Origin of the sequence: Xanthomarina arctica (genome assembly GCF_014638915.1) — a bacterium.
Lineage (GTDB): Bacteria > Bacteroidota > Bacteroidia > Flavobacteriales > Flavobacteriaceae > Xanthomarina > Xanthomarina arctica.
Genome location: NZ_BMFQ01000002.1, coordinates 230,685 through 288,355 on the forward strand (window position 1 = coordinate 230,685; position 57,671 = coordinate 288,355).

The following is a 57,671-nucleotide window of genomic DNA, read 5'->3' on the forward strand; positions in this document are numbered from 1 at the left end:
CAGTAGGAGTTGCTGTAAATGTTAAGTTTTCACCTACACAGATGGCAACATCAGAATCATTATTAGAAACATCATTAATTATATGAACAGTTGCATTAGCTGCAGGATCTAAGACAGTTACTGTAGCTGTACAAGTTGCTATATTTCCAGCATTATCTGTAACCGTTAATGTTACAGGGTTTGTACCTAAATTTGAGCAGTCAAAATTTGTGTTGTTCAATGAGATAGATTGAATACCACAATTGTCTGAAGAATTACCTAAGACCGTAGTTCCATTATTGATGTCTTCGGCTGTTATGTTGGCATTTCCAGAAGCATCTAAGGTTACTGTTATATTTTGACAAACGGCAATAGGCAGTTCGTTGTCAATAACTACAACATTAAATGTACAAACGGTCGCGTTTCCTGAAGCATCGGTTGCTGTATATTCTAACGTGGTTGTTCCAACAGGGAATGCACTTCCTGAATTTAATCCAGTACCATCCGTTTGTGCTAATGTAGCGCCACAGTTATCGGAAAATGGAACAGTATACGTAACAATGGCAGAACAATTGCCGCTATCAACGTTTCGTGTGAAATTACCAGGGCATGTTAATACTGGAGCTTCGTTGTCTATTACGGTTATATCTTGAGTACACGTAGCCGTTAAGCCAGCAGGATCTGTTGCTGTCCATGTTATGGTTGTTGTGCCAACAGGGAAAATGCCTGAAGCATTAGCTGTACCAGTAATGTTGTTAGTAAGTACGGCACTGCAATTATCTGAAAATGTAGGTGCAATTACCGTAACGGTTGCATTACAACTCGATGCATTGGCTATTACACTTTGGTTTGATGCGCATGTAATGGTTGGGTTTTCGTTATCGATAACTGTAACGGTAAAAGATTTCGTTAAATTTTCTTGAGCCACATGGTTCAATGAGTATGTTACTGTGGTTGTACCAACTGGGAAAGTACTACCTGAAGGAAAACCAGGAGTATCTAATACTAGACTAGCTCCTGAACAAGTACCAGATGAAGTTACCACATAATCCACGATTGCTGAACATTGACCAGGATCGTTAGATATGGTGATGTTTGTGGGTACATTTAAGGTTGAGATGGTGCTATTTATAATAATAACATTAAAAGTACAAATTGTCATATTTCCAGCGGCATCTGTAATCTCGAATCGGTGAGGAGTAGATGTTGACGCTCCAGGGATAATGTTTATTGGATAATCACTACCCGATGGTAACCCCTGTGATTGAAATATAGTTATTGGACCAGAGCAATTATCACTAACTGGTAGTGTATATTGTACGTTTTGAAATGAACAGTTATTTAATACAATATCTGCAGGACAGATTACTGTAGGTGGAATATTATCTTCAACAGTAACAATTGCTGTACAAGTATTGGTATTTCCATTACTGTTAGTTGCTGTTAATGTTACGGTATTTGCACCAATATTACTACAATCAAAAGACGTTATATCTAGAGATAAACTAGCGATACCACAATTATCATAAGAGCCATTATCAATTTCAGCAGCGGTTATGCTTGCATTACCAGAAGCATCTAATTGCACGGTGATATTTTGGCAGATGGTAGTTGGTAGAATATTATCTTGAACTGTTACGGTAGATGTACAAGTAGAGGTATTTCCATTGGTGTCAGTCACCGTTAATGTTACTGTATTTGCACCCACATTTGTACAATCAAAAGTGGTTACATCAAGTGCTAAAGAAACAACGCCACAAGCATCGTTAGATCCATTATCAATATCAGCAGTGGTAATGCTTGCATTACCAGAAGCATCCAATTGCACTGTTATATTTTGGCAGATAGCGGTAGGAGCCACATTATCTTCAACAGTAACAGTTGCGGAACATGAAGCTGTGTTTCCGTTGTTGTCTGTTATTGTAAGTGTTACTGTATTTCCACCTATATCTGAACAATTAAAGGAGGTTGTATCCAAGTTTAATGAAGCGCTACCACAAGGATCACTAGAGCCATTATCAATATCAGCAGCAGTTATTGTTGCGTTTCCAGTAGCATCCAGTTGTACAGTTATATCTTGACAAACTACGGTAGGAAGGACATTATCTTCAACTGTCACCGTTGCCGTGCAGGTATTGGTATTTCCATTATTATCAGTAACCGTTAAGGTTACGGTATTAGCACCAACATTTGAACAATTAAAGGTGTTTGGCGAAGCCGTGATTGAGGTTATTCCACAATTATCAGATGATCCATTATCAATGTCTGCACCAGTAATGCTTGCATTTCCAGTGGCATCCAATTGTACTGTTATGTTTTGACAAACAGCCGATGGATTAACATTATCTTCAATAGTAACGGTAGCAGTACATGTAGAAATATTACCATTATTATCAGTAACAGTCAATGTGACTGTATTGTCACCAACATTTGAACAACTGAAGGAATTTGGTGAAACCGATAATGATGCTATTCCACAAGGGTCATTAGATCCATTATCAATATCAGCCGCTACGATGCTTGCGTTTCCAGTAGCATCCAATTGCACTGTGATATTTTGGCAGATGACAGTTGGAAGGACATTGTCTTCAACAACTACATTAAAACTGCAAGAATCTGTTTGGTTATTGCCATCTACTGTTTCCGCAAGTACCGTAGAGGTACCTACTGGAAAATTATATGGGAATGCTATAGCCGTTCCGCCAAAACTATAGGTAACAATAGGAGTAGACCCGCAATTTTCATCAACCGTAGCAGTAAATGATAAAGTTGCAAAACAATCATTTGCATTTGTATAATAAATGCTCGCTGGAGTTGGACAGGTAATTACAGGAGCTTGATTGTCTTCAACCGTAATAACAGTTGTGCATGTAACAATTTGCCCGTTACCATCATTTACGGTCCATAAAACAGAAGTGGCTCCAAGAGGAAATGTTCCTCCGGCTAATGTTGCCGTATTATTAAAGTTGTTAGTAATTGTACCATTTGTACAATTATCTGTAAAAGTAGCATCAAATTCGGTACCTATTATGGTATAGGTACAACTATCGGGATCTGTATCTCGAGTCCCATTAGCGATGCAGGTAATTACAGGAGCTTCATCATCTTCAACCGTAATAACAAAAGTGTCAGTGGCTGTGGTGCTGTTTGAGTCTGTAGTTGTTGCTGTATAAGTATAAGTGCCTTCTGCTACTGGGGGTGTAACCGTTGCAGTTGCTATAGAGTTTGATGGGCCAGAATAAGTAATGGCACCAACAGTTCCAGGACCTGTTATTGTAGTTGTGTAATTGCCGCCTGGTCTGATGATGTCTAGAGACCAATCTTCTAATTCGCCTTCGTCTCCACCTCCATTATCGTAGATATGTAACCTCCATTGTCCATCTATGTCAGAGCCTACAAGATCATTTATTGTTCCGTTTTCCGGGCTGAATATGCCAGTAAAAGGAGCTCCATAGTTTTGTATTGGATTGTTAATATCAGTTCGAATAATAGTATTTGTAAAATTATTACCACCACCTCCAATATCAGTAAAAAGAAACATTTCTTCTCCTGTTGGACTAATTAACGAAACCACAAGATCGGCATCATAAGTATGGTCTATATTTAAAGTTACCTGGATTATGTCTGTATTGGCTACTGTTGCGCCACCACTACCACTTAAATTTATTGGAGAGATTGAAGTATCTCCATCAGTTATGGGATAGTTATAAGAGTTACTTCCAGATAAAACTTGTTCTCCGCCACCTCCCGAACTAGTGGCTGTTAAGGTTGCGCTACCTCCAGGGCAAATAGTGTCTGGAGTACCCGTTAGGTTTACTGTTAGCGGAATAGCAATTGTATAAGTAATGATTACACGGCCATTGGCTCCGTTGCCACCAGTACGTGATCGATTACTACCAGAATCTGCGTATTCGCCACCAGCTGCACCACCACCAGGGGGATTTCCATCATAACCATTTTCATTATAACGTCCAAGAACTTCAGTACCGCCATTGGGGCTGCTACCGCCATTACCACCAGGCCATCCTCTATTATCGGTATCTCCCCCCTTTTGCCCTGTAATATTATTGCTTCCACCTGTGGCAACACCTCCTGCACCACCTGGAGTATTAACATTGTTTCGTTGGATACCTCTTTTACCTCCGTTGGCAATTAAAGTCGTACTCGAAGGCAGGTGAGTAAGTTCCGTAAGAGTTCCATCTTCACCACTATTGTAACCACCATCTCCTCCTTTTCCAACAATATAATCAATATTTTGTCCTGACGATACGGTAAAATTGAGTATGGTATATCCGCCGCCGCCGCCGCCAGAACCACCACGGCTTGCATTAAGAGATCCACCTCCTGCACCCCCAGCACCCCAAATTTCTACAGTTGCAGAAACGGCATTGGTTGGTACAGTGGTAGTGTAACTACCAGGAATATTATTAGTAACATCTTGAGCATAGACACCATTCGTAAACAAACCAAAAAGGAGTATTAATAATCCAATACCCCAAGAAATAGTTTTATGGTTGTTAACTAAATAAGTATTTGAGTTAGATGGTTTCATTAAACCATTTACATCTTTGGTATAAGTGAATGGTAAAAATGCGTTTAAGGTAGTTTTTTTGGTCATAACGATTAGTTTTATCAAGACTTTAATGGAATGGTAAACAATAAAAATCTATTATATAAAATGTTTTTTGCTATTAATTTAGTTGCTATTAAAAAGGAGGAATCAAATCTAAGTATGTTATAAATTGAATATTAAAATCGTCCAAATATTTAATGACACTTTAGTTTAAGTAAAGTTTTTAAATCAAAAATTGAGACGGTATTAAAAATTTTATTAAGTGCATTGCTGTTTCATGATTCCTTTATTATTTATACAATTTTTTTTCGGTTTGTAAGAATTGGCTGGACAAATATAGAAAAATATTCCAAATAATCTATGAAATACATATAAATCCGACAAAACACACAAAAAATGTGTTTTGTTTTTGTTTTAGGGTTTTCTTTTACCTTGGGTTCCCTATGATAAATTGACTTCTTATGTGTAGGCTATTTTGTAACTTGTAAAGCCCATTAGACCGTTTTTTAAGGCTTGGTCGCCTCTTTTACAAAAGCGGGAGCACCAAAAAAAAAATGGCGACCAATTGGTCGCCATCTTAAATGTATCTAAATTCTTTATTAATTTTGGTCTATAACAATCTTCTTATTAATGAGTTTGTTATCTGACGTTCTCACTTTAATAATATAAGTACCTTCAGAAATCTTACTAACCGGAAGCTTACATTCATGAGCCAATGGCGCATTGGTTGCGTTCCATGATCTAACTGTTTGCCCTAGCATGTTTACTAGATACACTTGTTTGATATCTATTGATGTTGGTACATTGATATAAATTTCGCTAGTAGCATTTAAAAAGTTTACTACTACATTAGAGAATTCTTCATCAACAATATTCAGGATCGCATCTTCTTTAAAGGTTATAAAGTATCTGTTAGCATGACTGCCTGCGTCTAAAGCTATTTGGTAGTTAACGGTATTAATTCTAGAATAGGTGCTTAATAAGGCATCGTATACATAGACATCTATAGGGTTATCAAAATTCTCTAAGTCAGTTAGCTCGATTTGGATGGTTCCAGAGATTCCTAGATCTAAGGTTACTGGATATATATTATCATCATTGAATTGTCCGACACCTTGGATTACGTATTTCTCATCTTCAATTATAAAGGACATGTCACTAGGGAAGTAGTCTGCGTTTTTAGCATCATACCCATAATCAACACCATCCGTGGCTTCGTTGTTTGGTGTAAAGGCCAATAATAGAGGTCTAATAGCACCTTCAGGTGTGGTGAAATTTAAACGGACACGTTTAATAAGTTCCTCGTTGTTCTCGTTGTCCTCGTCGTTTTCGGTTCTTAAGAAAACAGAATCTCCAGAAGCTTGAGTTTTAAAAATACGTTGGCTGTTATTAAAGGTAATGAGTCCACCATCGGTATCACCTGTTACATAGTATCCTTGACTCACAGGAATATATCGCTTTGGAACTAAGCCAACGACTCCTATTCCAGCTATACCTGGAGGAGGTGAAGTTGCTCCGATGCCACCAGATAATGAATAAGTAGCATATCCACCTTCGTAATCCGCAGTAATATGTGATGCATTTGTTTTTGAATGTTCCCAGAAATAAATAGGCCCAGTAATACTACCTTGATTATCAGCAATAAATAAATTGGCATCGATGGCTGAAGGGTATGGATTTCCAACTAGTGCTTCATTACCACCAGTTACTGGAGATGTCAGTGTTCCATTGTTTGGTTTACCAACAAAGGTGTAATTTTGCAGTTCTGGATATGATGGCGCTGTACCATTACCACTACCTTTCATAGTGTAGCCAAGACCTACAGGAACATTGTAAGCTGGATTAATTGGAGTCCAATCTGCATAGTTCCCTGCTGGGAAATTTTCATATAAATACAACCAACGACTACTTAAAGTTACAGGATTAGTGCTTCCTGTAGCATCATTTGCAGCAATCCATGAAATAGGAAGACTTCCACTGTATAATACAGAACCAATTTGGTATGTATTTCCATCTGTACTTACAGGAGAACTCCAATAGTTATAATTATATAAATTGGTTGTTCCTTGTTGATCGCGATGAAGAACACCAGATCCGGAATAATCAACGATACTACCCATAGGTTGTAATAGTTGCGATTCTCCAATTAGATCCAGAGTACCATCTATTTTAAGGTATTTATTAACATATAACGGTTGGTCGTTGCTAATACTTAATGTATTACTGTCAACTATTAGACCATGAACAGTTGTTATTCCTACCTCAGGAATTCCTGCAGGTCTGTTTGTCGTTACATTAGTTCTAGTTCTAACAATATTCCAAGTTTGTAAACTATTAGGAACAATATTACGATCTCTTGAATTTGGTATTTGTTGGACAGAACCTGCAGACCAGGTTGTAGCATTATCCCAAGTAGTATTATTTCCTATTGAAATATAAGGGATAGGAGCAGTTTCAGATTGATTACTTGTCATGGCATTTAATTTGCCAGGAACAGGAGAGGATGAAATATCCTGAATATTACCAGCAATAATATTGGTTTGAAGTCCAGTATTCATTTGGTAATAACCCCTTAAATCATTCCATAATAATGGACCAGTAATATCTAAAGGTATCTCTTCTCCTATAACATTAGAACCACTTTGTTTTATTTCTTGGTTCATCATTTCACGGATTTGACTTTGAGATAAAGCCGTATTCCAAATGCGGACTTCATCAATACCCCCAGTAAAATAATTGATAGGCGAATTATTTGTTCTATCCATAGCACCAATTAATGCTTTGTTTGTATTTGTTCCTGGCGAAGCGCCCGAAGCTGCACGTATAAAAAAGCCATCAATATACATGGTATAACTTGCTCCGTCATAGGTGATTGCCACATGGTACCATTTGGTAGAGCTAATAGACTGCCCCGTTGTTGCAGTTATTTGAGAGCTGTTATAACGGAAACGCAAGTTGTTGCCTACAAGACTTAAATCATAACCTGATGCGGTTGATGTACCATTTCTTTTAGAAATAATAGTTTTTGTTCCTGAAACATTATTCGGTTTTATCCACGCTTCAAGGCTAAATGAGCCTATTTGATTATAATTATCTCCAAAACTAATATTGTCTCCTGCACCCTCAAAAATGATGTTAGAACCACAGTCAGGAATATTAATTACCAAATTGCTTGGTGTATCTCCACAAGGTGATGCATTGGTTGCAGTCCAAGTTAAGGTATAACTTGTACCACTTTCACCAGTGAAATTAGAATTATGAGCAATGACATCAGAAAAGAAACCTGTGTTAGGGGTTGCTGACCATTGACCAGTTACATTGTTTGCATCAAGCGCAATCGTTGTAATAGAACAATTGGTTAGTATTAATGCATAATCAATATTGGTTGGGTTGGCATCAGCCATTATATAAGGAGTTATTTGAATATCTACGGTTTCAAAAGCGGCATCACAAGGTCCAGTAGCTCCTGTACCATCAGGATCGTCGGTTGTATATGTAAGCGTAATGGTACTAGAATCACCAAATCCAAAAATATATGAGGCGTTTGGATCTGTATTATTTGGTGAGAAACTCCCGCTTCCAGAAGTTGTCCAAATACCAGAAGTTGCACTACCACTTAAATTTGCTTGTAACGGAACACTTCCATCAGCAAAACAAATTGGGGAGGTTATTGGGTCAATGGTTACTACTGGAATCTCATTAATTATTAAAGATCCAGTCGCTCTCTTGACATCACACGCAGAGGTTGTGGTAATCTCATAGGTATAGTTTCCGAAAACGGTTGGTGTTCCATTAATGGCATATTCCAAACCGTCAAAAGTATAGGAAAGACCATTAGGGAAAACGTTTAAACCTAAAGAAGTTGCACTTCCATTAAGATACCACTCAATATTTGGTGCTGTTAAGCCTCCACCAATATCATAAGTAATCTCATCCATGACTGTGCTTTGACATATAATTTGATTGTCAGCTCCAATAGGAGATGTTAACCTAATAAATGTGGATAAGGTAGCAAATGAGATATCATCTAAAGCAAAATCGTTACCACCTGGTGCTGTATTTAAGTTTCGTATTCTAATAATAGCTGTAGTTGCTACTCCAGAATTCCAAGTTGGGTTACTATAAAATCGAACCCAATTAGTTAAATCAACCTGACTCTCTGATGTTGGTTTTGGAGCAGTGTTTAAATTTGCAATTGATCCAACTAAAACACCATTAACTTCAAACTGTAATCGTGCTGGTGAAGCAGGGTTTAAATTCATGGCATAAGCACTAAAATAATAATCTGTATTAGCTTCTACAGTAACAGTTTGCTCCCATATAATGCGTTGTCTTGGTCCTTCTGGTCCAGGAGGGTCAATGGTAGTAGAACTACCATTGACCATAAGGAAATTTCTGGCTCCAGTGCCGTTATTGGTATGATCTCTACCATGAAAATTAGGATGATAACCCTGTGGTGTTCCACTTGCAGTACCATAAGCACTTGTATTTACAGCATAGGTACCTTCTTGATACAGACCTGAATTATTTGCTCCATTGTAAAAGCCTTGCCTTTGGGAATATTCTGTATTGAAACTTGGGGCTGCTGCATTAAAATTAGTAAAGTCACCATCCGTTACTAACTCCGTGGCAACATTTATAGTGGTAGAAACACTACATCCATCAGAAGTAATTCCAATAACTTGATAAGTACCAGCGGTATCTACATATATGGTTTGTGTAGTCTCACCATTGTTCCACACGTAGGTCACAAAACCTGGGCTAGCTTGTAATTCGACTGCATTACTATTAGGAGGAGCTGGGCAATAGTTTACAAAAACATTTAAAACAGGTACAGGAAACACATTAACCGTTACCGTTTCAGTAGCCGGACATCCGTCACTATTAGTAACTGTAACCTCATATTCTGTAGTTTCGTTTGGTGTTACTGTAATTTGATGGGTAGTTGTTGTTGCTGGTAAACTGCCAATATCTCCAGATACTACATCCCAATCATAATCAAAATCACCACCAGCTTTAGAAGCTTGTACTTGAAAGTTATCTATTAATACATGTGGCTCAACTATATTATGTGCGCCATAATCATCACATACAGTTACATAATGCCCCCAAAATGGCCACCATATCCATTCCCATACTTGATAACAGTTATAATTACCATAATCATAATCAGAACCATCATTAACTTGTAAGCGTATATTTAAATCTGTAGGGTTATTTACTTCAGGAGGGAGTGGTATATTAATATCCTGCCATTGAGTAGTATTTGTAGGTAATGGTAAATCAGCGTAATTATTATCCCAGTTACCACCATTGTAGTTTGGAGATTGAATTTGAACACGTACGCGCTTATAATTTCCAAACAGGGCAACCCTTTTTGCCTGAAAATAGACAATAAAATCTTGATAATTGTTTAAATCAGGACCGTCTATTTCGAAACGCCAGTTACCATTGTCCTCAGTGCCACCAAGTCCATTATTCCCGTCTTGATAGTTATCAATTTGTCTTAGAGCAGTTCCTGCAGCATTTGCTGCAAATGCTGGTGGTGCTACTGATGCAATACCTGTTTGAGTTCTGTCAAAACCAATATTACTATAAACATCAGAAGTAATACCAGTTATTTCATGACCATTTAAGTTGTCATAAATATTTCCAGAGTTAAAATCATAATTTACAAGGATAGCATTATTGGTGCCAGCTCCTGCTACTGAAGCGGTTAAAATACTATTTTCTCGAGCACAAACTGTACTTGGAGAAGCCGTTACAGAATCAATTACCGGGATATCCAATACCTCAATAGAAGCAGAAGTAACACTACAGCTTGTTGCAGTATTTGTAAAGGTAAAGGTAACATTACCATGACTCATACCTGTAATAACACCTTCATTTGTAATTGTTGCTACACTAGGACTGTTACTTGTCCAAGTTCCACCAGTAGAAGGTGATAAGGAATGAGTTTCATTTACACATATGGTATTATCTGTTGGATAGTTTCCTACTATTGGTAAAGGATTGATAGTTACCGCATTCGTGGTACTGCTACATCCTGTAGTTGTGTTAGTATAAGTAAATGTTACTGTGCCACTATTAACAGGCGTAATTGCACCACTGTTTGTTATTGTTGCAATACCTGTATTACTACTTGTCCATGTGCCACCTGTATTTGGGCTTGCAGATTGAGTATTGTCATCGATACAAAAGTCATAATCACTTACATTAACTATTGGTAACGGATGCACTAAAATAGAAAGCGTGTTACTTTGTTTAGGATCACATGCTGAAATATCAGTAGTCATATAAACAACGATGGTATAATCAGCCGTTGGAGCAGGGAAGGGTGTAAATGTTGGGACTGCTGTTGTGCCTTCAGAAACACCATTAATAAACCATTCGTAGAATTGCGTAGTTCCTGCGTTGACAGGTGTTGCCGTAAATGTTAGAATTTCACCATCACAAATTTCATTATTAGCATCGTTGGAAGCAATTGTTACACTTGCGTTTGAAGCAGGATCCAATATTGTTACAGTAGCTGTACAACTCGATGAATTGCCAGAAGCATCATAAACTGTTAAATTTACCGTGTTAGTTCCTAGGTCACTACAATTGAATGTGTAAATGTCTAATGCCATTGAAGAGATGCCACAGTTATCTGTAGAGCCGTTATCAATTTGAGCAGTAGTTATGTTTGCAGTTCCAGTAGCGTTAAGGGTGATGGAGATGCTTTGGCAGATAACATTAGGAGGTGTTGTGTCTGTAATAATCACATTTTGCGTTTGCGTTGATGAGTTACCATTTACATCCTCATAAGTCCAAACAATTACAGTTGTTCCTTGAACGGTAATTGGTAAAGTAGCATCGTTTGTTACAGTTACTAAACCACCACAATTATCTGTTGCTGTAGGAGCAGTTAATGAGGTTACCGAACATTGAGCTGTTACGTTAGGTAGAGTTGCAAGATTTGGAACAGGCGCAGTAACATCCGTAATAACTATATTTTGCGTTTGAGTTGTTGCGTTATTGTTTACATCCGTATAAGTCCAAGTAACTACGGTTGTACCTTGACCATTGATTGGTAAAGTAGCATCGTTTGTTACAGTTACCGTTCCGCCACAATTGTCTGTTGCAGTTGGTGCTGTTAATGAAGCAACCGAACATTGATCAGTTATGTTAGGTAGAGTTGCAAGATCTTGAACAGGCGCAGTAACATCCGTAATTACTATGTTTTGCGTTTGAGTTGATGAGTTGCTGTTTACATCCGTATAAGTCCAAGTAACTACAGTTGTACCTTGACCATTAATAGGAAGAGTTGCATCGTTAGTTACAGTTACTAAGCCACCACAATTATCTGTAGCCGCAGGAGCAGTTAATGAGGTTACCGAACATTGAGCTGTTACGTTAGGTAGAGTTGCAAGATCTGGAACAGGCGCAGTAACATCCGTAATAACTATATTTTGCGTTTGAGTTGATGAGTTACTGTTTACATCCGTATAAGTCCAAGTAACTACGGTTGTGCCTTGACCATTGATTGGTAAAGTAGCATCGTTTGTTACAGTAACTAGACCACCACAGTTATCTGTTGCCGTAGGATCCGTTAATGAGGTTACCGAACATTGAGCTGTTACGTTAGGTAGAGTTGCAAGATCTGGAACAGGCGGTGTGTTATCAGTAATAACTACATTTTGCGTTTGAGTTGATGAGTTACTGTTTACATCCGTATAAGTCCAAGTAACTACGGTTGTGCCTTGACCATTGATTGGTAAAGTAGCATCGTTTGTTACAGTAACTAGACCACCACAGTTATCTGTTGCCGTAGGATCCGTTAATGAGGTTACCGAACATTGAGCTGTTACGTTAGGTAGAGTTGCAAGATCAGGAACAGGCGCAGTAACATCCGTAATCACTATGTTTTGCGTTTGAGTTGATGTGTTACTATTTACATCGGTGTAAGTCCAAGTAACTACAGTTGTACCTTGACCATTGATTGGTAAAGTTGCATCGTTTGTTACAGTTACCGTTCCGCCACAATTGTCTGTTGCAGTTGGTGCTGTTAATGAAGCAACCGAACATTGATCAGTTATGTTAGGTAGAGTTGCAAGATCTGGAACAGGCGCAGTAACATCCGTAATCACTATGTTTTGCGTTTGAGTTGATGAGTTGCTATTTACATCCGTATAAGTCCAAGTAACTACAGTTGTACCTTGACCATTGATTGGTAAAGTAGCATCGTTTGTTACAGTTACCGTTCCGCCACAATTGTCTGTTGCAGTTGGTGCTGTTAATGAAGCAACCGAACATTGATCAGTTATGTTAGGTAGAGTTGCAAGATCTGGAACAGGCGCAGTAACATCCGTAATTACTATGTTTTGCGTTTGAGTTGATGAGTTACTGTTTACATCGGTATAAGTCCAAGTAACTACAGTTGTACCTTGACCATTAATAGGAAGAGTTGCATCGTTAGTTACAGTTACTAAGCCACCACAATTATCAGTAGCAGTAGGAAAAGTTAAAGAAGTGACTTCACATTGCGTCGTTACGTCAGCTAAAGTTGCAAGATCAGCTACAGGAGCAAGGGCATCTACTAATGTTATATTAAAAATAATGTTACTAGGATTACCATTATCATCGTTTGCGATAAGAGAAATAGTTTGTACCGTTCCACTTCCTGATATAACAGTACCTATAGTAGGTAATTGACCTAAAGAGGAAGGAGTACAGTTATCTAAAGCGGTTATAAGTCCCGTATAATCAGGAATAGAGAAGCTACAGCTGGCATCTAAACTTTCATTTATGTCAGGTAGAATAGCCGGAGAAATAGTAGGAGCTTGATTATCAATCACTGTTACATTAAATTGACATCGTGGTTCTAAAGTTGGAAGCCCTGTAGCTATAACATGTTCTTCATATTCAATTAATACTGGTCCTCCGACAGGAAAGTACGAACCAGGGGCAGGACCAGTTACACGTACTATTTCATATAATCCATTATTTGTAGTAGGGGGAACCCAAGATACATTAGCCCCACATACATCTGGATCATTGTTAACAGAAATTGATCCTGGACAATCAATTATGGTTAAAAATTTAGAATTATTAATATAAGTTGTTTCATAATCCGGCCTAAAAGACAAATACCCTTCCAAAGGATTATAAATTTGATTCTTGCCAAGGGTGTTGTGAAGAGAGCTATAATTTTTATCAATCGAATTTGATAACCCATTAAAGCTAATAATAAGAGATATTATTAGAGTGTAAAAAGTAGTTATTTTAGTCATAGCAGTTAGTTTTTTGTAAAACTTAGAAAGCCATAGATATCCATGGACAATCTGTTACATAAAATGTTTTTTTAGCTATAATCAAGAAGGGAGATCCCAATTTAATGTATGTTCTTTATTTTTAATAATAAAATCGTTTAACTACCCATTTATTCTTTGAAAGATGTAAGGTGTTGATAATAAATGGAGTAATGGGATTGTGAAAATTATATTTTAATGGATTCCTCGAATACCACGAATTGATATGACTGATTTTTTTAATTGGTTGGGTTTGTTCACTTTTTTATTGTTAAACTGAATCACACAAAGATTCACAGGAATTCACGGAGTTTTTTTGAAGATTATATTTTTGTTGAAACTAATTACTAAGAATGACTTGAATTTTACAAATTATAAGTGTCTTCCACAAGCTTAGATTGACACAAAGGATCACGAATTTGTATCTTCATATTTCTTCTTCTCATTTTATGAGACTTACGTTAATAAGACGTAGGAACCTATGGGATGACAGCCTCAAGTGGTTTTGTTGATGGTATTATTATAATTTTTTAAGGTCTGATTATATAAGTCATACATTAATTTTATTAATGCCTTGAAATTCCTTAATTTTAACTTCAAAATAAACCAAGATGGCTAAAGAAAAATTAGGATTAAACACCATTTGTACCCATACGGGAGAAATTAAAGACGAACAGTTTAAAGGTGCTGTATCGCCAATATACATGTCTACTTCGTATCAGTTTGAAGATGTAGATGTTAAAAGATATCCGCGTTATTTTAATACACCAAACCAAGAGTTTTTATCCAAAAAAATTGCTGCCTTAGAACATACTGAAGCAGCCATGATTTTTGGTTCTGGAATGGCTGCCGTGAGTACCACGTTTTTAGCTTTTTTAAAGACGGGAGACCATTTGGTGGTTCAGAATCCGCTTTATGGTGGTACCAGTAATTTTATTAGAGAAGAATTACCAAAATATGGGATTGAATTTACCTTTACAGATGGGTATCAGGTTTCAGACTTTGAAAAGGCTATTCAACCCAATACCAAGTTGATTCATATTGAAACACCTTCTAATCCATTAATGACTATTACAGATATTAAAGGCGTTGCTGCTTTGGCAAAATCGAAGCAAATTATCACAACTATAGACAATACCTTTGCAAGTCCTATTATTCAAAACCCAATCGATTTAGGGATGGATATTGTTATTCATTCGGCCACCAAATATATGGGAGGTCATAGCGATATTTTAGCGGGAGCCGTTGCTGCTTCTCAAGAACATATTACTACAATTTGGAACGTTGGGAAAAATCTTGGCGGTAGTTTAAGCGATTTTATGGTTTGGATGCTAGAACGCAGCATGAAAACCATGGCTTTACGTGTGAAAGCCCAAAGTAAGAATGCCAAAAAATTAGCTAAATATTTAGAAAAACATCCAGACGTGAAACATGTGTATTATCCAGGACTTAAAAGTCACCCAGAACATAAATTAGCTAAATCGCAAATGAACCGTTTTGGAGGAATGATGTCTTTTGAATTGACTGATAATTTAAACGCTTCAAATTTCTTGAAAGCTTTAAGTCTTATAAAACCTTCCATGAGTTTAGCAGGAGTGGAGAGCACCATGTTATTACCAACTTTAACATCTCATGCTTTATTAAGTGCAGAAGAAAGAGCCAAATTAGGTATTAACGATGGCCTCATTCGTTTTTCCGTTGGTATAGAATCCAAAAAAGATCTTATTAATGATATTGAGAATGCTTTTTCTCAAATTAAATAAATCTTATTTTTTAATTTAATAGTTAAAATCCATTTGCTATCAAAACAACCTTACATTCTAAAAATAAACACGCATCCGGCTACGATTTTCATACCCTTTGTAAGGTGTATAAAGATTTAGAGCCCTTTGTATTTGTGAATTCATACGAAACCCAAACCATTGATTTTTCAAATCCGAAGGCTGTAAAAGCCTTAAATACGGCTTTGCTATTTGCTTATTATCATATTACTTATTGGGAGTTTTCTGATCAAAATTTATGTCCTCCAATTCCTGGGAGAGTCGATTATATCCATCATTTGGCGACGCTTTTAAGTAGTTCTGGGATTAAAGAAAATATACAAGTTTTAGATGTTGGTACTGGAGCTACCTGTATTTACCCTTTGTTGGGAAACGCGGTTTACGACTGGCAATTTCTAGCTTCGGATGTTGATAAGGACTCTTTAGAAAATGCCCAAGTAATCATTGATAAGAATCGGTTATCGGACAAAATAAAATTGATTTTTCAAGCTGAGGTTTCTCAAATTTTAAAAGGAATTTTTAATACTTCGGATAAGTTGAGTGCCACTATGTGTAATCCGCCTTTCTTTAAAAGTGAAGCAGAAGCCATAGAAGCAACCACTAGAAAACTGAAGGGGTTGGGGAAACCATCTGAAACCTTGGTGAGAAACTTTGGTGGTACCTCTAATGAACTTTGGTATGAAGGAGGTGAAAAAGCGTTTTTGCACACCTATTTATATGAAAGTTCTTTTTTTAAAGAGCAGTGTTTTTGGTTTACAACTTTGGTTTCTAACAATGACCATGTTAGGTCTATGAAAGTATCGCTTAAAAAGTTAGGAGCCACAGAGGTAAAAGTGATTCAAATGACACTAGGAAACAAAATATCTAGAATCGTTGCTTGGACATTTTTAACCAAAGAGCAACAAAAGGATTGGAATTAAAGTAATTACTCCTGATAATTTGTAATTTTGTCTCTCCCGAAACTACCAAATAGGAGGTTTCGACTTCTTCGATTGAGAGGTGAAATAAGAATTTGTTAAATTAAAATAATTTTAAATGAAATTAGATATACTTGCGTTTGGAGCGCATCCTGACGATGTAGAATTAGGCTGTGGAGCTACTTTAGCCAAAGAAATAGCCGCTGGAAAAAAAGTGGGGATTATCGATTTAACCCGTGGGGAATTAGGAACTCGTGGGACTGCTGAAACTAGAGATGCTGAATCTAATGAAGCAGCAAACATATTAGGAGCCAGCATCCGTATTAATTTGGCCTTTGCTGATGGGTTTTTTGTAAACGACCAAAAACATCAATTGGAAGTCATTAAAATTATAAGAAAGTATCAACCAGAGATTGTAATGTGTAATGCTATTACAGATAGACATATCGATCATGGTAAAGGAAGTAAACTAGTTAGTGACGCCTGCTTTTTAAGTGGTTTGATAAAAATTGATACGAAGTTTGATGCAGATGATATGCAATGGCAAGATCCATGGAGACCAAAACAAGTGTATCATTATATTCAATGGCAACCTATTGAACCTGATTTCTTGGTGGATGTATCAGGATTTATGGATAAGAAAGAGGCTTCTGTATTAGCTTATAAAACCCAATTTTACGATCCTAAAAGTGATGCGCCAGAAACTCCTATTTCAAGTAAAAATTTTACAGATAGTATTGCATATAGAGCAAAAGACTTGGGTAGGTTAGTAGGAGTTGATTACGCTGAAGGGTTTACTGTGGAACGTTATCCTGTGGTTAACAGCCTGTTCGATTTAAAGTGAAAAAATAATTAAATAATATTATAAAAAGTCTTTGTTAAAATCAAGAAAACATATACCTTTGCAATCCAATTTAAAATGGTGATTGTAGCTCAGTTGGTTAGAGCATTGGTTTGTGGTACCAAGGGTCGCGGGTTCGAATCCCGTCTTTCACCCAAAAAACAAAAGCTTCACAGAAATGTGAGGCTTTTTTTGTGCCTTTTTTTTGACAAATCGCGAGTTATTCTTACGTGTTTAAAAGCTCTTCAAGTGCGTAATAAAGCCTGTTTTGAGCGTTTTCTTGAGATCCGTAAAACGATTTAAATACTCTGGCGTCCTGATTTAAGATAATCCAATGTGGTGTGCCTTCACAATTAAAAAAGTCAAACCATTTATGATGGTCATCCATATAAATTGGAAAAGGGATTTCTTTTAAAGTAAAAATATCTAAAATCTCTTGCTTAGAGATGGTTTGATTTCCAAAGGTGCTATGAATAGCAACAACAGAAAGCTCTGGATAATCTTTTGAAAATTGATAGGCTAGGGGAATAGCACGACCAGTACAACCCAAACATTGGTTGTTGTAAAACAGGATTAAAAGCGGCTTGTTTTTGTATTCTTTTATAAGATCTGCTGGCTCACCTTCAAGCGTGGTTACAGTTATGTTATCTATTTTTATCATGTTCTGGATAAAGCTAATTTTTATTGAAGATAGTACGGACAGGTCGCGACCTATTCGTAAGATTTCTAATTTAAAACTCTATGAAACTCTTCTATATTCTCTTGTCTACCACTAACATATAATTTATCGTTTTGATACAATTTTTCGTTAGGTCCAATATAATCAATCACTTCATCCTTACGTTCGATGGCTAAAATATTAATCCCAAATTCTTTTCTAATATTTAAATCTTTTAATGTTTTTCCTAAAATTCTGCCACTATCAATATTGATACGTAAACAAGTAATATTGACATTCGGAATCTTAGTTGATCTGAAGGTATTAGGAAGTTTCTTTTTAGAATTGAAAACTTTATAATTATCGGCACGGATGAGGTCTATAAATTCTGAAATATCGTTTTCAGGCACTAGGAAATCGTGTAGCACACGGGAAAATATTTCAATAGATGTTTCAAATTCTTCAGGGATCACATCATCTGCACCATATGCTATTAGATCTGAAATCTCTTTGACATATCGGGTTCTTACAACCAAATAAACCGACTGACTGATGTCTCGAATGTTGCGTATAATCGTTCTCGTTGCTTCGGCATCAGAAATGGCTACAACTACAGAACGTGCTTTCGATAAATTGACAGTTTCTAACATGTGAGGTTGTGTGGCATCACCAAATATGATAGGAATTCCATTCGCTTTTTCACGCTTTACTGTTTCCGCATTAAATTCGATAACCACATATGGAATGTTACTAAATTGCGATGCTTTTGCTAAGTTAGAACCATTGATTCCAAAACCAATAATAACTAAGTGATTGCTTAAATCGATCTCCATGTTCGCTTCTATTTCTTCTGTATTCTCTTTTGAATTTGAAGTCAAAGCTTTAGCTATTTTTGTATTGTGAAAACGGTCTGAAATATTTTCAGAAAAAATAATAACAAATGGTGTAAGCAACATGGTAACAATGGAAACAGCTAAAAAGTATTGATTGGTTTCGGCTGATAATAAGTTATATTCAATTCCAACTTTTGAAAGTATAAAGGCAAATTCACCTACTTGAAATAGAGATAAACCAGTAATTAAAACCGTTCTGGAGGGGTAATTTAAAATAGCGACAGATAAAGCCACAATGGACGATTTGATAATTAAAACAGCTAAAACCAACAAAAGAATGATTCCAATATGGTCGAAGAAAAATTCGATATTAAGGAGCATCCCAACCGAAATAAAGAAGAAACTAATAAACAACTCTCTAAATGGTAAAATGATGCTAGTTGCCTGATGACTAAATTCTGATTCTGAAATAATAAGTCCAGCCATAAAAGCACCTAAGGCTAAAGATAAACCTGCCTGAGAGGTTAAAAACGCTACTGCAAAACAAATGGTAATAGTTGTTAATAAAAACAATTCCTTGTTATTTGTTTTTGCTACGGCATACATAATTTTTGGCACCACATAACGTGCACTTAAAATAGTAATAACAATAACCACCACCGATTTAAACAATAAGGTTAAAACGCTAGTTGTAACGTCTGTGCTTTCTCCCGCAATAATAGGCGTAAAAAGCATCATGGGAACCACAATAATATCTTGAAAAATTAAAATAGCTAAAGCATTTCTACCATGAAGAGTAGACATTTCATTTCTATCCTGAAACACTTTTAAAACAATGGCTGTACTAGAAAGAGAGAATAAAAAACCAATAAAAACAGATTCATTCCAGCTATTCCCCAAAAAATAATAGCAACTACCTGCAATTAAAACGGTTAATCCTACCTGCAAAAAACCACCTATAAAAATGGTTCTCTTCATGGATGCTAATTTTTTAATGGACAATTCCATTCCAATTACAAACAAAAGTAAAATAACCCCTATTTCTGAGATAACCTCAACTTCCTCAACAGCATTAACTAGACTTAAACCATAAGGCCCAATAATGGCACCAGTAATTAAGAACCCTAAAATAGAAGGTAATTTGGCTTTTTGGAGTAGAAATACAATAAGTACTGAAAAAGCTAATAAAACTAAAATGTCTTGTAATAAGGGAAAATGCATATGTTAGTGGTTAAACTTTTTTTAAATTATAAAATACTTGAGAATTTGCAATGCCATAAAAATATTTAAAAGGCGAATATTCTTTTTTAGTTATTTCAAGTTGGCATTCCTTAAAAAGAGTTTCCAGCTTGTTATGATTAAAACCAATATGTGTGTATATATATCCTTCCTGTTGTCTTTCTATTTTTAATCCAAATAAAGATTTAATAATATTTTTAAAGGTTGCGTCTCCTTTATTTTGTCCGATAAGATATCTTATTGTGTTTTTCAATAGCGATGGGAAGCCAACTTCCAAAGGCACAGAAATAACAATTCTTCCGTCGTCATGTAAGAAATTCGCAATTTCTAATAGGCGTTTTCTCTGATTGGATTCCGAAAAATGCTCCAAAACTTCCAGACAAGAAATGACGTTGAAAGAAGCAGGTTTTAAATCTTTTAAATTATTTGTAATAAAGATCTGATTTAGTTGCTTGGTTTCAATAGTATCTTTTAATTCTTGAAACATAAAGTCCAAAGGATCAAAACCATATAATTTAGCCTCGGGATGTGCCTGGTGCAAGCACTCTAATAAAAAACCATCTCCAGTTCCAAAATCCAACAAGATTTCGTGAGACTTCAAATCAATTAGCTTCAAAGCGATATTAAATCGTTTTTGATGTGAAAACTGTTTGATGGATGATTTGTTATTTCTTGTGCTATCTGCGTAAGCCATACATTCAATTTATGTTTGGTAAACTTAATAAAAATAAAAAAAGCTTTCCTGTTTTGGAAAGCTTTTTTAGTCATATTTATTTGGGTCTATTCCGTAATAACATCTACAACAATTTTTTGGTCTCTATTAGCAAGTTCCCAAGCAGTATAGAATACTAATCGAGTACGAGTTTCAAGTAAATCGTATCTAATTTTATCTGGAGTATCCGATGGCTTGTGGTAATCGGCATGTGTTCCATTAAAGTAAAAAATTACAGGAATGTTATTTTTTGCAAAGTTGTAATGATCACTTCTGTAGTAAAAACGATTTGGATCGTCATCCATGTTATACGTATAATCGAATTCTATATTAGTATATTTATTATTCGCTTCTTCCGAAATGGTATGTAATTCGGTGCTTAATTTGTCGCTTCCAATTAGGTATAAATAATTTCCATCTCCATCATCATGTTTTTCGTCTACTCGTCCAATCATATCAATATTTAAATTGACAACGGTATTTTCAAGTGGAAAAATAGGATCTACATCTGTATAATATTGAGAACCTAAAAGCCCTTTTTCTTCCCCAGTTACATGAAGAAATAAAATAGAACGTTTTGGTCCATGACCATCTTTAGCTGCCATTTTAAAGGCTTGAGCAATTTCTAAAACTGCTACAGTTCCAGATCCATCATCGTCTGCTCCATTATAGATCTCTCCATTTTTTACCCCTTCGTGATCTAAATGTGCTGAAATAACAATAATTTCATCAGGCTTTTCTGTTCCTTTTATAAATGCGGCTACATTTTCTGAAACGATATCCGTAGTAACATTTTTATAATTTAATTGAATAGGCAAGTCAATTTTTTTGTTTTCAACATCCGTTTCAATAGTTGGTAAAATGCTTTTTGCTAAGTCTTCATTTATTAAAAAATAATACATAGTCTCTTTTTTCTCCTTTAAGGAAATGTTATTACTCGCACTTCCAAAACGAGCAACCGCCATATCGTAGACCTCAGGATAATATACTAGAACAGCAACGGCACCTTTTTCTTTAGCAATATCTCGTTTGTTGCTAAAAGCTTGTCTAAAATTAGACCATTTAGAAGCGTTAGAAGTACCAGTAATTAGGTAATTTCCATCAGCATCTTTTGGTTCTCCAGATTTTATTAAAACCACTTTTCCTTTTACGTCTAAGTCCTTGTAACTTGAATATTTTTCGTCTTCTATGCCATAACCTGCAAAAACAATTTCAGAAGCTGTTAATGTACCATCTTGCACTGAAGAAATTGAAACAAAATCTTCTATATTGGTATAGGCCTTATCATTTATAGTAAATGCTACCTCTGGTACTCCTAGTTTTTCTAAAGGAACATTTTGAAAATATTGGTTATTAGGAAGAGCAGATGGAATGTCCATTGCAATATATTTATCCTTTAAAAAGTTAACCGCTTTTTTTTGTCCTTCATCTCCAGTACCTCTCCCTTCAAATTCGTCTGAAGCATAGATGTAAAGGTCTTCTTTTAATTCTGCAGAAGTAATTGATTCTCCGTAGGTTGTAATATCTAAAGGGATTGTGTTTACAGTTGTGGTCTGCGTCTTTGAATCGGTTTTTTGTGAACCGCAAGAAAGGACAAAACCAGCACTGCAAATAAGAAATAGCACTTTTTTCATGTGTTTGTGTTTTAGTAGTGAATGAAACAAAAATAGTTAAACCGACATGGGTGGAATACAGTTTTTAACAAACTTTAACACCAAAAAGGAGATTTACATGTTTTCGTTTAGAATTAATCTGTTTTCTCGATTAGCTAATTGCCAAGCTGTAGCAAAAATAAATTGAGTTCTAAGTTTTAAAACGTTGTAATTTATTTTTTCTGGGGTGTCTGTTGTTTCATGATAATCTTCATGTTCTCCATTAAAATAAAAAATTACAGGAATATTATATTTAGCAAAATTAAAATGATCGCTTCTGAAGTAATACTTTTTTTTATCATTTTCATCATTAAATTTATAATCCAATGTTAAATTAAAAAAGGAAGTATTTATTTTTTCTGAAAGAATATGAAGCTCTTTACTAAGTCTATCTGCTCCAATTAAATATAAGTAATTCTCGTTTTCTAGATGGTGGTTGTCTACACGACCAATCATGTCGATATTTAAATTTGCAATGGTTTCCGATAAAGGAAAAATGGGAAAATCCGTATAGAATCTAGAACCTTCCAGACCAATTTCTTCAGCCGTAAGATGTAAAAAAAGAATGGAGCGTTTAGGTCTGTAACCATCATCGACTGCCTTTTTAAAAGCTTGAGCTACTTCCATAATGGCCACAGTTCCCGATCCGTTGTCGTCTGCCCCAAAATAGATTTTGTCTTCTTTGATACCTAGATGGTCGTAATGTCCAGAAATAATAACCACTTCTTCAGGTTTTTCGCTTCCTTTTATATAGGCCAACACATTTTCGGAAGCTTTTGTATCGTGTAAAAAGTAGGACTTAGGGATTATTTGGAAATACACCGAATCATTTATTGGTGATAAAATGTTTTCGGTCTGGTAATATTCCTTTAAAAAATTAGCTGCTTTTTTTTGGCCACTTTCGCCTGTACCACGACCTTCAAATTCATTACCTGCAAACTGATGTAATAAATTGCTTAATTCTGGAGCTGTTATGGTATTAATGTATTTTAGTATGGTTGTACTATCGCTAATGATAATATTGTCTTTAAGCGTTTGTATTTTTGTGCTGTATTTTGGGGTAGCACAAGTACCAACTAATGTCAAAATAGTTGTTATTAAAAAAAACCTCATAAATTAATAGCTTATTTACCTATCAAATAAACTAAAAATAGTTGAAATTGAGAAAGATACTTTTAAATTAAATTAAATTAAGTGGATTATAACCTTCGCATCTTCAACCAAATTCATTCAAAATTTGAAATAAATAATGTTTCAGGAAAGCATTCTATCTCAAGGTCAATTTGGAAATACGTTTTCTTAAGGACCTAAATTGTATTGTGAATTATTGGAATAGCATAGAGGAGGAGGAAGTGTTTTCAATGCTGAGCCTTCACATAGAAAAAGGGAGCTCCAATTATCATTTATAGTTGAATTAAATTGAAATAAAAAATCCTGTGAGACCAATATATAATGGTTAAAACAGGATTTTATACTAAGATGACAAAATGATTATTCTATGTCAAGGTCGTCTAGATTTATATCTTCAAGTTCTTCCAAGGCATCTTCTTGAGATTCTTGCTCTCTTTGTTCTAATTCTTCGGTATTACCAACTTCAACTGTATAAAAAATAGATTTATAAATAGAGATAGAAAGCGAAATAATGGTTAATAGAAATACTAGTTGAACGGTTTTTATCGATTCACTATTTTTTTTTGAAAGATAAAATGCTATCATTCCAAAGATTAAGGCCGCAATAGCAGGGAAATATGCTAAATTGGATAAGGGTAAAACAGAAAGAACAAGTGCTAAAACAGAGGCTATAATTCCTAAAATGATAAAAAGCTTTCTCATATAATTAATTTTTTAGACCAGTTGCCGATTTAATTTTTAATTCGCCATTACCTACTGCAACTTTAAATTTGGCAAAAACAGGGATTTTATTCTCGTCGGCTGTTAGCCATAATAAGTTATCGTTTGTACCTTTTAGGACGTTGCTATTTTTTATGGAGATGCCCAATTTATAACAAGATTTACTACCAATACTAGTGCTAATAGTTTCTTTTCCTAAATATGCTACAACAATCTCTGTAGGTTTGTTATCGAATATCATTGTTAGTGTCGTGGTTTTACCAGTTGCAAAACTGCTTAAATTTAAGGTCCTTAAATAATAGATGGTGGATACAATATCTTTTGTGCTACTAGAGATGGTTAGTGTCTTATTTTGGTCGTAAGTGCCACCACCTTTCTTTTTCTTTCTAATTAAACTCTCAGCAGTTCCCTTAGAGTGGTTGTATTTATATTGTACAAATTTTGAATAGCTACCTTCGTTAATATCTCTTTTATACAAATATGGTTTTACTGAAGTAGGACTAACATAACTCTCATAAAGATCTCGGATTTTAAAAAAATTATCCCATTTACTATAGGTGGTCGCTGTACACTTTAATCTTAAAAGTGTGGCTTTGGATGTTTTTACCTCACTGGTTTCCATGTTTACTTGTGCTAGTTCTGTTAATACACCAGACATGTTATAGGAAGCAGTAAATGCTAATTTTTCTCCAGCATTAAAAGCATTGTTTTGTGCAAAGCTTAAGGAGGGAGCAAATAGACTTAAAAGAAAAAAATATTTCAGCATATAGTAGTAAGTTTATTTTATTACAACGAAGGTAATAACATTTTTTGTGCCTAATATATAAAGTCTCAAAAAAAGTTTGGTTTCTATAACGGGTGTTGTTATAGGGAATTGGATTTTTAAATATATAGATAGAACGTATTTACGAAAATAATTTAATCCTATTATTTTCTGAGTGTTGACGTTGTTTTTTATTAATTCAAATTTATTTTTTGGAATAACATGAAATAATCGACAAAATGCTTGTTTTTTTCGTTTAATTACATAAATTTGTGTTATTGAACCCAAAATCTTTAATATGAAATCTAAAATTACTTTATTCTGTCTTACTTTTTTATTAATGGCAGGCATTGGAACTGCTCAAAATAAAGACGCACCTAAAAGCATTATCAGTCAAGACGTATCCATTTCTAAATATCATGATAGAAAGGAACTCGAACAATTTCAAAAAGGAACATTGTTAGGATTGTATAATGAGCGTATTGAAATTATCATTAAAATTCTACCTTATATTGCTTTTGCTACAAAACCTGGAGTTACCATGTCTACGTTTGGTATTCCAGATACAAAAGATAATAGAAGTGCTTTGGATACTCAAATTGAGGCTACTAAAAATTATTTTGAAAGTACCATGGAATTTCAAAATAAAATTTTGCCCTACTCAGATCGGACAAATTTAATAGCAGCCATTTTATTTTATGAAGAAACTTTAAAAGCGCTGCATATCTATAGCGAAAACAATAGATTCTAATTGTAATCTATCAATTAAATCCTCATTTTTCTAAATATTGAAATATCATTATTTAGAAAAATTGTAACAAATTTGAAATTTTTGTAAGAAAATAACACAAAAATAAATTGATTTACGCATTTCGTCGTGTTTATTTGTATTTAGTGGAATTTATTTATATGTTTGAACTATAATAAAGAGAATTTTTTTGATTAATAAATAACTATTTTAACTATGAAAAATCTGGCCCAAATTTTATGTATTTTTCTATTAGTGTGTTTCAATGTATACCCTCAACAAGAGAAAGGTATTATTGGCACTAATAATTGGTTAAGTTCTTGGACAGAATTTAAACCAGACCATATTGAATATGGAGAAGCTACCGAAATTCTTACAGGAAACATTTCAACAGATACAAAATTGTTAAAGAGAAACATTTACTTGTTGTTAGGAAATGTTTTTGTTACTAACAATTCAACTCTTACAATAGAACCAGGAACCGTAATTATTGGCGATTTTAAAACCAATGGTTCTTTAATAATAACTAAAGGAGCCAAAATAATTGCAGATGGTTCAGTAACCGATCCAATTGTTTTTACTTCTAATAGAAGTGTTAAGAAAGCTGGAGATTGGGGAGGTGTCATACTACTTGGAGATGCGCCACTTAATAAGTTTGGAAATGGATCTTCTATAAATCATAATTTTAAAGCAGCCTCTTATGATAACATTAGTTATGGTGGAGAAAATATTGAAAGCAATTCTGGTATTTTAAGATATGTAAGAATTGAGTTTGCTGGTAAGAAATTAAAAAGTGGAGAGAATTTCAATGCTTTGCTTTTAGCTGGTGTCGGAAGTCAGACGATTATAGAAAATATTATGGTTAGCTACTCAGCAGGAAATTCTTTCGATGTTTTTGGAGGTCAAGTTAATTTAAGCAAAATGGTATCCTTAAAATCAGACAGAATAGATTATAATTTTAATTATGGAGCCCAATGTAATCTCTATAACTCTTTGGCAGTAAGATCTTCTTACGTGTCAAGTTCTGAAGGATCTAGATGTTTACAAGTGGCATCTTATAACAATGACAAAGAGGAAGTGGATTTTTCTAAAAAACAAACCTCAGTCATGGCAACCAATCTAACATTTATTAATGCGAGCGATAATTTACAGGCAGAAATTAAAATGGGCTTAGTTAAAGAAGCTATTTATGTTTCTGAGTATGCATCGTTAGATATGAGTAAAAGTGTTATTTCTGGTTTTAACCCAGCAGTGTTGTTTGATAATAAAATAAAAATCAATAACGAAAATTTAGATAAAATCAAGTTTACAGAAATGTATTTCAATAATTGCAATGGAAATATTTTTACTGAATACAATACTAATAATGAAGATTTAGAGAGCTGGTATGGGAATAGTAGTTTCTTTAATGTGTATTCAAAAGGATTGGATTCAGAAACATTTATTGATTTGAAAGACACAAAAAGACCTGACTATAGATTGCGTATAAATAAAATTATCGCATCTAGTCATGATTAATTGATTTAAACTTAAACTGATGATGTAACGATTACATTTAAGAGAATTTAATTAATCCAATAGTATAACCCTCAATTTTTTAGTACAGATGACTAATAGTCAGGCGCATGGATAAAACTACTTTTGTAAAAAAACTTTTTTTTGTAATGTGTTTTTTTGTTCTAATTTATAATCAGAACTTAAAAGCTCAAATAGGAATTGGCGCTCCAAATTTAGGATTTACTCAGGCATGCGCAAACGAGATGTTTGACACGTACTATGTTTCTTTTGTTTTTTCTCCGGAATCAGGACTAGGAGCAGGTAATCAATTTAATATCGAATTATCTGATGCTAGTGGCGATTTTTCTAATGCCACAGTTATTACGCCTTTAACAGGAGGATCAAGTACAACCTCACCTGTAACACTTAGTTTTTTATTGCCTACAGATACTGCAGGAGAATCTTACAGACTTAGAATAAAAAGTACAGCTCCTGCTGCTACAAGTTCTGGGTCTCCTACTTTTGCAGCATATTATAAAGTTCAGGATAGTCCATTTTCAATAAACAATTTAATTTCTACAGCAGCATATTGTGCTGGAAGTAGTTACCTATTAACCATAGATAATCCGGGAACTGGATTAAACGATTCCCCATTAAATTATCCAAATCTTACTTTTAAGTGGTATAGAGAAACAAGCCCTACAACTTCTGTTTTTGTTGAAGATGGTGAAACCTTATTGGTAAGTAATCCTGGAACTTATTTTGTGAAAACAAATTATGGTACCTGTACTTCAGATTCTTTTTCAAACCGTGTTACCGTTTCTCAATCTACATCTGGTTCTACATCTGATATTGTTTCCAGTCTTGGAAATCCATTCTGCCCAAGTGGCGGACCAACCACATTAACAACAAATACTGGAAATAGTTACCAATGGTTTTTAGATGGCGATGCCATTTCTGGTGCAACCAACCAAAGTTATGAAACCAATGTATCTGGAACTTTTTCTGTAAGTATCGATTTAGGAAGTTGTACAACAACTGCCACAATTGACCTTATAAGCGAAGGGTTTACAAGTAGTATTAATGTAGACGATGTAAATACTCTGGAACTGGGGGATACATTATATGTGCTAGTTTCTACTACTGCTATCAATCCAGAATTTCAATGGTATTTAAATAATGCCATTATCCCTGGAGCAATAGAAGATTTTTATGATGCTACCGAGTATGGAACCTATAAGGTTACTATCAGTCAAACTACGGGTTGTGTTTTTTCAGATGAATTTTTATTTGAAATAGAAGCTCCAGTAGATCCTTTTCCTAGTGTAGCAGAAATTCCAAATTTAATAAGTCCTAATGGAGACGGTATTAATGATACATGGGTTATTCCAAATATATATGTAAGTGGTACCAATACTGAAGTCTTGATTATGGATTCTTATGGGAAAATATCCCTTAAAACTACCGATTATCAAAATAATTGGCCAATAAACGAAATAGATTTTAAGAGTGTTAATCCTGTATATTATTACGTGATAACCACTCCAGATAATGAAACCAAAAAAGGTTCTATAACCATAGTAAAATAAAATGAAAACATTTTTACTGATACTAGCCATCCTAATGTGTTCTACACAACTTACCTTCTCTCAAGAAGATGGGGTTGTGTCGTTGGCTATACCAGTAAGAAGTTCTTTAAAATTCAATAGATATTTAACAAATCCTACCTTTAGTTTTGTTAGAGAACAAAATACCTATATTAATATTACCAATAAGAGAGAGTGGGTACAATTTGAAGATGCTCCACAAACCTTTTTATTAAATTATACAGGTAGATATAGTGAAAACATTGGAGTTGGAGTTGGCTTATTTCAACAGAACTATGGTGTTTTAACAACCTTTGGTGGTATTTTAAACTTTGCTTATAATGCGAGACTTCAAACCGATAGTAATTTAACCTTCGGATTAAATCTTGGGTTTTATAAAAGTAGTCTTAATGAAGGAAGTGTGATCGTAAATCAACCAGATCCATCTTTAGATAACATTCCTAACAACATGGTTTTAAGTGTAAGTCCAGGAATTAATTATGGAATGGGATTTGTAGATTTCGGAGTTGCAATAAATAATTTAGTACAGTATAATGTAAAAACTTCAGCACTTATTGAAGACGATCCACAACAAGGTATTCAGGCTCATTTTATGTACACAGGTTTTATGTATAGTCGTGGGTTTTTCGACCAAAGTAAATTTTCCGCCCTAGTAAAATCTGAATTCAAAAAAGATCAAACCATCATCTCAGGTTTAGCTATGTTATCTGTTCCAAAAGGAATTTGGGCACAAGCCGGTTATAATACTGTTTATGGATTAACTGGAGGAATTGGACTTAATGTTACAAAGCAAATATCTGTAGAGTATAATTATGAAAAAGCCATGGGCGATTTAGCAACCTTTGGTTCTTCTCATGAATTTACTCTGGCTTACAAATTTAACACGAGAAACAGATATGACTATAGTGGCGACGAAAGAGAACAAGCGCTGTTAATTAAAGATCAGAAACGCAAACCAGCCGTTTCAACCAAGCCAACCTTAGATGCTGAAGAGAGAGCTCAAATAGCAGAAGAAAAAGCATTAGAAAGAGAATTAGCTCAGGAAGAAGCGAGATTGGCTATAGAGACAAGAGCAGCGGAAAGAGCTGCCGCACAAGAACAAGCCAGATTAGATGGCGAAGCAAAAGCACAGGCTTTAGCTGAAAATCAGGCGCAACCAACGGATGCTGAGATAGCTGAAGAAAAAGTAAAGCAAGAAGCTATTTATGCAGAAGAAGTTAGATTGGCTCAAGAAAGAATCGCTCAAGCAGAAGCCGAGAAACAAGCTAGATTAGCGTCTGAAGCTCAAGCTGAAGAACAAGCTAGGCAAGATGCCATTGCTTTAGAGGAAGCTAGATTGTTAGCAGAAAGAGCTTCTCAATTGGAAGCAGCAGAACAAGCAAGATTAGCAGCCGAAATGGCCGCCGAAGCAAAAGCCCAAGCAGATGAAGATGCCAGATTAGCAGCGGCATCAGCAGTCCAAGCAGAAAAAGATGAAGCAGCAAGAATAGCCGCAGAAGCAATAGCTCAGGCAGAAGCAGATGAAGCAGCAAGATTAGCATCAGAAGCCATAGTTCAAGCTAATGCAGAAGAAGCTGCTAGATTAGCCGCAGAAAAAGTATCTCAAGCACAAGCAGAGGAACAAGCAAGACTTGCAAATGAAGTTGCTGTCGAAGCGGCAGAAGCAGCCAGATTAGCAACCGAAGCGAATGCTCAAGCTGAAATAGATGAAGCAGCAAGAATAGCCGCCGAATTAGAAGCACAAAAACAAGCAGATGAAGTTGCGAGATTAGCAGCAGAGGCATTGGCTCAAGCTGAAGCAGATAAAGCAAAAAATTTAGCAATAGTGGCAGATACTCAAGTTGAACCTCAAGTGGATCTTCAAATAACTCAAAAAGATGCCTTAGCCAAATCGATGTTTGCATTAACAGAAGAAACTAAAGAAACTAAAGAAGAACAAGATGCCTTATTAATCAGGTTAAATGAAATTTTAATAATAAAAGAAAAGGACCTTCAAGATTTAAAAGAAGAAAATGATTTAAGTGAACAAGGTATTTTTCTAGAGCCAAAACCTTTCAAAAGTATCTCAGCTGAAAACAGAATTTTAGAAGGCATAAAATCTGATTTAGATGCAGCCATTAGTGAGAATAGTAAAACGATTAAAGACTTAGAGAATTTATACATAGAAAGAATTAAAAAAGGTTCCAATAAAAATGATGAAACCAGTAATTATTACTTAAATACTATTAAAGCTTTAAGAGAAGAACAAGCCGAGTCTGAAAGAGCTAGAGCTAGTTTAGTATCAACTCTTGAATCTATTAATTTGGCTACAGAAATTGAGAGAAAAAGACGTATTAAACGTGCCGTTTATGATAATGAAAAAGACAAATTCGTAAAAGACAAAGCTACATTAGAAAGAATTAAAGAAACAACACCTTTAAGCTCGGTTCCTTTAACAGTTGAAGATTTTAATTTTGGACAAGAACAAAGTAGTAATGTTCAAATATTAAAAGGAGTTCAGAATACGGATAATGGTTATTATATGATTATTGCAGTACATGAAAACGTGAAAGATAGAGATGCCTTTCTGCAGAATGTAGTAGCGTCCGGACAGTCCAATGTTAATTTCTTCTATGATGTGAATTCTAGTAAATATTTTATTTACTACCAAAAATTCAATAATGTAGAAGAAGCGTTGAACGCGTTGGATTCCAAAGGAAACAAACCTTATAATGAAAAAATGTCTGTTGTTAAAATAGAAGATTAAGAAAAAAAGAAAGCCCCATTTAATCTGGATGATGCCCCTTGTGCAGATTAAATGAATATATAAATAAGAATGTCATGAAAAAACCTACTTTTTTTAAGATTAGCATCGCTGTAATTATACTTATAATGAGCATGCCAACGTTCGCACAAAATTTCGTGCCCTTTACTCCAAGATTTAATCAAGATTTAAAAGGAGATATTCGTTTAATTGGGAATAATATTTTAGGCCCAAGTAATGATCCTTTTAATGATAATTATACTTACAATCATAATGTTAATATGCAATATATTGACATTGATGGAGATGGTTCGACATTTAATTCTACCAGTGCCGATTTAGAAATTCCAAACCCAGGTTGTTACAGAATTGTTCATGCTGGTTTGTATTGGGGAGCGGTTACTAATGGAGATGAACCTATTACAGAAATTAAATTTAAAGGCCCAACAGGTGGATACCATGACGTAGTAGGTACTGTTATATATGAAGCAAATGGGGTAGAAACAGGAAACAGTTATCCATACTCTAGTTATGCAGATGTAACCTCTATTGTAAATAGTTTAACAAATAATCTAGGAACTTACACTATTGGAAATGTCTCTACAGCCACAGGAAGAACATCTACTTTTAACCCATATAATGGAACAGGATATTCTGCTGGATGGTCACTTTTTATAGTATTTGAAGATCCAACATTACCTGGTAAATCAATAACTAGTTTTGATGGTTTTAGTTCCATAAATAGTTCTGTAGATGTAGATATCCCTGTCTCAGGATTTCGTACAGTTCCAGCCCCAATACCGGTTAGAGCTAATTTTGCATTTGCAGCTTTAGAAGGAGATAAGCCAATTCAAAATGATAGATTGATTTTAAATGGTATTACCATGTCGGCTGTCGATCGTCCTGCTAATAACTTTTTTAATTCTTCAGTAACACAACTAAGTGCCTTACCAGTTAATAATAGGGTTCCTAACAGTACCAATACTTTAGGTTTTGATACAGGAATTATGGTTATTCCAAATCCAGGAAACACTGTTATTGGTAATGATGATACCAATGCAACTATTAGATTAGAGAGTAATCAGGATCAATATTTTGCTTATTTCTGTGCGTTTGCCGTTGAAATTATAGAGCCTAAAATTGTACTTACTAAAATTGTTGAAGATGATTTTGGAAATAATATAGGAGGAGATTTAGTAGGGCTTGGGAGTTCCTTAAATTATGTTATTGGATTTCATAATTCTGGAAATGATGATGCCAATAATTTATTGATAAGAGATGTCCTTCCTATTAATATTATTTTTAATTATCCAGCAGATTTAGGTGTATTGCCTCCAGGAGTAACCGTTCAAAGTTATAATGTTGCAACAAGAGAACTTATTTTTAGTGTAGACAACTCTTATGTAGAGCAGGGAGATCCTGTTACTGAAATTAGAATTCATGCACAAGTGGTTGAAAATTGTGACGAATTAGCGGATGCCTGTTCTAACCGTATAGTTAATCAGGCTTTTGCTACCTATAGTGGTATTGAAAATCCGAATTTTGTAATTACTGACGATCCAAGTTTAGATACTAATACAGGGTGTTTGATTTCACCTCAAGCAACAAATTTTTTAGCCGATTTAGATTGTGAATTTATTGAAAACGTAGTTCTTTGTGGAGAAACTGTTCAATTAACTGCAGCAAATGGTTATGATTCTTATTCTTGGTCAACTAGCCCAACTGGTACCCCAGTAATTGGTACCACACAAAGCATTACAGTATCGGCTACAGGAACTTATTATGTTTATAATACGGCAGAAGCGCCTTGTCAGTCAATAACTCAAACTTATGTGGTTGCAAACTACGGAGCAACAACTTTAGTCAATCCGGTCATTCCTTTTGCAGACGAAGTTGTAACCTGTACCAATAATGGAAAATTATTGCCGAATATCTTTTTATGTGGGGCAAACGATTTCACATTAATTGAAACCTATATTACAGATGCTACAACCATTATTTGGGAAGTATTAGATGAAAGCAGCTGTACAGCAGTTACTAATCCAGATTGCGCGAATGAAAGTGATACCTGTACTTGGAATGAAGTTGGAACAGGCCCAACTTTTAATGTGGATACTGCAGGACAATACAGATTGACAATCAATTATGAAGGTGGATGTTTTAATCAGTTTTATTTTAATGTCTATGAAAATGTATTAAATGCAACTGTTACTAGCAATGATATTATTTGTACTACACCAGGTCAAATTACCGTTGGAGGTGTGCCAAGTGGCTACGAATATAGTCTTGATGGTATAACCTTTCAATCAAGTAATGTTTTTCCTATTACAACTGCAGGTACATATACTGTTTATATTCAACAAGTAGGTGTTCCTTCAAACCCATGTGTTTTTACAGTACCAGATGTTCAAATTAGAGATAGAGATTTTACGGTATCTATAAATATTGCGCAACCATTATGTTATGGGGATAAAGGAAGTGTCACTTTAGCTGCAAATGATGTTCGTCCACAATACTTCTTCTCAATTTATGATGGAGCAACTCTAATAAATAGTGTAGGTCCTATTACTGCAAACAATTATACTTTTTCAAACTTAAATCCGGGAACTTATACAACGCTTGTAGAAACAGAAGATGGATGTACTCATACAGAAGATATTGAAATTATTGAGCCGGTTTTATTAACAGCTACTTCAGCAATTACAAGTCCGTTAACTTGTACAGATGGTGAAATTACAATATATCCTAGTGGTGGAACAGCTCCTTACTTCTATTTTGTAAATGGCTCAACAGAATTCCAAACAGTTCCAGAAATTGTTGTAACCTCAGCAGGAGTTTACAATATTTTAGTAGTTGATTCAAATAATTGTGAAGCAACTACTTCTATAACCGTAGAAGCTTCATTAGCACCGGTGTTTACAGTAAATCATACAGATGTTTTATGTTCTGGGTCATTAACAGGTTCTATAACAGTTAATGTAACTAATCCTAACGGAAACAGTTTGATGTACAGTATTGATGGAGGTATTACTTTTGTAAGTTCAAATGTTTTTACAGCACTTGCTGCAGGAGATTATGAAGTTGTAGTTCAATATACTACTGGTCCTGATGTTTGTCTTTCAGACCCACAAACCATTACTATTGAAAATACTGATCCAATAATAGGAACAGCAACCCTAACAACACCATATACATGTACTACCAATGGCGTTATTACAGTTTCTGGAGTTAGTGGAGGTCAGACTCCTTATATGTATAGTATTGATGGTGTGACTTTTCAAACAGGAACGACTTTTAGTGGTTTATCTAATGGAACTTATACAATTACGATTCAAGATGCTAGTGGATGTACATTTATTGCAGATAGCATTACTATCGATCCATTAAATCCACCAACAGATTTAACATTTAGTAATTCTCCTTTAAGTTGTCCGTTGAATACCTCCACGATAACCATTACAGGAACAACAGGTGGTTTAGGTACTTTACAATACCAAATAATTGCTCCTGCTTCTGAAGCAACAGCGTACCAAACGTCGAATGTATTTGCTGATTTAGCTCCTGGTACATATACTTTCCAAGTAATTGATGAGAACGATTGTACTTACACAGAATCTTATACAATAAACCCATTACAAGCAATAACTGTTGTTGGACAAAATATAAATGAGGTTACTTGTTTTGGAAGTTCAAATGGCTCTGTACAATTTACTGTATCTGGTTCAACAGGATTTGACTACACATTAAATGGAGGAACTTCAACAGCTGGGACTTCACCATTAGTTTTATCTGGATTGGCAGCAGGAACTTATACTATTATAGTAACAGATTCTACAACAAATTGTGATGCTACTGCTACATTAACTGTAGAAGAATCTAGTACAGCTTTAAGTATTACTACAGATCCTAGTCCAATTACCTGTAATGGTGTTGGGCAAGTGGTTATTAATACAACAGGAGGTTGGGGAGGAAATACCTATAGTATTACCTTACCAGATGGTACGGTTATTCCTGCTCAAGCGAGTAATACTTTTGGAAATTTAACTCAAACTGGAACTTATACAGCTACAGTAACCGATGCTTTAGGATGTACTGTTACGTCCACATTTGATTTAACTGTCTCAGGAAGTCCTACGGCAACAATAGCATTAACATCAGATTATTGTTATGATACAACCAATGCTGCAACGCTTGAAGTGACTGCAACTGGTGGACAAGCTCCTTTTCAATTTAGTATAAATGGTGCGCCATTTACATCAAATAATATCTTTAATAATTTAGTTCCTGGAACTTACACGATTATAGTAAGAGATGCTAATGGATGTTCTGTGACATTACCAGCGGAAACTATTACACCTCAATTAATTTTAAGTACTAATGTGACTAAAGAATTAGATTGTACAGCATCACCAGATGCGGTTATTACAGGAACTATTTCTGGAGGTTATGCACCATATACTTATGAGGTATCTATTAATGGAGGCACATTTACTGCCCTAGGAGCTACAGGTTCCCCATTTACATATTCTACTGCTACCAATGGAACGTATCAATTTCAAATAACAGATGCTCAAGGTTGTACGGCACTATCAGCAGTCAATACGGTTGATGTACTTACATTACCTGAAATTATATCTGTAACACAAACGCAATCTATTTTATGTCATGGCGATAATAATGCGGCTATAAATGTGGTAATTAATACTACAGTTGGAGAACCAGCATATGTTATAAATGTATTTAATACAACTACTGGAACCGATTATGGTACTCAGACTTCTGGTCTTACAGCTGGATCTTATACTATTACTTTAACGGATAATAATTTATGTACAGATACAGCAACAATAATTATTGCGGAACCAACACCAATACTAGTAAATCATCATGCAGTAAATATAACGTGTGGACCTTTAGGTGTTTCGCAAGGGTCTGTTATTATAGATGGTGTATCAGGTGGAACCTCTCCATATAATTATTTTGTAACTGGAACCAACGGATACTCGAATTCCGAATTAAATACAACTGGATCTATTTCTGTTAGCTTTGATGTTGTTGATTTTGGATTATACCAAATTAATGTGGTAGATGCTAATGGTTGTTCTGTTCTAATTCAAGACGTTCTTGTTGCATCTCCGCCAGACGATTTAGATATTAATATTACTGCAACTGCAGACTGCCTTTTAGGAGGTGAAGCTGTTGTAACTATTGGAACAACTTTAATTAGTTCTGGACCATTCTTTTTTAGTACCTATCCGGCTACTGGAACTCCTCCAGGTGGCTCATGGATTCCAGAAGGAACACCAGGTAGTGCTATTTTTACAGGTTTAATTCCAGGAGTAACTTATACATTTATTGTTTTTGACTCTTCAACAGGATGTAGTTATTATGAAATTGCTACAAGTCCTATTCCAACAAACTCTACCTTAACTGCTACCGCGGTTACGGCAAATAATATTACTTGTACGGGTAGTGCCGATGGAAATGTGTCGTTTAATATTAACAGTACTTATGGATCATCCACGAATGTGACTTATGAGATATTTGATTCTCTATCATTAGTAACCACAGGAATTAGTGGAACAGGAGTTGTGCCAGCAAATGGCTCATTACCTATAACTAATTTAGGTCCTTTACCTTTTGGAAACTACTTTGTATTAATAAGTGAAACCTCGGGTCCTTATACTGGATGTAGCGTGGTAACAATACCTTTTAATATCACAGAATCTGCTATTGAATTAAGCTTAACTGCAACTGTGGATCAAAACGCCAATTGTAATCTTAATTCTGGAGTTATTAGTGCCATTGGAATGAATGGAACAGCTCCATATATGTACCAAATAACAACTACAGCAACGGCACCGCCTGCAACAGATCCAGCTTGGGCCTCTGCTAACGTGTTTAATATGAATGCTAATAGTTATTATGTTCATGTTATGGATGCTTATGGATGTATTAAAACAACTCCTGTTTTAGTATTGCCACAAGATCCTTCACCAATTGTTAACGCTGTGGTAAACAATCCATGTGATACTGCTGAAGGTGCTTTCGAAATTGATGTTACTTTAACAACTGCTGGGATGCCTCCTTATTCTTTTAGTATTAATGGTGGTGCATTCCAAACAAGAACAGCTCCATTTACGCTTCAGAATGTAACATCAGGAATTCATACTATAGAAGTTAAAGATGTTAATGGGTGTACACATATGGCAACGGTGACTATTGAGTCTCCATTAGGAATCACTCCAGCTATTACTGGAATTACAACATGTGCTGATAATGATGGTGAAATTACCGTTACAGCTTTGGGTGGAACAGGAACTTATACTTATAGTATTAGTCCTAATCCAGCTTCTATTAGTTTATCTGGGAATGTGTTTTCTGGAGTTCCTTCAGGAATGTACACGATTACCATAACGGATACGACTACTTTATGTACTGAAGATGCTACTATCACATTAGATGCAGCAACGCCAGTAACTTTTACAACTTCAACTACAGATGTTAGTTGTAATGGAAGTAATGAAGGTGTGATTACGGTTAATTTAGATGCCGGAAATGACAATCCAATTTATACCTATGAAATAACAGCTCCAATAGTTGTTGCTGCTCAAAACTCGAATATTTTTACAGGATTAGCCGCAGGTACTTATACGGTTCAAGTGAATTCTGGAAGAGGTTGTTTTGCAATAGAATTAGTAACTATTTATGAACCTAATTTACTAACAGTATCTGGAATTGCAACAGATTACGCCTGCGCAACAGACGGATCAGTAAATACCTCTACTTTAACCATTACAGAAATAGGAGGAACGTCTTCTTATACATATAGTATTAATGGAACTAATTATTTCAACTCTAATGTGTTTGATATTATCGATACGGGAGTTATCCAAATCATTACTATTTATGTAAAAGATGCGAATGGTTGTATAGCAACAAATACGGTAACTATTTTACCATTGCCAACTTTAACATTGGCAACAGTTGCAGAAGCAACTCCAATTGATTGTAATAATACAGGTTCAATAAGTATAACTGTTACTGGAGGCTCTGGAAACTTTGAATACCAAATGTTGCCAGCTGGTACTCCTCAAGCATCAAATGTCTTTACTATTTTATTACCGGGAGATTACTATTTCTTGGTTAGCGATTTAGATACAGGATGTAGCATTGCAACAGCGGCTTATACAGTAGCACCTTTTGATACAGTGGATGCTGTAGCTACGGCTACCACGGCAGTAACTTGTTTTGGTGATACTAATGGTGCCATAGAAATTAATGTGACTGGTTATACAGGCGCTTATACTTACGAGGTGTTTAATAATACTGGAACGTCTGTTGTAGGTCCAATTGCATCTAATACAAGTACAAATCCGCAAGCCATAACAGGTTTAATGGCTGGAAATTATACAGTAGTAGTAACTGAAACTTCTAGTCCTTTTTGTGCTGCAATAACCAATGTGGTAACTATTACGTCTCCAGTGGAAGCTTTAGATTTAATTGCTTTAGAAACATCGAATGTTACCTGTTCAAACGATTTAGGAACAATTACTGCAACTGCCACTGGTGGTTGGGGGACCTATCAATATGAATTAACAGGAGCGACAACTGTTGCTTATTCTTCAAGTGGAACATTTACAAATTTAGCAGCAGGAACTTATACCGTAAACGTCATGGATGCTGGTGGTTGTATCGCTTCAGAGACAGTAACACTAGTTATACCTACACCAATTACTGCAACGGCGACCGCAAGCACAACTTTGTTGACTTGTTTTAATGATACAACTGCTACAATTACAGTTACTGCTACTTCAGGGGGTCAAGGAAATAATTATTCATACACTTTGAATATGCTTTCACCAACGGTTAGCACGTCAGGACCTCAAAGTTCTCCAGTATTTGGCGAATTAGGAGCAGGGACGTACCAAGTTATAGTTTCAGATGCTTACAGCTGTAGTTTTACTTCAGCAGATATTGTTATTTCTCAACCAACTGCAATAGAAGCAAGTTTGGTAAAAACAACTTCTCAAACATGTTTAACGGAATCAACCCTTACCTTAAGTGCAATAGGAGGAACGGGGCCTTACACTTATAGTGATAACGATAGCTTTACTCCAATTTTAGGATCGTTTGCAACATCCACAACATTCTCTGTTCCTGTTGGGACTCACGAATATTACGTGCAAGATGCTAATGGATGTATTGCTAGAGTTTCTAATGAAATTACCATAGATATACTTCCGGATTTAACTCTGATTGTTTCTGAAGAAAATGCTGTTATTAACTGTGCAGGAGATACAACAGGAGTTATTGTTGCTGTTGCTCAAGGAGGTTTAGGAAATTACATTTATACTTTACAGGATACTTTAGGGAATACTATTTCTGCGACACAAAATAGTCCAGGTGTGTTCACCGAACTTCCTGCAGGAACTTATATCATCCAAGTAGTTAGTGGAGATTGTTTAACAACTTGGACTCCAATTATTATTTCAGAACCATTAGCTCCATTAACAGCTCCTTTTACGGTAACAGATGTTACTTGTTATGGTGCTAATAACGGATCTATAGTTATTAATGCTTCTGGTGGAACAGGCATTATTAAATATGCTATTTCCCCACAATTAAATCAGTTTTTCGATTCTAATATTTTTGAAAATTTAGGTACTGGAACTTACGATGTAATTGTACAGGATCAATTAGGATGTTACTTGATGATTAATTTCACCATTAACGAACCTGCTCCAGTAATGGTTATAGTAGATACGTTATCTATAATTAATGAAGTTTGTGAAGGAGATTTAAATGCAGAATTTAGTATTGATATCTCTGGAGGTACACCGCCTTACTCTGTAAGTATAGACAGTTATAGTGGGCCTTATACTACAGGAACTTCAGGACAAACCCAGTTTGATTTCACTGGATTGAGTGGAGGACTTCATACCGTTTATGTGCGTGATAGCGCAGGTTGTGAGTCTGAAGTGGAAGTTAATAACCTTGAAGAATCGGTAAGAATAAACCCAATAGTAGAAATTGATTATACATGTGTTAATAATGCATCAAGTAATATAGTAACCGTTACTGTAGATGATAGTATTACCAATCTAGACGATTTAGACTATTCTTTAGATGGTGGTCCTTATCAAATGAGTAATGTCTTTATAGATGTTGCTCCAGGAATTGGACATTATATAGATGTTAGACATACCAATGGATGTATACAAAGAACTTTATTATTTGACATTACTACTTTCGATCCATTAACTCTTGTTTTAACCGATGGTGAAATTAATGAGATTATAGCAAATGCTTCTGGAGGTTCTGGCGAATATGAATTTACTCTGAATGGAGAATCTTATGGAAGCACCAATGTCTTTATTATTTCAGAATCTGGTACATACACCGTAACAGTTACAGATAGTAATGGTTGTGTTGCAACAGCAACAAGACATTTCGATTTTGTAGACGTTTGTATCCCTAATTACTTTACTCCAAATGGAGATGGGGTTTTAGACGGTTGGGGTCCAGGTTGTACTATTCATTATCCAAATCTTGATTTCGATATTTTCGACAGATATGGTAGAAAAGTAGCTAGCTTAAGATTAGGACAAACATGGGATGGCTTGTACCAAGGGAAGGAATTACCTACCGGAGATTATTGGTATGTTGTTAGATTGAATGATGCTAAAGACAGTAGAAGTTTTGTTGGTCATTTTACCCTATATAGATAACCCTAAGTGATGATTATTGTCTAAATTAAAAACGAATCAAAATGAAAAAACTAATTATATATTCTCTTTTATTAATCATAACCAAAAGTTATAGCCAAGAGTTAAATCTACCCGTTTTTACACAATATTTAGCAGATAATCCTTTCGTGATTTCTCCAACCTTTGCTGGAATTGGCGATAATCTAAAAATAAGAGCCAATGGTTTAACCCAATGGGTTGGAATAAAAGGAGCACCAGATAATCAATCTATTTATGCCGATTTTAGAATAGCAAGTCGTTCGGGAGTTGGACTTTCTATGTATAATGATAGCAATGGAAACACGAAGCAAAAAGGGTTAAAAGTGTCCTTTGCTCATCATTTAATTTTAGATTATTATTCTAAGCAATATCTGTCGTTTGGTATTTCATACAATTTAAATAGTTTTAAAATTGATATAGATAATTTTCAACCTACTTATGAAACCCCAATCATAGATCCAAGAGTAACTGACGATAGATCTACTTCAAACAACAATTTCGATGTGGGTGTTTTATACAGAAATAAAGATTTTTACTTTAGTTTAAATGCGAATAACCTATTACCTAAGGATATTGATAATTTTACAGGAATAGAACCAGACTTACTTTTAAACTATCAAATCTATACAGGAATTGTTATAAAAAGTAAAACGAATAAATATTTAGAATTTGAACCTTCTGTATTTTTCCAATATTTTGATAGTGATAATCGTTCTAGTACAGACATCAATTTAAAGATTAGAAAATACAATAGAAAAGAAAATTATATATGGGGAGGTTTCAACTATAGATTCTTAAACGATCAATTTGGAAAACCTTTAAATGTTGGGCCTATGGTAGGAGTGCAAGTTTCTAATTTCTATTTTGCTTATGCCTATCAAATTACTACCAATGATTTAGCGGGATATAATTCAGGAACTCATATGGTAACTATTGGATTAAATTTCTTACAAGGAATAAGCGATTGTCCTTGTACACAAACGCCAGTGCATTAATATTTACACGAATTTTTTATATGAAAATCAATGGTAAAACTAAAACCATTGATTTTTTTTATGTCTAATTTTGAAATCACAACATTAAAAAACGGTAGACCATCCAAAGACAAAACCGTTTGTGTTAGCGCCAACATCTTTTAGAGTAAGCGTTGTTCCGTATGCTATTTTTATGGCTTGCTTTTTAAATATGGGCATTCCAGCAGAAAGGCCAGCTAAGAAGTTTCCTCGTTCATCATTTTTTGGTAGTCTGTTAACAATAGAATGACCTCCAAGACCATAACCAAAACTCAATGCGGTCCAAATTCTGTGTTTAAAATGTTTGGTAAGATGAGTTTGCATGGCAAAAAGTGGATCTTGTTTTCTAGTTTTATCAATATAGAAATCGTTGTTGTTAGTATAAATATATACAGACCCTGTTAACTCATAAGACCAGGAGTTCCAATTATGAACCATACCCACTTGCGGACGAAAAACAAAAGAATTCCCTCCAATATTTAACAGTTTATCGCCATAATACTGACCAAAAGGAAAGGTTATGGCAAGAGAGGCGCCAACAGTGGTGTAAACGGGGTTTTCCTTTAAGTATTCTTGCAACTCTTTAGGAGTCATGGCATTTGGTCCAATAAAATTAATAGAAAACCTTAATCTAGGATCTGCAAAGCCATTGCGGGTAACCTCTTCAGGAACACCATTTAATAAACCTTCCCATTTAGCAAAGGTATAAGGAATTAAAACATCGATTCTAGCTTGTTTCTTACCAATTCTAAAAGGACGAACATATTGTAAGGCTATTTGATTTACTACAACCGTGGCATTTTGAGCTTGTAAAAGTGGATCAAATTCAATATCTCCAAAAACATGGCCATATCCAACTCCTACCACATTAATCCCTAAAGGCATGGAAGTCCAACGTTTTGGTTCTATATCTTGAGAATAACCATGAGTGAAAATAATGAAAACTAAAAACAGATTTATTTTAGTTATAAGAGCAAGCGATGGGTATTGTTTGTTCATCTAAGAATGTTTATCACATCAAAAGTAAACAAAGTTTAAAAATAGATCATGATGTAGATTCATATTTATAATATTTTCCTGTTCAGTCTTTTAGGGAATTCTGTTTTCTATGAGATTGTTTAATTATTGCCCTTGGTTTTATGTGTAAAAGCAAGTACGCACTTTCCTTTGATATAGTACTAAACTACGCATTTTTTTATAAACAGTGTTGCCCACGCTTTTTTACAATCAAAATTCTATTTTTTAATAATTCTTTTGTTAATAGTTCCAAATTTCGAGTCAATCTTCATAATGTAAAATCCATTAGATAAATCAGAAAGATCTATTGTATCAAAATTGTTTTCTATAGTTTTTATGGTTTGTCCTATTGAATTAAATAGTTCTATTTTAATAATGTGACTATTTTGGGATTTCAAATGAATTAGTGAACTAATTGGGTTAGGATAAATATCAATTTGGTGTAACTCAAATTTTGTAATGTTTAGTGGGAAATTTTTAAAAACTGCTTGTCCGAAAACAGGCGTATTCAATTTTAATTCCATACCATTATCTTCTGTTGAAAGATAATATCCAGAACCTATCAATTGTATGAAATCAAAGTACTCATTTTCAAAATTATTATGGCTTTCAATTCCACAGTCATCAGTTGTGTTTGAAAATTGGTCTGTTTCTAAATTATCAGGATATGGTAGGTTGAAAGTTCCATTGAAGGTGTTGCAAGCTCCGGTTCCATAAAAAGTCAAATCCTCCAAAATTGTCAAAGTTGGGGTTATGGTAGGTTCTATTTCTGAAACCACATAAGGTGCTGGAGTTCCATCGCTAGCCATAACAGAATACAGATACCAAGTTTGAAATAAATCAGGATTTGGTTCTTGTGCAAAACAGTTTGTGAAACAAATAACTGAAATCGAAAGTAGTAATTGTTTCATGGTTTTTGTTTTTCAGCTTGTGACTATCGGTTTTGTATATGAATATTAGCAGAGTTAAGTGTGACACTTTTCGGATTAAAACAAAGATAGCAGAAAAGAACCAAACTTTAAGTTTAGCTCGTAACTGCTATTTTTTTTATATAAGCTATTATTGGCGGTAGTTTTTATTTATGCATCTACAAAAATTACTTGACCCGTAATAAATCCATCAACCGAACGTTCAAAAGCTTTACCTACTAATTTTCCAGGAACTGGCTCAAAACCTGGCATCATTTCACCATAAACATCCCAAGCCTCTTCTAAAACAGTTGGGTTTATTGAGTTTACTCGGATTCCTCTTGGCATTTCAAAAGCAACACATTTAACAAATGTATCAATAGCGCCACTAGTAGTAGCATCAGCAATTGCAAAAGGTATAGGCTTAGTATTTAAAATTCCTGTTATTAAAGTAAATGACCCCTTATCTGCAATATATTCTTGACCAATACGTACAATGTTTATTTGTCCCATCATTTTACTTAAAATGGTACTCATCCATTGTTCTTCGGTCATTTCAGTGAAATTTGCATATTCACAAACACCAACAGTGTTTACAACAGCATCAAAATGACCAACATCTTCGTATAATTTCCTTAAAGATGCTTCGCTTGTAATATCTACTTGAAAGTCATAATTATCGGCAGACCGTCCAGCAGTTATAATTTTATGTTTTCCAAGACCAGTTAAAGCTGCTTGTCCCATTTTTCCGTTTGCTCCAATTAAAATTATTGTTTTCATATAATATTTATTTTTAAATTATATGCAAATTTATGAAGTACTCAAGGTTTAGGAACAGGACATTTGTCTAATACGTAATATTAGCCCTTATTCGACTTAGGTGACGTTGTGTAACGCCTAGGTAAGAAGCTATATAATGTAGTGGAATCTCTTTGATATATTCAGGTTGCGTTGTAATTAAATCTAAATAGCGTTGTTGAGCCTTATCTTTTTGATGATTAAATATCCATTTTTCTAATTCAACATATTCCTTTTCGGCAATAATTTTCAAAAAACGCAACCAATTACTATTTGATTTGGCTAAATTTTCTAACGTTGCTTTTGGTATTGAAATTATTTCAGCATCTGTCAGAGCTTGAATATTTTCTTCAGATTTTTTTTGTGAAATAAATGAAGAATAAGCCATTAATAATTTACTAGGAAAAGTGAAACAATAGGTAATTTCATCATCATTATTTGAAAAATAATAAGAACGAAAAATTCCACTTTTAACAAAAGCTATAGAGTCGCAAATTTCATTGTTATTAATATATAAATCGCCTTTTTTTAATAAAATAGGTAGCGATAACTTCAAGAAATCAGTAATCTCTATATCTGTAAATAAATTAAATGATTTTAAATATTCGTTCATTTCTTTCTTTAATGTTTAGCATGCTCAAAATACCGCGAACGGTTTTGTATATGAAAATTGCGTGCTTGTGTCAGAGGATTTTCGGAACGAAAATAGGATGAAAGCAAGTACGCAATTTCCTTTGATAAAGTACTAAATTACGCATTTTTTATAAACAGTGTTAGCCACTAGCTTTTATTTTGTACGTTTTAATTTTGGTGGATTTTGACTTGTATCAAAAATGTCTGCGATTTTTATAAATCCGTTTTCTGTATCCACAGAGTAAATCAGTTTATAGTTTTTGAATACTAAATAACGATAATGGATTATTCTTTGTTGAAGTAATTCTTCTTCTTGTCCAATATGTGGAGTTTTTTTCAACTTCTTGGTTTCGATGATAATTCCTTTCAGAAGTTTTTTGGCAATTTTTGGACTAGCTTTCTTTTCTTAATATTCGTAGATTTCATCAAATTGATTTTCAGTGAATTCAGGCCAAATAATTTTCACTGCCATTATTCGTATTTGGCTAAAAGTCCAGAACTACTTTTAAAGCGATTGTTTTGGAAATCAGACTCTGATTGGTCAATTCGTTTATTCAACTCATCTTGAGTCATAGGTTCAATAATTTGATCCTCTGAAGCTTTTTTTTCTTTTCTCAATATTTTTTCGAGGCGAGAAACTGCTTCTTCGCTTTGAAGTTTTAAAAACTCCTGTACAAATTCTATTTTTCGAGCTTCTAAATTCATTTTATTCAGCTTTTTATCAAAGATACATAATAATCAATTTATTCAATTTTAGGTAGTAATTTCTTTATTATTTTCTCAATCGTGAGTCCTTGAACCAAAATTGAAAACACTACCACAATATATGTCATTACTAAAAAAAGTTCTCTATTCGTTTCGTCCGATAGACTCAAAGCAAGCGCAATGGAAACACCACCTCTTAAGCCACCCCAGGTCATTATTAAGTTGGTGTGAGGTGTGAATTTTAATCTTTTTTCAAAGAATTTTATCGGGAACCATAAGGATGCGTAACGACACAAAAGAATAATTGGTATGGCTAAAACACCTGCTAAAATATAATTTAATTCATAAGTCAATGCCAACATTTCCATACCTATTAAAACAAATAAAATGGCATTTAGCAAAATATCTATCAATTCCCAAAATTTGCCGACATATAGTTCAGTTGTTTCAGACATAGCAGTATCTTTTGCACGATCATTTCCAATAAATAACCCTGCGGCAACCATGGCCAAAGGAGCCGATAAATGTAATTTTTGAGCAACCACGGTCCCCACCATAACAGCAGCCAACGAGATAATAACTTCGATGCTGAAATCGTCTATGGATTTTAGAAGTCGTAAAGTAATCCATCCAATAAATAGCCCTAATAGGATACCACCAAATACTTCTTGTCCGAATAATTCTATAATATCCAAGGCATTTACCGTTTCTCCACCAGTTCCTGCTATTTTAATTAGTGTTATGAACATTACAACCCCAACTCCGTCGTTGAACAGCGATTCTCCCACTATTTTAGATTCCAAATTTTTTGGTGCATTTGCCTTTTTTAGTATACCTAGCACAGCAATAGGATCTGTAGGTGAAATTATGGCTCCAAACAATAAACAATTTACATAGCTTATTTGAATGTTTAACAATTGTAATAAATAGAAAGTAGCTGTTCCAATTAGAAAAGTAGAGACCAAAACCCCTCTTGTAGCAAAAATTACAATGGGCCAACGCTGTTTTTTAAGTTCTTGAAAATTTGCATGTAAGGCACCAGCAAACAACAAAAAACTCAACATATAGTCCATTAAGACCTTTTTAAAGTCTATTTGCTGCATCAACTCTACTTCAGCTTTTAGAAGAGTATCATCAAAATAGCTTAGACCTAAAACTCCAAGAGTATACAAAATGGTTATCAACATTAAGCCTATTGTAGTTGGTAGTTTGAAAAACCGAACATTGATATAACCAAAAACGGCTGAAAGTAAAACCAAACTAGTAATAATTAAATAATAATTCATAGGCCTAAATAATTAAAATATAATATCATTTTTTAGTATAAAATTTATTTTTATAAATTAAAATGAAACTTTAGTGGAATACAAATGATAAGGACATTTATGTAACAAGAACGGAAACGACAGATTTCTTTAAATATAATTCGTCAACATTATGTCATTGTACAAATAAAGGCAAAATTAAATACTTTGAGATTGGGAGTAGGCGTTATTACAACAAAAAGGGAATAATAGAATAATTAAAAAAGAATGAATTGCAAGTGCAACAAGACTTATTAATTTCAGCATAGTACTTTGTTATTCAACCTTTTTATTCCTTCAAATTCTTTTTTATCAAGTCGCGTGTAAAGTCCATTTGAGTATCTTTTTGATTCAAATAATCTTCAAAAGTTTGATTCACGTTAAAGTCAGGAATAATTCCTCGGTTATATATTTGATTTTCTTTTTTCGGAACATCTTGTTCCAAATTTACAATGGAAAAGGATGTTGAAATTTTAGAGTTAGGAAGAATATAGGTAAAAGGTGTATGTCCATTGTGGCCATAGTAGCCACCCATTGTTTCTTCTCCAATTACAGTCGTATTACTATTGCCAGCTACCATTGAGGCAAATAAACTTCCTGCTGAAGCAATTCTTGGGCTTATAAGAAGATATACTTCACCTTTAAATGCTTGCTTGTTCGGTTTTCTTATTTTTCGGTCTTCACTTAAAGGACCTTGATAAAAGTGATTTTCTTTTTCTATATAAAATTCTTTTTGAAACCACTTATTATATTTGCCAACACCTAAAAACCTTAAAAACGAAGGTACGTTACTTTCTATATACTTTAAATGCGGTATTTTATTAAAACTTATCCAAGCTTGCTTATTCTCTGAAAAATTTCGGTCGGTTAAATAGGAATATGTTACTAAATCATTTGGGTCTGTTCCACCACCATTATAGCGAACATCTACAATTAAATTTTTTATGTCATTTTTTTTTATAGTTGTAAAAATACTATCTAAAAATGACACATATTTTAGATGTTTTTGGTCTTCTTCGTTTCCCATTCCAAAGTCATTTATAGTTAAAATTCCGGTAAACTTGTCAATCGATTTGTAACTGTAAATGTCATTATCATTCCAATTTTTATAATTTACTTCATCAAATGGTTTTGAAAATCTGTTTTCTACATTTATATAGTAGTTTTTATAGCTAAGGCTTTCAAGTGTAATTTGACTAGTGGTATTTGAGTTAGCCTCTTTATATATTACTGAAAAGGTTTCTGTTAAACCATAATTTAAACGATAATATCTGCTAAAACTGTAATTTAAACCTATTTGCTTTCCCGTTTTATTTATGCCGTCTGTTGTATAATATTTATAGAGATCTTTTATAACAACTTCTATTTTTTCATTATTGATTGATATTATTTCAGAACCTAATGGGATTTTTTCATTTTCGTAATTCATAATCCATTTTCCCTCAATCCATTTTACTGGATATGGAAAATAACCGCTTTTTTCAGTTTTTAAAGATTGATTTAATTTTTCCGACATACTTGTATCGTTATGCAGACTGCCTTCAAAGTCTGTTAGCTGGGAAATGATATTATAAAAATCTCGGTAAGTGGAAGAGTTATTAATTTGTTTAGCTGCCCAATTATAAATACTATCAATTTCTTGGCTTGTACGGTATTTGTATAATCCCGAGTTAGTTGTTACTCTTATGTTTTTAAACAACTCTAAATCTTTTCGCATTTTTTTTTGTGAAAAAGAAGCGTCTATAGATTGTGCAAAAATAGCATGGGATATAATAAAAAAGAGAAGTGAGAAATATGATATTTTTTTCATTTGGGTTTAAAATTTTTCCAAATGTAATGATGTAATAATATTGGTACTTGTATAATGTTGGCAATTATAATTTTTCAATAATGCTTTGTTGGTAATTTTTAGGTGAAATGCCAACAAAACGCTTGAACGTTTTGGAAAAATGAGCCAAGTCTGTAAAATTGTATTGATATGCTATTGTTGTAAGTTCTGTTTTCTGATTAATTAACTTTTTGCTAGAAAACACTTTTTTCATTAAAATGTAGTTAATTGGCGACATTCCTGTTGAAGCTTTGAATTTTTTTGCAAATCCAAATTTATTAATGTTCGCAATTTTCGATAGGTCGTTTAGACTAAACTTGTCGTAAATATGAGCTTCAATGTAGTTATTAATTTGCTTGAAACTATTTAAATTTAATTCAGAATATTCTTTTTCGTTTTCTTGAGAGAAGGCTTTTAACGTGCTAATAAATTGTTGCAAATAAAATTCGATAGGTTCAGTTTCTTGTTTGTCAATAGCATTTTTAAGTTCTATAAATAAACTGTTAGCAATTTTACTATTTATTTTTCTATTAATAAATTTGATGTTTTTTCCATTTAGGATACTTTTCATTAATTGATTAGGAATGTAAATGGTGTCAAATTTCAATTGATTTTTTTTATCAAATAATGGATTAGAATGTATTTCGTAGGGATTAGTTATTGTTATACTTCCAGCCTCACTAAAAAGACTTTGATTTTCAAAATCAATTTGTTCAATTCCTTTATGAATTAGTGAAATACAAAACGTATCGTGAAAGTGCTTTGGAAATTCAGTCGTTTGATTTTCTATACTTATATATTCTAAATCATCTAAAATCATTCTTATTTTCTCAATATTTTTTTTAAATGTTGGCTAAGGTTTTTCGTGTAAAAAGTGCGCGCTTGTGTCAGAGGATTTTCCTAAGGAAAATCAGAAGCTAGGAAACGAGCAATTAACTTTAGTTTATGTAAAACTATCAATTTTTTTCAAATGAGGTTAGCAAACGTATTGATTATTAAAAGCTAAATTCAGCAACGACAATTCGTTTGTGAAAATAATTGTTAAAATCAGGTTTTAAGCTCAAAAGACCGTCCACAATAAGTGTGTTTTGCATTATGCCCGCAGATTCTCTTTTATTCCAATATCCTTTAATCAAAGAATCCGAATCTTTTATTTCATAAAGTGCTGTCATATAATTGCCGAAATTATTTTCCTTTAGTGAAGTAGTATCTTTATTATAGATTTCATTTCGGAGTCCACTTTTATAATATTCAGAGTGCGTACTTTTGGATTGAAAGTCAAATTTTTTCCAGTCAGTTATCGTGTCAGATTTTATATCGATTAGATATTGAAGATACCCTTTTTCTACAGTCAAATTTGGATATATTTTGGTTAAGTTTTGCTCAAAATCAGATACAAGTGAATCAAAAGCATTTGTTTGTCTTTCTCCAAATATTTTTTCAAATCCCTTAATTCGGCTGTCAGTTTGTTTTTGAGAACAACTAAATATTAAAATTAAAACTATAATTAAATGAAATTTCTGCATTTCGTTTATATGTTTACTAACGATTTTGTAAATGAAAGTAAGTACACAGTTTCCTTTGGATGAATACTAAACTACGGATTTTTTACATTATTTAATCAATTTTTTATCTCTGTCATATTTTATATTCCTAGTAGAACAACCAGAAGTGAAAATAAAAAAACACCTATAAACATCCTCATTTTGTTAAATTTTTTTGAGTAGCTACTTTGTTGTTTTTGTACATAATTGTTTTGAATTATGTAGCCTTATTTCAGGCTTGGAAAGTTATTTAAATTAAAAAACAACTTTCATCTGTAAATAATAAAAAGGATATAATCCTAAAGCCTGAAGAAGCCATTAAAGTTATAACAGCCATTGCTTTATTTTGGCATAGACATTTTCATTGTTCAATAAATCTAAGTGACTATTCTCATAAGCGACCCAAGTATTTTTCTTCTTAAAATGTAAATCCTTATCAGGATCCTTATGTTGTCCTAACGCACTCTTAACATCAACCAAGGTATCTCCTAGAATTCGAGGATATACATTGGCAGTCGATTTTTCAATGGAGGCTGCTATGCTATAACACTCTATACGCTTAGGCAGTGGAATATTCTTTCTAAGGTCACTTTGAATTTCAAATCGGTCATTGTTCTGCCAATCTTCATCAACTAGATTTCCATGCCTTAAATCTGTTACCCCAGAACTTCTAATTTTTCCTAAACGAGCAAAAGGTTTTGTATAAGGTATTGATTCCAGAATAACATCTAGATAATTACCTGTTCTTTCCAAAGGAGTTCCGTGATGAGGCGTTCCTAAAAAGATAATTTTTTTAAGATTTTTTGTCCAATTTTTTTTCTGTTGCTTACCATAATGTACTGAGCTTCTAACGACTAAACCTCCCATGCTATGAGCAATAATGATTATTTCTTCAATGGGTACTGGCCACGCCATTACTAGTTCTTCTAATAATTTATTTAAATTTTGCCCATTAGAAGAAATATGCCTTCCACTGTTATAATATAAGTAAATAGGTGTTTTATCTAATTCTTTTGCTAATGCTTCTCCGTGGTTGTGTTCTTTTCTGGTCCATTGAATATCATTCATGCAGGAACCGTGTACCATTAAAAGAATTTTGCCATTAATAGCTGGATAAATTACATTAAGGTGTTCTCTATCAAGTAATATCTCTTTTGCCTGATATCTGAATTGCATAGTGATTTTTAAAGGATTCTCTTTTTCTTCCAAATAGTCTCCCACGACACCATTTAAGGCAGATTTTATGGCCTCTCTTTCATTGGTAGGTTTTATTTTAGTAAGTAAAGGTGGTAATTTCCCTAGAGCTTTATCTAGGCCGGCACCTATGAATTGTGTGCTCCATTTAATATTTTTAAAAGTGAAACCAGCAATATGGGTTATAAGATGCTGAATAGGTGTGGATGGAAGAAAGGGAGGGTGAACCACCCGTTTATGCATTGCTTCAACTAAGTCCGTTATGCCAATTGTAGCATCTATAACTAAACGGTTGAGGCCTTGTAAATCAGAATTGTTTTTTATTTTTTTTGACATGTAATAGGTGTCTTGTAAAAATGAATTGTTTTAACAGCTAGTATCATTAAGCTTAAAGTATTTATATTTTTAAGTTAACCAGCGTTTTTATTCTAACTGTTTGGCCATAGCAATAAATTCAAAATTATCCTTTCCAATTTGAAAGTCGTGATTTCCAATTTCCTTAAATCCATTTTTTGAATAGAAATTAATTGCGCGATCATTACTGATAAATACGGAAAGCCATATTTTGTTAAAACTTTTTTCCTTCGCCTTTTTTAGAAGTGCGTTTTGTAACTTAAATCCTATTTTCAAAGATAAGAAGTCCTGTAATATATAGATTTTTTGTAGTTGACAGATGTTGTTATCTGTGATGAATTCCGACTGTGAATTCAATTTTAATTTAGCATATCCAACCGCTAATCTGTCTGCAAATGCAATCCAATATATATTATTCGGTTTTTCTATGCTATTTTCAATTTTGTCGACTGAAAAAGTCTCATTGTAGTAATCAAATAATACCTGCTTGTCATTAAAAAGATGTCCGAATGTCTCCGTAAAAGTTACTCTGCCTAACAAGGCAATAAATTCAGCATCTTGTTTATTTGCGATTCTTATTTGTATGTTGGGAGTTTGCTTTTTCATTTAATATCTAGTGTCAGCTCAGCATATGGTTTATTGCTGTTTTTGTAGCACTTTCCTGCCAGTCCGTGATGAACCTAATTAAAGGCCTTCAAAACTTGAATTCAGTATTTTTACCTGCCATAATCTATTTGCCTTTTTATGGACGGTTTTTATTTATATATTCAATCAAATATAAGCTTTTCATTATTTTAGTTTAGGTACTAAAATAGACGTTTTTTAAGTTAATGCCATTTTAATGTTATCTTCTGTAGGCCTAATAAAAAGAAGATATAAAATAAGTAGCATGCCGTAAAACATAAAATCTTTATTTAAAAAAAGTAATAAAAAAGCGGCTCCTTCAATTACAGCCCATCTAATTAGAGAGGCACTTTGATAAAATGGGAATTTTTCTTCTAAACTCAAATTTGGATCTATATTTTTTAATTGCCTGTTATATAAAAAGTTACTCAAGAGGTAAGCGAAAATTGGAATTAATAGGAATAGGGAATTTGTTCCGTTTAGGTTTTCAAAACTAAAGTTGATTAAAGAATTTATATCTCCAACAATGGCGTAAATAATAATTAATCCAAGACATAATGCTAAATGAATAATCTTAATGGTTTTTATTTTCTCTTTCATTTTTGTTTTTTTAAATACATTCCTTTCGATTCAGGCATAGTGTCTTTAAATCCGAATTTTTCGTATAAAAATGATGCATCACCATCTGCTATCAAACTTACGTAGCAAGATTCTGGTAAGTTCATATTTATAAAATCTGATAAGTTTTTCATGATAACTTTTCCAAGACCTTGTCCTTGATGCTGAGGAAGAATGCAAATATCAACTATTTGACAAAAACATCCTCCATCTCCAACTATGCGACCCATTCCAATTATCTTGTTTTCAAATTCAATCATCATGGAATGAATGGAATTTTTTAATCCTATCTCACTCGCTTTGTCTGTTTTACTAGATAATCCGCAATCAATCCGTAAGTTTTGATACGTTTTGAGGGGGATTTTATTTTCCACTACTTTATAATTTCTCATTCAATTCTAGTTTTATCAATAAACGTACATTACGCTTTTATAAGGTTTAAATATAAAACTATTATTCAACTTATATGTATTGTGGCCACCATATAAAAACGCATAAATACGGTTTTAAGAGGCTAATTATTAAGAAAAATGAATAGAATTAAATGTTTGTAAAATTATACAAATCTTTTATAAACCGTATTTTATTATGTGGGTGATTTATAGGGCGAACTCTTTTGATGGATTAGCATTTATCTTTGTTTATATCAGCGGTTTTTAATTAAAGAGCGAAAATGAAAAACTAATTGGTTTCCAGAACTACAAGTCCAAAAGCTTCAGCACTATGAATAGAAATTGAAGAAGCACTGAGGTTTTCCACGACTAATAAGCTTCCTGTTTCTAGAATATAATTTATCTCCATAAGTTGCAATTGGATCTTACCAGAAGTGGCATATAAAAACAGGTTTTTGCAGGTCTCTTTTGGTTTTAGCTTGTAATTACTAATTGCCTCCATCGATACATGATATAATTCGATTTGAAGCTGATGGGTGGTCATAACATTAAAATCGGTGCAAGTGCCTAAAGAGGTCGTTTTCCAATCGCCACTAAAAGTGTCTACATCAAAAGGTTTGAGTTGTTTGCTGTAATGTCCTTCATGGGCAATGTTCATTTCTCCCTCCAAAATCATAAGCTTACGGTGTATTCCTGGCAAAGCCGTGAAAGTAGATTTCTCAACTTCTACTTTAGCTGTGCTTATTCTTAACTCAAAATTTCGCTCTGCATAACAAGAGTTTTTAGGTAAGATATAAAGTTGCGTGGTACTGCCGCCTGACCATTGACTGGTAAGGAACTGCTTTTGTGAGAGGATTGAAATTTTCAAAAGATTAAAGGTTTTTGTTTAATGTATTTGCCGTACCGGAATTTTGTTTTGAGTATCTACCAGAGTCAATTTTTTTGTTCTGAGTTATTAAATTGTGTTTGTATAATTTAAAGTGGCTATTATGGGCTTTATATTTGAAAGCAAGTACGAACTTTCCTTTGGTTTAACACTAAGCTAAGCATTATTTTTATGCGGTGTTATCCAACGGTTTTTTTATTTATTCATATCCGTTTTTCATACTATTCCAACTTTTAATCCATAGACTAATTGGTTTTACAGTATCTGTTTTTTTATAATATCGGTTTTTTCCATTACTTGACTTTTGTATTGCCGAATCAACTGGATATAGTCTATTGTTTTTATAAAGCCAAATAGAATCCCGAACATAAACTCTTTTAAATCCTATTTCATCCCAATCGATTATTATTTTATATGAACAAGTATTACAGTCAGTTTTGAAATCTGCAATTATTTGACCTATTTCTCCTTGTGTTTTTCCTAAATCAAAAACCTCAATTCTATCTGCTGTTTCAAACTTCTTGTAAGAATAATTCCCATCCCAAGCAGACTTAATAGAATCGAGAACGCCATTTATTTTTATATAGTTTGGTAATAAAGGATTACCATCTTTTCCAATTAGTTGAATGTTTTTATTTCCATCATTTATTTCAGTTAGTTGATTTGTTTTGGGGATTTTTGGTATATATTCAGTCAAATAAATAGAATCATTCATTTCTTTCCACAAGCCTTTGGTGTATCCATAACCAGTCATATGTCCCCAAGTTATATATTCGAAAGTACTATCAGTGTTTATTTTAATCCAATCAGAACTATAATTATTGTTTAATCGGTCTTTATATGTACCTTGAATAGAACAACTTGAAAATATGATTAACGAGGAGAAAAATCCGATTATAAATGTAAATTTTAAGTTCAAATTGTGGTTTTTCAAATGTTCAGAAACAACGCAATATAGTCTATTCTCTATATCCATGTTATCAGGCTAAGATAGCAAATCTTTGGTTCCATGAACTATTTATCAGAGACATGAGCGAGTGTTTTTAAAAGCTTCAATACAGTAATTTAGATAAAATGCGTTGTATGTCCATATTGTTTTTTTGAGGGATTAAAAAATCTTCTAAGTCTTCCTGATTGGTTATTTGTTCTGTTTTATCAATAAATCCATAACCACGATAATTGCCACTTTCAATTAAAATAAACGCTTCTTCCTGATCATGTCGACCTTCTTGTTTCAAGATTAAATCTTTAGCATGACTTTTTAAATATTCTATAGCCTCTAAGACACGACTGTTATATGGTTCAGGCAATTCTTCACCTTTACAAATGCCTTTACAAGTATCGATTTTAAAGTGATTACAGGCTGTTGTACTTTCTTGTAAATGACAAAATTTAGGACATAATTCAAACTGAATACATAATTTTTCTAAATACTGCCTGCAATCTGTAATGTTATAAAAGGTTTGAATAGGGTTAGGGGTTGCCGTTAAGGTATTATAGGCTAAATGCATGACGCCTTGTCTATCTTCATAATTAAAGATAGCATAACTTTTTGGAGCTCGTTTTGCTAATTGATTGTACTCCGGATAATGATGTTTAATAGCCGCATCTTCCATAAGTAGGGCTATAAGTTCACTACCAGATAATTCAAAATCAATATTGGAAGTTTCGCGACACATGTCTAAGGATTTCTTAGTTTTACTATAAAAGTGACTCAAAACACGCTTCTTAATGTCTTTGGCTTTACCAATATAAATAATTTTATCTTTCTTGTTTTTAAAATAATAGACGCCAGCTTTATTGGGTAAATTATTAAAAACAGTTGTTGGTAAATGGGAAGGTAATGTCGCTTCTTTTGATGTTTTTTTTAAAAAGTCATTAAAAACGGTTTCCGAATTTGGTTGATTTAATAACATTTCAAATAAAATAACTGTAGCTTCAGCATCACCTCTGGCTCTGTGTCTGTCAACAATATGAATGTTTAAAGTAGTGCAAAGTTTTCCTAAGCTATAAGATTTAAAACCAGGGAAAAGTTTTCTCGATAAACGAACCGTACAGAGTTTTTTTCTATTGAAATCGATTCCTACGTCTTTAAATTCATTTCTAATCACATTGTAATCAAAATTCACATTGTGTGCTACAAAAGTAGTGCCTTCGGTAATAGCTAAAATATCCTTTGCTATTTCAGAAAATGTAGGCGCATTGGCAACCATATAATTATCTATTCCTGTTAATGCAGTAATAAAATCTGGGATTAGTGTTTTTGGATTAACAAGAGAGGTGAACTCGTTGATAATTTGTTTTCCATCATATTTAAAAATGGATATTTCGGTAATTTTATTGCTTTGTCCAGTGGTTTCAACATCAATAATGGTATAAATCATTTCAAAGATTTTTCTAAAGATTTTAATTCTACGCCA

The 57,671-nt window shown here is 33.9% G+C and carries 36 protein-coding genes and 1 tRNA gene (2 of these 37 cut by a window edge); 10 read left to right on the forward strand and 27 right to left on the reverse strand.

Translation table 11 applies throughout. The annotated features are described in order from the left end of the window. Both IEV77_RS07310 and IEV77_RS07315 read right to left on the reverse strand, forming a co-directional pair. Positions 1–4,597, reverse strand: the start of a protein-coding gene (locus IEV77_RS07310) for an HYR domain-containing protein (RefSeq protein WP_188463359.1). 5,693 nt of this gene lie to the left of the window's left edge; the window shows 4,597 of its 10,290 coding nt (coding positions 1–4,597); it begins with the start codon at positions 4,595–4,597; its stop codon lies beyond the left edge, outside the window. Positions 4,598–5,151: 554 nt separating this feature from the next. After that, on the reverse strand, positions 5,152–13,824 hold the full coding sequence (locus IEV77_RS07315) for a DUF8693 domain-containing protein (RefSeq protein WP_188463361.1): 8,673 nt from the start codon (positions 13,822–13,824) through the stop codon (positions 5,152–5,154). Between the two features lie 629 nt (positions 13,825–14,453). Here IEV77_RS07315 and IEV77_RS07320 point away from each other — a divergent pair. The 4 genes from IEV77_RS07320 to IEV77_RS07335 all read left to right on the forward strand — a co-directional run bounded on the left by IEV77_RS07320 (position 14,454) and on the right by IEV77_RS07335 (position 17,537). After that, a complete protein-coding gene (locus IEV77_RS07320; protein ID WP_188463363.1) occupies positions 14,454–15,605 on the forward strand; it encodes a trans-sulfuration enzyme family protein in 1,152 nt (383 codons plus the stop codon). Positions 15,606–15,643: 38 nt separating this feature from the next. After that, complete coding sequence (gene rlmF, locus IEV77_RS07325; RefSeq protein WP_188464813.1) at positions 15,644–16,543, forward strand: 23S rRNA (adenine(1618)-N(6))-methyltransferase RlmF; 900 nt, start codon at positions 15,644–15,646, stop codon at positions 16,541–16,543. A 115-nt stretch (positions 16,544–16,658) separates the two neighbouring features. Beyond that, positions 16,659–17,384 carry a bacillithiol biosynthesis deacetylase BshB1 gene (bshB1, locus tag IEV77_RS07330; protein ID WP_188463365.1) on the forward strand — a complete coding sequence of 242 codons (726 nt, stop codon included), beginning with the start codon at positions 16,659–16,661 and terminating at the stop codon, positions 17,382–17,384. Between the two features lie 77 nt (positions 17,385–17,461). Beyond that, positions 17,462–17,537: transfer RNA gene (locus tag IEV77_RS07335), tRNA-His, on the forward strand. A 70-nt stretch (positions 17,538–17,607) separates the two neighbouring features. Here IEV77_RS07335 and IEV77_RS07340 read toward each other — a convergent pair. The 7 genes from IEV77_RS07340 to IEV77_RS07370 form a co-directional block, all read right to left on the reverse strand. Continuing rightward, positions 17,608–18,042 carry a TlpA family protein disulfide reductase gene (locus tag IEV77_RS07340; protein WP_188463367.1) on the reverse strand — a complete coding sequence of 145 codons (435 nt, stop codon included), beginning with the start codon at positions 18,040–18,042 and terminating at the stop codon, positions 17,608–17,610. Between the two features lie 65 nt (positions 18,043–18,107). After that, complete coding sequence (locus tag IEV77_RS07345; RefSeq protein ID WP_188463369.1) at positions 18,108–20,093, reverse strand: monovalent cation:proton antiporter family protein; 1,986 nt, start codon at positions 20,091–20,093, stop codon at positions 18,108–18,110. A gap of 10 nt (positions 20,094–20,103) precedes the next feature. After that, a complete protein-coding gene (locus IEV77_RS07350; RefSeq protein ID WP_188463371.1) occupies positions 20,104–20,805 on the reverse strand; it encodes a class I SAM-dependent methyltransferase in 702 nt (233 codons plus the stop codon). A gap of 86 nt (positions 20,806–20,891) precedes the next feature. Then, positions 20,892–22,457, reverse strand: coding sequence for a M28 family peptidase (locus IEV77_RS07355; RefSeq protein ID WP_188463373.1), 1,566 nt, complete (start codon positions 22,455–22,457; stop codon positions 20,892–20,894). A gap of 93 nt (positions 22,458–22,550) precedes the next feature. Then, positions 22,551–23,588: a M28 family peptidase gene (locus tag IEV77_RS07360; RefSeq protein WP_188463375.1), complete on the reverse strand. Its 1,038-nt coding sequence runs from the start codon at positions 23,586–23,588 to the stop codon at positions 22,551–22,553. A gap of 378 nt (positions 23,589–23,966) precedes the next feature. Beyond that, positions 23,967–24,308: an FUSC family protein gene (locus IEV77_RS07365; RefSeq protein WP_188463377.1), complete on the reverse strand. Its 342-nt coding sequence runs from the start codon at positions 24,306–24,308 to the stop codon at positions 23,967–23,969. Between the two features lie 4 nt (positions 24,309–24,312). Then, positions 24,313–25,092, reverse strand: a complete 780-nt coding sequence (locus tag IEV77_RS07370; protein ID WP_188463378.1) for a DUF3108 domain-containing protein — start codon at positions 25,090–25,092, stop codon at positions 24,313–24,315. Between the two features lie 295 nt (positions 25,093–25,387). Between IEV77_RS07370 and IEV77_RS07375 the strand changes: the two genes are divergently transcribed. From IEV77_RS07375 to IEV77_RS07400, 6 genes are all read left to right on the forward strand, one after another. Further along, positions 25,388–25,840, forward strand: a complete 453-nt coding sequence (locus IEV77_RS07375; protein ID WP_188463380.1) for a hypothetical protein — start codon at positions 25,388–25,390, stop codon at positions 25,838–25,840. Positions 25,841–26,053: 213 nt separating this feature from the next. Beyond that, the gene (locus IEV77_RS07380; protein ID WP_188463382.1) at positions 26,054–27,355 is read left to right on the forward strand and encodes a beta-helix domain-containing protein; all 1,302 of its coding nucleotides are present in this window, start codon (positions 26,054–26,056) and stop codon (positions 27,353–27,355) included. Between the two features lie 146 nt (positions 27,356–27,501). Continuing rightward, complete coding sequence (locus IEV77_RS07385) at positions 27,502–28,923, forward strand: T9SS type B sorting domain-containing protein (RefSeq protein ID WP_229736608.1); 1,422 nt, start codon at positions 27,502–27,504, stop codon at positions 28,921–28,923. A gap of 1 nt (position 28,924) precedes the next feature. Beyond that, on the forward strand, positions 28,925–31,687 hold the full coding sequence (locus IEV77_RS07390) for a PorP/SprF family type IX secretion system membrane protein (RefSeq protein ID WP_188463386.1): 2,763 nt from the start codon (positions 28,925–28,927) through the stop codon (positions 31,685–31,687). Between the two features lie 74 nt (positions 31,688–31,761). Continuing rightward, positions 31,762–41,415: a T9SS type B sorting domain-containing protein gene (locus IEV77_RS07395; RefSeq protein ID WP_188463388.1), complete on the forward strand. Its 9,654-nt coding sequence runs from the start codon at positions 31,762–31,764 to the stop codon at positions 41,413–41,415. Positions 41,416–41,456: 41 nt separating this feature from the next. Then, positions 41,457–42,428: a PorP/SprF family type IX secretion system membrane protein gene (locus IEV77_RS07400; RefSeq protein WP_188463390.1), complete on the forward strand. Its 972-nt coding sequence runs from the start codon at positions 41,457–41,459 to the stop codon at positions 42,426–42,428. Positions 42,429–42,512: 84 nt separating this feature from the next. Here IEV77_RS07400 and IEV77_RS07405 read toward each other — a convergent pair whose 3' ends face one another. From IEV77_RS07405 to IEV77_RS07495, 18 genes are all read right to left on the reverse strand, one after another. Then, a complete protein-coding gene (locus tag IEV77_RS07405; protein WP_229736609.1) occupies positions 42,513–43,445 on the reverse strand; it encodes a transporter in 933 nt (310 codons plus the stop codon). A 236-nt stretch (positions 43,446–43,681) separates the two neighbouring features. Beyond that, entirely contained in the window at positions 43,682–44,374 is a 693-nt protein-coding gene (locus IEV77_RS07410; protein WP_188463392.1) for a T9SS type A sorting domain-containing protein, read from the reverse strand. A 168-nt stretch (positions 44,375–44,542) separates the two neighbouring features. Continuing rightward, positions 44,543–45,151, reverse strand: coding sequence for a short chain dehydrogenase (locus IEV77_RS07415; RefSeq protein WP_165750265.1), 609 nt, complete (start codon positions 45,149–45,151; stop codon positions 44,543–44,545). A 67-nt stretch (positions 45,152–45,218) separates the two neighbouring features. Further along, on the reverse strand, positions 45,219–45,782 hold the full coding sequence (locus tag IEV77_RS07420) for a Crp/Fnr family transcriptional regulator (protein WP_188463394.1): 564 nt from the start codon (positions 45,780–45,782) through the stop codon (positions 45,219–45,221). A gap of 174 nt (positions 45,783–45,956) precedes the next feature. Next, positions 45,957–46,187, reverse strand: coding sequence for a type II toxin-antitoxin system RelE/ParE family toxin (locus tag IEV77_RS17445; RefSeq protein ID WP_262891658.1), 231 nt, complete (start codon positions 46,185–46,187; stop codon positions 45,957–45,959). Positions 46,188–46,273: 86 nt separating this feature from the next. Beyond that, complete coding sequence (locus IEV77_RS07430; RefSeq protein ID WP_188463396.1) at positions 46,274–46,507, reverse strand: hypothetical protein; 234 nt, start codon at positions 46,505–46,507, stop codon at positions 46,274–46,276. Between the two features lie 38 nt (positions 46,508–46,545). Next, a complete protein-coding gene (locus tag IEV77_RS07435) occupies positions 46,546–47,793 on the reverse strand; it encodes a cation:proton antiporter (protein WP_188463398.1) in 1,248 nt (415 codons plus the stop codon). A gap of 307 nt (positions 47,794–48,100) precedes the next feature. Next, a complete protein-coding gene (locus tag IEV77_RS07440; protein WP_188463400.1) occupies positions 48,101–49,621 on the reverse strand; it encodes a S41 family peptidase in 1,521 nt (506 codons plus the stop codon). Between the two features lie 64 nt (positions 49,622–49,685). After that, on the reverse strand, positions 49,686–50,459 hold the full coding sequence (locus tag IEV77_RS07445) for an AraC family transcriptional regulator (protein ID WP_188463402.1): 774 nt from the start codon (positions 50,457–50,459) through the stop codon (positions 49,686–49,688). Between the two features lie 175 nt (positions 50,460–50,634). Continuing rightward, positions 50,635–51,165 carry a hypothetical protein gene (locus IEV77_RS07450; RefSeq protein ID WP_188463404.1) on the reverse strand — a complete coding sequence of 177 codons (531 nt, stop codon included), beginning with the start codon at positions 51,163–51,165 and terminating at the stop codon, positions 50,635–50,637. A gap of 342 nt (positions 51,166–51,507) precedes the next feature. Next, complete coding sequence (locus tag IEV77_RS07455) at positions 51,508–52,713, reverse strand: lipase family alpha/beta hydrolase (protein WP_229736611.1); 1,206 nt, start codon at positions 52,711–52,713, stop codon at positions 51,508–51,510. Positions 52,714–52,800: 87 nt separating this feature from the next. After that, positions 52,801–53,337 carry a GNAT family N-acetyltransferase gene (locus tag IEV77_RS07465; protein ID WP_188463410.1) on the reverse strand — a complete coding sequence of 179 codons (537 nt, stop codon included), beginning with the start codon at positions 53,335–53,337 and terminating at the stop codon, positions 52,801–52,803. Positions 53,338–53,553: 216 nt separating this feature from the next. Next, positions 53,554–53,955 (reverse strand): MFS transporter, encoded by a 402-nt coding sequence (locus IEV77_RS07470; RefSeq protein ID WP_188463412.1) that lies wholly within the window; start codon positions 53,953–53,955, stop codon positions 53,554–53,556. Continuing rightward, positions 53,952–54,365: a GNAT family N-acetyltransferase gene (locus tag IEV77_RS07475; protein WP_188463414.1), complete on the reverse strand. Its 414-nt coding sequence runs from the start codon at positions 54,363–54,365 to the stop codon at positions 53,952–53,954. The genes IEV77_RS07470 and IEV77_RS07475 overlap by 4 nt, the downstream gene beginning before the upstream one ends. A gap of 289 nt (positions 54,366–54,654) precedes the next feature. Then, positions 54,655–55,233 (reverse strand): HutD/Ves family protein, encoded by a 579-nt coding sequence (locus IEV77_RS07480; RefSeq protein WP_188463416.1) that lies wholly within the window; start codon positions 55,231–55,233, stop codon positions 54,655–54,657. Positions 55,234–55,450: 217 nt separating this feature from the next. After that, the gene (locus tag IEV77_RS07485; RefSeq protein ID WP_188463418.1) at positions 55,451–56,170 is read right to left on the reverse strand and encodes a hypothetical protein; all 720 of its coding nucleotides are present in this window, start codon (positions 56,168–56,170) and stop codon (positions 55,451–55,453) included. A gap of 133 nt (positions 56,171–56,303) precedes the next feature. Continuing rightward, positions 56,304–57,635, reverse strand: coding sequence for an exonuclease domain-containing protein (locus tag IEV77_RS07490; RefSeq protein WP_188463420.1), 1,332 nt, complete (start codon positions 57,633–57,635; stop codon positions 56,304–56,306). After that, a protein-coding gene (locus tag IEV77_RS07495; RefSeq protein WP_188463422.1) for an XRE family transcriptional regulator crosses the window boundary here: on the reverse strand, positions 57,632–57,671 show its 3' portion. The gene runs 734 nt beyond the window's last position; only the last 40 of its 774 coding nucleotides appear in the window; its start codon lies beyond the right edge, outside the window — the gene reads right to left on this strand; the stop codon is at positions 57,632–57,634. Before IEV77_RS07495 ends, IEV77_RS07490 begins: the two co-directional genes overlap by 4 nt.

What these genes read in the sequence shown, in the direction of transcription:
- IEV77_RS07315 (WP_188463361.1), bottom strand. Translation starts at nt 13,824, where the DNA reads ATGACTAAAATAACTACTTTTTACACTCTAATAATATCTCTTATTATT.
- IEV77_RS07320 (WP_188463363.1), top strand. Translation starts at nt 14,454, where the DNA reads ATGGCTAAAGAAAAATTAGGATTAAACACCATTTGTACCCATACGGGA.
- bshB1 (WP_188463365.1), top strand. Translation starts at nt 16,659, where the DNA reads ATGAAATTAGATATACTTGCGTTTGGAGCGCATCCTGACGATGTAGAA.
- IEV77_RS07340 (WP_188463367.1), bottom strand. Translation starts at nt 18,042, where the DNA reads ATGATAAAAATAGATAACATAACTGTAACCACGCTTGAAGGTGAGCCA.
- IEV77_RS07345 (WP_188463369.1), bottom strand. Translation starts at nt 20,093, where the DNA reads ATGCATTTTCCCTTATTACAAGACATTTTAGTTTTATTAGCTTTTTCA.
- IEV77_RS07350 (WP_188463371.1), bottom strand. Translation starts at nt 20,805, where the DNA reads ATGGCTTACGCAGATAGCACAAGAAATAACAAATCATCCATCAAACAG.
- IEV77_RS07355 (WP_188463373.1), bottom strand. Translation starts at nt 22,457, where the DNA reads ATGAAAAAAGTGCTATTTCTTATTTGCAGTGCTGGTTTTGTCCTTTCT.
- IEV77_RS07360 (WP_188463375.1), bottom strand. Translation starts at nt 23,588, where the DNA reads ATGAGGTTTTTTTTAATAACAACTATTTTGACATTAGTTGGTACTTGT.
- IEV77_RS07365 (WP_188463377.1), bottom strand. Translation starts at nt 24,308, where the DNA reads ATGAGAAAGCTTTTTATCATTTTAGGAATTATAGCCTCTGTTTTAGCA.
- IEV77_RS07370 (WP_188463378.1), bottom strand. Translation starts at nt 25,092, where the DNA reads ATGCTGAAATATTTTTTTCTTTTAAGTCTATTTGCTCCCTCCTTAAGC.
- IEV77_RS07375 (WP_188463380.1), top strand. Translation starts at nt 25,388, where the DNA reads ATGAAATCTAAAATTACTTTATTCTGTCTTACTTTTTTATTAATGGCA.
- IEV77_RS07380 (WP_188463382.1), top strand. Translation starts at nt 26,054, where the DNA reads ATGAAAAATCTGGCCCAAATTTTATGTATTTTTCTATTAGTGTGTTTC.
- IEV77_RS07385 (WP_229736608.1), top strand. Translation starts at nt 27,502, where the DNA reads ATGTGTTTTTTTGTTCTAATTTATAATCAGAACTTAAAAGCTCAAATA.
- IEV77_RS07390 (WP_188463386.1), top strand. Translation starts at nt 28,925, where the DNA reads ATGAAAACATTTTTACTGATACTAGCCATCCTAATGTGTTCTACACAA.
- IEV77_RS07395 (WP_188463388.1), top strand. Translation starts at nt 31,762, where the DNA reads ATGAAAAAACCTACTTTTTTTAAGATTAGCATCGCTGTAATTATACTT.
- IEV77_RS07400 (WP_188463390.1), top strand. Translation starts at nt 41,457, where the DNA reads ATGAAAAAACTAATTATATATTCTCTTTTATTAATCATAACCAAAAGT.
- IEV77_RS07405 (WP_229736609.1), bottom strand. Translation starts at nt 43,445, where the DNA reads ATGAACAAACAATACCCATCGCTTGCTCTTATAACTAAAATAAATCTG.
- IEV77_RS07410 (WP_188463392.1), bottom strand. Translation starts at nt 44,374, where the DNA reads ATGAAACAATTACTACTTTCGATTTCAGTTATTTGTTTCACAAACTGT.
- IEV77_RS07415 (WP_165750265.1), bottom strand. Translation starts at nt 45,151, where the DNA reads ATGAAAACAATAATTTTAATTGGAGCAAACGGAAAAATGGGACAAGCA.
- IEV77_RS07420 (WP_188463394.1), bottom strand. Translation starts at nt 45,782, where the DNA reads ATGAACGAATATTTAAAATCATTTAATTTATTTACAGATATAGAGATT.
- IEV77_RS07430 (WP_188463396.1), bottom strand. Translation starts at nt 46,507, where the DNA reads ATGAATTTAGAAGCTCGAAAAATAGAATTTGTACAGGAGTTTTTAAAA.
- IEV77_RS07435 (WP_188463398.1), bottom strand. Translation starts at nt 47,793, where the DNA reads ATGAATTATTATTTAATTATTACTAGTTTGGTTTTACTTTCAGCCGTT.
- IEV77_RS07440 (WP_188463400.1), bottom strand. Translation starts at nt 49,621, where the DNA reads ATGAAAAAAATATCATATTTCTCACTTCTCTTTTTTATTATATCCCAT.
- IEV77_RS07445 (WP_188463402.1), bottom strand. Translation starts at nt 50,459, where the DNA reads ATGATTTTAGATGATTTAGAATATATAAGTATAGAAAATCAAACGACT.
- IEV77_RS07450 (WP_188463404.1), bottom strand. Translation starts at nt 51,165, where the DNA reads ATGCAGAAATTTCATTTAATTATAGTTTTAATTTTAATATTTAGTTGT.
- IEV77_RS07455 (WP_229736611.1), bottom strand. Translation starts at nt 52,713, where the DNA reads ATGTCAAAAAAAATAAAAAACAATTCTGATTTACAAGGCCTCAACCGT.
- IEV77_RS07465 (WP_188463410.1), bottom strand. Translation starts at nt 53,337, where the DNA reads ATGAAAAAGCAAACTCCCAACATACAAATAAGAATCGCAAATAAACAA.
- IEV77_RS07470 (WP_188463412.1), bottom strand. Translation starts at nt 53,955, where the DNA reads ATGAAAGAGAAAATAAAAACCATTAAGATTATTCATTTAGCATTATGT.
- IEV77_RS07475 (WP_188463414.1), bottom strand. Translation starts at nt 54,365, where the DNA reads ATGAGAAATTATAAAGTAGTGGAAAATAAAATCCCCCTCAAAACGTAT.
- IEV77_RS07490 (WP_188463420.1), bottom strand. Translation starts at nt 57,635, where the DNA reads ATGATTTATACCATTATTGATGTTGAAACCACTGGACAAAGCAATAAA.